Consider the following 57,671-nt stretch of genomic DNA (forward strand, 5'->3'; position numbering starts at 1 on the left):
CGTACGCCGGACGGATACTCGCCACGCCGGGCGCGCTGCTGGTGAAGGAGGCGGACCTGGCGCACAACGCCGACCCGGCCCGCCTCGCCGCCCTCGACGCGCCGACCCGCACCCGCCTGACCGGGAAGTACACCCGGATGCGGACCCTCCTGGGCCTGCCGGCACCGGCCCGGCCGGGCCGGCGGGACTAGGCGGAGACCTTCTCCCGGCTCTCCCGGCTCTCCCGCCGCTCCCCGCGCTCCTGCTCGCGCTCCCGCTCCCGCGCCAGTTCCCCCGCGTCCAGCCTGAACGCCCACGCCATCCGGGGCTCCATGACACACCGGAACGCCCGCCGCACGGGCGGCGTGCACAGCAGCGTCACGGCCGCCGCCGCGAGGACGGTCACGAGGACCCCGCCGAGCGGCGTGTGCAGCGCGCGGGGGTCGAACCAGCCGAGGTAGTCGCCGCCCTTGATCAGGAAGCCGTGCAGCAGATAGCCGTACAGCGTCCCCGCGCCGAGCGCCGTGAACCACATCCGCCGGCGCGGCACCCAGGCGAAGAAGCAGGCGGTCAGCAGCAGCGAGCACCCGAACAGCGCCAGCGTCATCACCGGCCCCGCCCACCACGGCGCCCCCAGCTCCTGCGCCGCGTCCCGGCGGTAGAACCACGCGGTGTTCATCCGCGGCACCGCCCACCAGCCGACCGCGAGCGCCGCCGCGAACACCGGCACCGACGCGATCCGCACCGAACGCCGCCGTACGAGGTGGAAGTGCTCGGCCCTCAGGGCGAGCCCCAGCACGAAGAACGGCAGGAACTGCAGCACCCGCTGGAGGTCCAGGTCGTCCCCGATCTCCGGCGACGCCGAGGCCAGCATGGCGATCCCGAGCGCCAGCGGCAGCGGATGCCGGACCAGCTTCCAGACCGGCGTGGTCAGCCGCCAGACGAACAACGCGACCAGGAACCACGTCAGATACCAGGGGTCCAGCAGACTGATCTCCTGCTGCGGGTCACCGTCGACGAACCGCTTGAACAGCGGATACGCGGTCTCGAAGACGAGGTACGGCACGGCCACCCCGGTGATCAGCCGCCGCAGCTTGTCCGGGCGCATGTCGAAGCCGCGCGAGAAGTAACCGGAGATGATGATGAACGCCGGCATGTGGAAGGCGTACACGACGGTGTACAGGCCCTCCAGGACGCGGCTGTCACCCTTGAGCGGCTCCCAGGAGTGGCCCATGGCCACGAGCACGATCGCCAGGTACTTGGCGTTGTCGAAGAACGCGTCGCGCTGCTTCACGAAGGCGTGGAACATTTGAGGCACCCTAGCGTCGCCCGTGCGAATTCGTAAAACCCCTGAATAAGGGTTCGTGAGCAGCCACACATATCAGCGGTCCGCGCGCCGCCGACTACCCGACACACCTCTCCTCTTCACCCGCCTTGTCAGGATTCTTCGTGACTAAACCGGGCATAAGGCCAGCGATCCCCGGCCTGTTGAGGTGCCCGCGGCGACAATGCGAAATACCTGCGGACGCGTTGTGTGGGTAGGGAAACGAACCGGTCGAATTACCTGCCCGAGTAACCCTTCGAATTACTGTGCGGAGGACCGGGGTTGAACCCCCGCGCGCCCGTCCGGGTGCGGTCCCGGCCGCCCGTCCACGCGCCTGCGCTCACCCGTGGCCCGGCGGACCCGGAGTGAACGATGCGTCACGTGCCGCATGGGGCGGGCCGGTTGGTGGCACGATGGTTCTGGCGGAGGCGCGCGGCATCGCGTCTCCGGGCCGGGAGAGCGGACCGATCTGGGGTGTGATCAGTTGTGGCCATTTCACTGTCAGTGGTGCTGCTGTTGGCGATCATCCTGGTGGTGCTCATGCGCGGGGGGTCCCTCAAGGCCGGCCCCGCGGTCGTCGCGGTCCTCTTCGGCTTCTTCCTCGCCTCGACGGGCATGGCCCCGTCGATCAACCGCTTCCTGGACTCCATAGCGGAGACGATCAACTCGATCAGCTTCTGACAACGCCTCGGGCCCGGCACCGCCGAAGCGGATACCGGGCCCGAGGACCTAACGGAGCGGGCGACGGGAATCGAACCCGCGTAGCCAGTTTGGAAGACTGGGGCTCTACCATTGAGCTACGCCCGCACAGTGCGCCTGGCGCGACGGCCGCGGCACTGAAGGCATCGTAGCGGGTCGCCCCCCTCCGCCGCACACCCCGCCCGCGCGGTCCGGCGGCATGTACCCTACGTGTCGCACCAGACGGGGTGTGGCGCAGCTTGGTAGCGCGTCCGCTTTGGGAGCGGAAGGCCGTGGGTTCAAATCCCGCCACCCCGACCAGCCAGGATCAGCCACGGTCACCTCGGGTGATCGCCTTTTGGGCCGTGTACCCGCTGCCGTTACTATGCAAGCTGCACGCCCGTATGCCTCATCGTCTGAAGTCCTCCGGGCGGCGAAATCCGCCGGACCTCTCTGGCTCCGGCAGAACCCAAGAAGTCAGCCACAAGGAGACCGAACCGTGAAGAGCGCCGTGGAGACCCTGAACCCGACCCGGGTTCGGCTCACTGTCGAGGTGCCCTTCGAGGAGCTCAAGGACAGCCTCGACGCGGCGTACAAGAAGATCAACCAGCAGGTCACGGTGAAGGGCTTCCGCAAGGGCAAGGTCCCGGCCCGCGTCATCGACCAGCGGTTCGGCCGCGGTGCGGTGCTGGAGGAGGCCGTCAACGACGCCCTCCCGAAGTTCTACACCGAAGCGGTCAACGAGGCCGAGGTGGACCCGCTGGGCCAGCCCGAGGTCGACATCACGGAGCTGAAGGACGGCGAGACGCTGAACTTCACCGCCGAGGTCGACGTCCGCCCGACCATCGAGATCCCGGACTTCTCCGGCATCGAGGTCGAGGTCGACGCCGTCGAGGTCACCGACGAGGACGTGGAGAAGTCGGTCGAGCAGCTCCGCGAGCGCTTCGCCGCCACCTCCCCGGTGGAGCGCGCCGCCGAGGACGGCGACGTCGTCACCATCGACCTGGAGGCCAAGGTCGGCGGCGAGGTGCTGGAGGACGGCATCGCCAGCGGTGTGTCCTACACCATCGGCTCCGGTGAGCTGCTCGACGGCATCGACGACGCGGTCAAGGGCCTGTCCGCCGGCGAGGAGGCGACCTTCACCTCCGAGCTGAAGGGCGGCTCGGCGGCCGGCCAGGAGGCCGAGGTCACCGTCAAGGTCACCCAGGTCGCCAAGCGCGAGCTGCCCGAGCTGGACGACGACTTCGCCCAGTTGGCGTCGGAGTTCGACACCCTCGACGAGCTGAAGGCCGACAGCCGCAAGCGGCTGGCCGACATGAAGCAGTACGACCAGGCCACCCAGGCCCAGGAGCGCGTCCTGGACAAGCTGCTGGAGCTGGTCGAGGTCCCCGTCCCCGAGAAGCTGCTCGAGGACGAGATCAAGACCCGCAAGCACAACCTGGAGCACCACCAGCTCGGCCAGATGGGCCTCGACCTCGCGAAGTACCTGGAGATCCAGGGCAAGACCGAGGAGGAGTTCGAGACCGAGACCCGTGAGGCCGCGGTCAAGGGCATCAAGACCCAGTTCGTCCTCGACGAGCTGGTCAAGCAGGAGAAGCTCAACGTCAACCAGGAGGAGCTGACCGAGCACCTCATGCGGCGCGCGGCCTCCTCCGGCATGTCCCCCGACCAGTTCGCCCAGGCCGTCGTCGAGCAGGGCCAGGTCCCGCTCCTCGTCGGCGAGGTCGCCCGCGGCAAGGCCCTGGCCTCCGTGGTCGAGAAGGCCACGGTCAAGGACAGCAACGGCGAGATCGTCGACCTCAGCGACGACGAGGAGGAGACGGAGGCCGCCGAGGCCGCCGCCGACTCCACCGAGGACGCCCCGGCCGAGGAGAAGACCGAGGGCTGAGCCCCCGGCTCCCGCACCGACGTCAGGACGGGCCCCGAGACGCGTGCGTCTCGGGGCCCGTCCCGCTCCCGCCCTCCGCCCCCGCGCTACGCCCCCGGCGAACACCTCCCTTCGCGGGATTCCCCGAAGGGACCCGCGCGTTAGGGTCCATGAATACGAGGGCAGTGGAGTCCCCGAATACGAGCTCCAGCCCCGCAGGGAAACGTGAGACGGCCCGGCGCCGTCGTAAGACGAGCAGGTGGATACGTGACGAATCTGATGCCCTCAGCCGCCGGCGAGCCCTCCATCGGTGGTGGCCTCGGCGACCAGGTCTACAACCGGCTGCTCGGCGAGCGGATCATCTTCCTCGGCCAGCCGGTCGACGACGACATCGCCAACAAGATCACCGCACAGTTGCTGCTCCTTGCCTCCGACCCGGACAAGGACATCTACCTCTACATCAACAGCCCGGGTGGTTCGATCACCGCCGGCATGGCGATCTACGACACCATGCAGTACATCAAGAACGACGTGGTGACCATCGCCATGGGCCTCGCCGCCTCGATGGGCCAGTTCCTGCTCAGCGCCGGCACCCCGGGCAAGCGCTTCGCCCTGCCGAACGCCGAGATCCTGATCCACCAGCCCTCCGCGGGCCTCGCGGGTTCCGCGTCGGACATCAAGATCCACGCCGAGCGGCTGCTGCACACCAAGAAGCGCATGGCCGAGCTGACCTCCCAGCACACCGGCCAGTCGGTCGAGCAGATCACCCGCGACTCCGACCGCGACCGCTGGTTCGACGCCTTCGAGGCCAAGGAGTACGGCCTCATCGACGATGTCATCGCCACGGCCGCCGGTATGCCGGGCGGCGGCGGCACCGGGGCCTGAGCACCGCCCCAGCCAGTCCCGGCCGACCGCCTCAGCCCCTTCCCAGGAGACACTGTGAACGACTTCCCCGGCAGCGGCCTCTACGACCGCGCGCGCGCCGAGTACACCGGCCCCACGGCCGAGTCCCGCTACGTCATCCCGCGCTTCGTCGAGCGCACCTCCCAGGGCATCCGCGAGTACGACCCGTACGCGAAGCTCTTCGAGGAGCGGGTGATCTTCCTCGGCGTGCAGATCGACGACGCCTCCGCCAACGACGTCATGGCCCAGTTGCTGTGCCTGGAGTCGATGGACCCCGACCGGGACATCTCGGTCTACATCAACAGCCCCGGCGGCTCCTTCACGGCGCTCACGGCCATCTACGACACGATGCAGTACGTGAAGCCCGACGTGCAGACGGTCTGCATGGGCCAGGCGGCCTCCGCCGCCGCCGTCCTGCTCGCCGCCGGCACCCCCGGCAAGCGCATGGCGCTGCCGAACGCGCGGGTGCTGATCCACCAGCCGTACAGCGAGACCGGCCGCGGCCAGGTCTCCGACCTGGAGATCGCCGCCAACGAGATCCTGCGGATGCGCTCGCAGCTCGAGGAGATGCTGGCCAAGCACTCCACGCAGACGATCGACAAGATCCGCGAGGACATCGAGCGCGACAAGATCCTCACGGCCGAGGACGCGCTGCAGTACGGCCTGATCGACCAGATCATCACCACCCGGAAGATGGACAACTCCTCCCTCCGCTGAGGCAGGACGCTGTATCGTCTGCCGCCCCTTGGCATGGTTTGGCGTGGTTCACGTCAAAGCGAACCCTGCCAAGGGGGGCCCGGACGGGGGGCCCGGCAAGGTACCGTCGGACATAAGGCAGCACCAGGAGTCCACTGGACGTCGGCGTCCAGGAGTCTCCCAGGCGAAGGGGAAGCACACCGTGGCACGCATCGGTGACGGCGGCGATCTGCTCAAGTGCTCGTTCTGCGGCAAGAGCCAGAAGCAGGTCAAGAAGCTCATCGCAGGGCCCGGTGTCTACATCTGCGACGAGTGCATCGACCTCTGCAACGAGATCATCGAAGAGGAACTGGCCGAGACCAGCGAGGTCCGCTGGGAAGAGCTGCCCAAACCCCGCGAGATCTACGAGTTCCTCGAGGGCTACGTGGTCGGCCAGGAGGCCGCCAAGAAGGCGCTCTCCGTCGCGGTCTACAACCACTACAAGCGGGTCCAGGCCGGGGAGAACGGCGGCGCGCAGAGCCGTGACGACGCCATCGAGCTGGCGAAGTCCAACATCCTGCTGCTGGGCCCCACCGGCTCCGGCAAGACCCTGCTGGCCCAGACCCTGGCCCGCATGCTGAACGTGCCGTTCGCGATCGCCGACGCCACCGCCCTCACCGAGGCGGGCTACGTCGGCGAGGACGTCGAGAACATCCTGCTGAAGCTGATCCAGGCCGCTGACTACGACGTCAAGAAGGCCGAGACCGGCATCATCTACATCGACGAGATCGACAAGGTCGCCCGCAAGAGCGAGAACCCCTCGATCACCCGGGACGTCAGCGGCGAGGGCGTCCAGCAGGCGCTGCTGAAGATCCTGGAGGGCACCACCGCCTCGGTGCCGCCGCAGGGCGGGCGGAAACACCCCCACCAGGAGTTCATCCAGATCGACACGACGAACGTCCTGTTCATCGTGGGCGGTGCGTTCGCGGGCCTGGAGAAGATCATCGAGGCCCGCGCCGGCGCCAAGGGCATCGGCTTCGGCGCGCAGATCCGCTCCAAGCGGGAGCGCGAGTCCCAGGACCACTTCCAGGAGGTCATGCCGGAGGACCTGGTCAAGTTCGGCATGATCCCCGAGTTCATCGGCCGCCTGCCGGTGATCACGAGCGTGCACAACCTCGACCGCGAGGCCCTGCTGAAGATCCTCGTCGAGCCGCGCAACGCGCTGGTGAAGCAGTACCAGCGCCTGTTCGAACTCGACGGGGTCGAGCTGGACTTCGAGCGCGAGGCGCTGGAGGCCATCGCCGACCAGGCGATCCTGCGCCAGACCGGCGCCCGCGGCCTGCGCGCCATCATGGAGGAGGTCCTCCAGGGCGTGATGTACGAGGTCCCGTCCCGCAAGGACGTCGCCCGCGTCGTCATCACCGCCGACGTGGTCCTCTCCAACGTCAACCCGACGCTGATCCCGCGCGACTCCCGCGGCCGCGGGCCGGGCGAGCAGAAGTCGGCGTAACCGCCGCGCACGGACGACGAAGGGGCCCCGGTCGCGACGACCGGGGCCCCTTCGCGTACGTCACCGTGCGGGTCAGACCTTGACTCGAACGTCCTTGCGTATCTTGGTGGTGAGGTCCACCGCCGCGTCCTTGCTGATGCTGTCGGTGACCTCGCCCGGGGAGACCATGGCGATCGTGCTGTGGTCGGCCCAGGCGCAGAACCAGTCGGACTTCGCCTTCTTGGTCTGCGGGTTCTCGCCCTTCGCCACCTGGCACTTCATCAGCGCGCCGTCGAGGTCGACACTCTCCGGCTCACCCACCAGATCGGCGCCCGTACCGCTGGAGGAGTCCTCCGAGGCCGACTTCCGCAAGTTGGCGAAGAACGCGTCCAGCGCGGCCTCCGGGTCGGCGATGTCCCCGTACGCACCGGCGAAGGTGATCGTGGAGAACTCGTCCGGCACCGAGCTGGGGTCGGACGGGTCGTAGCTGCCCGGGTCGATCGTCGTGTAGATGCCCAGCGCGGACTTGCCGTTCTTGACCCCGCTCTTCTCCAGGTCCTCGGTGGTGCTGCTGCTGCTCAGACCGCTGTCGGACATCAGGTTGTACTCGCCGCCGAGCACCGTCTTCGGCGTGGTGAGCTTGTGCGCGCCGTCGTCCTCCAGGCCGCCGCCCGCGCCGCCGCCGCTCCCGCCGAGCACGAAGTACGCGCCCACCCCGATCGCCGCGACGACCGCGACCGCGCCGACGATCAGACCGGTCTTCTTCTTCCCGCCGCCCGGAGCCGGCGGCTGCGGCATCCCGTACGGCGTCTGCCCGTAGGGCTGCTGGCCGTACGGGGGCTGCTGCGGGGGCACGCCCTGCGGAGGCTGCTGCGGATAGCCGTAACCGGGCTGCGGGGGAGGCGTCTGCTGGGGGTAGCCGTAGCCGGGCTGCGGGGGAGGCGTCTGCTGGGGCTGGCCGTAGCCGGGCTGAGGGGCCTGCGGCTGCTGGCCGTACGGTCCCGGCTGGCCGTACGGTCCGGGCTGCTGAGGCTGCCCGTCGTACGGGCCCGGCTGGTGGTAGCTCATTCCTGGGTTCCCCTCCGGATGCACATGACTTGCCCGCCATCCTGACGCAGACATGGCGGACACCGGCCACCGGGGGCCGCACCGTTACAAAGCAAACGCGTTTCGGGACTCGGTCGTGACACCCCTAAACTGACCCTCGTGACCGAGAACACTCAGCAGCCGCAACCAGCGCCCATCACCGAACTGCCGACCCAGTACACGCCGGCCGAGGTAGAGGGGAAGCTGTACGAGCGCTGGGTAGACAAGGGGTACTTCACCGCCGACGCGGAGAGCGACAAGCCCCCGTACACCATCGTCATCCCGCCGCCCAACGTCACCGGCTCGCTGCACCTGGGCCACGCCTTCCAGCACACGCTGATGGACGCCCTCACCCGCCGCAAGCGGATGCAGGGCTACGAGGCGCTGTGGCTGCCCGGCATGGACCACGCCGGCATCGCCACCCAGAACAAGGTGGAGCAGCAGCTCGCCGACGAGGGCAAGTCCCGGCACGACCTCGGCCGCGAGGAGTTCGTCCGGCGGGTGTGGCAGTGGAAGGAGGAGTACGGCGGCAAGATCCTCGGCCAGATGCGGCGCCTGGGCGACGGCGTCGACTGGTCCCGGGAGCGCTTCACCATGGACGAGGGCCTGTCCCGGGCCGTCGGCACGATCTTCAAGCGCCTCTACGACGACGAGCTGATCTACCGCGCCGAGCGCATCATCAACTGGTGCCCGCGCTGTCTGACCGCCATCTCCGACATCGAGGTGAACTACCAGGAGGACGACGGCGAGCTGGTCTCCATCCGGTACGGCGAGGGCGAGGACAGCCTCGTCGTCGCCACCACCCGCGCGGAGACGATGCTCGGCGACACCGCCGTCGCCGTCCACCCCGACGACGAGCGCTACCGGCACCTGGTCGGCAAGCGGATCAAGCTGCCGCTGACCGACCGGACCATCCCGGTCGTCGCCGACGCCCACGTCGACCCCGAGTTCGGCACCGGCGCGGTCAAGGTCACCCCGGCCCACGACCCGAACGACTTCGCCATCGGCCAGCGCCACGACCTGGAGTCGATCACCGTCATGGACGAGCGGGGCGTCATCACCGCCCACGGTCCCTTCGAGGGCCTGGACCGCTTCGAGGCCCGCTCCACCATCGTCGCCGCGCTGCGCGAGCAGGGCCGGATCGTCGCCGAGAAGCGCCCCTACGTCCACTCCGTCGGCCACTGCTCGCGCTGCGGCACCACCGTCGAGCCGCGGCTGTCCCTGCAGTGGTGGGTCAAGGTCGCCCCGCTGGCCAAGGCGGCCGGCGACGCCGTCCGCGACGGCCGGGTCACCATCCACCCCGAGGACATGTCGAAGCGGTACTTCGACTGGGTCGACAACATGCACGACTGGTGCATCTCCCGCCAGTTGTGGTGGGGCCACCGCATCCCCGTCTGGTACGGCCCGGACGGCGAGATCGTCTGTGTCGGCCCCGACGAGGAGCCGCCCGCCGGCGAGGGCTGGCACCAGGAGACCGACGTCCTGGACACCTGGTTCTCCTCGGGCCTGTGGCCCTTCTCCACCCTCGGCTGGCCGGAGCACACCGCCGACCTGCGCAAGTTCTACCCGACCGACGTCCTGCTGACCGGCCACGACATCATCTTCTTCTGGGTCGCCCGGATGATGATGTTCGGCCTGTACGCCATGGACGGCGAGGTCCCGTTCAAGACCATCGCGCTGACCGGCCTGGTCCGCGACGAGCGCGGCAAGAAGATGTCGAAGTCCTTCGGCAACGTCGTCGACCCGCTCGACTGGATGGACCGATACGGCTCCGACGCCGTCCGCTTCACCCTGGCCCGCGGCGCCAACCCCGGCACCGACGTGCCCATCGGCGAGGACTGGGTCCAGGCATCCCGGAACTTCGCCAACAAGATCTGGAACGCCACCCGGTTCGCGCTGATGAACGGCGCCACGGTCGAGGGCCCGCTGCCCGACGCCGCCGAGATGTCCCCGACCGACCGCTGGGTCCTCTCCCGGCTGGGCCGGACGGTCGCCGACGTCGACGCGTTCTACGAGGACTACCAGTTCGCCAAGCTCTCCGACGCCCTCTACCACTTCGCGTGGGACGAGGTCTTCGACTGGTACGTGGAGCTGTCCAAGACCACCTTCCAGGCGGGCGGCCCGGCGGCCGAGGTCAGCAAGCGCGTCCTGGGCGAGGTCCTCGACGTCACGCTGCGGCTGCTGCACCCGGTCGTGCCCTTCGTCACCGAGGAGCTGTGGACCACGCTCACCGGCGGCGAGTCGGTGGTCGTCGCCCAGTGGCCCGCGGACTCCGGCTTCCGGGACCCGGCCGCCGAACGGGAGATCGAGACCCTCCAGTCCGTGATCACCGAGGTCCGCCGCTTCCGCGCCGACCAGGGCCTCCAGCCCGGCCAGCGCGTCCCGGCCCGCCTCACCCTGGACGGCACGCCCCTCGCCCCGCACGAGCCGGCCATCCGCCAGTTGCTCCGCCTCCAGCCCGAGGGCGACGCCTTCTCGGCGACGGCGACCCTGCCGGTGGCCGGCGCCGAGGTCGCCCTCGACCTCTCCGGCACCATCGACGTCGCCGCCGAGCGCAAGCGCCTCACCAAGGACCTCGCGGCGGCCGAGAAGGAGAAGGCGCAGGCCACGGCCAAGCTCGGCAACGAGGCGTTCCTGGCCAAGGCTCCGGACCAGGTGGTCGACAAGATCCGGGGGCGTCTGGCCAAGGCGGAGGAGGACATCACCCGCCTCCAGGCCCAGTTGGAGCGCCTGCCTCAGGCATAGGGACGCATCGCGAGGTCCCCGGCGCTTTCGAGCGCCGGGGACCTCGCGCACGTCAGGGGCGCGGGGCCGGGCCGGGATGCGGCCGCGCCGCGTGGGCGCGGGCGACCGCGACGCACCCGCACCCGCCCGTCACGACCGGCCACCCCGACCTCTGCCGGCCCCGCTCCGTAGACTGGGCCCCGTGAGCGACATCCCCGGCGACGACCAGCCAGACCCCCTCGACTCCTTCGACGAGATCATCGAGGCGGAGACCACCCGAGACCCCGACCTCGCGGTCATCGAGGCCGGCAGCCGCACCCTGCGCACCCAGGGCGGCCCCCCGGAGGCCGACGTACCCGCCCGCCCCGAGGACCCCGAGGTCGACAAGGCGCTGCGCGAGGTCGAGGCCGAGCTGGCCACCCGCTGGGGCGAGACCAAGCTGGAGCCCTCCGTCAGCCGTATCGCCGCGCTGATGGACGTCCTGGGCGACCCCCAGCGCTCGTACCCGTCGATCCACATCACGGGCACCAACGGCAAGACCTCCACCGCCCGCATGATCGAGGCCCTGCTCGGCGCCTTCGAGCTGCGCACCGGGCGGTACACCTCGCCGCACGTGCAGTCCATCACCGAGCGGATCAGCCTGGACGGCGCGCCCGTCTCGGCGGAGCGGTTCGTGGAGACCTACCAGGACATCAAGCCGTACGTCGAGATGGTCGACGCGCGGCAGGAGTACCGGCTGTCGTTCTTCGAGGTGCTCACCGGCATGGCGTACGCCGCCTTCGCCGACGCGCCCGTGGACGTGGCCGTCGTCGAGGTCGGGATGGGCGGCTCCTGGGACGCCACCAACGTGATCGACGGGGACGTCGCCGTGGTCACCCCGATCGACCTGGACCACACCGACCGGCTCGGCGGGACGACCGCCGAGATCGCCACGGAGAAGGCCGGCATCGTCAAGCAGGACGCCACCGTGATCCTCGCCCAGCAGCCGGTCGACGCGGCCCAGGTGCTGCTGAAGAAGGCCGTCGACGTGAACGCCACGGTGGCCCGCGAGGGCCTGGAGTTCGGCGTCGTGGCCCGGCGGATCGCCGTCGGCGGCCAGTTGCTCACCCTGCGCGGGCTGGGCGGCGAGTACACCGAGGTCTACCTGCCGCTGCACGGCGCCCACCAGGCGCACAACGCGGCCGTGGCGCTGGCCGCCGTCGAGGCGTTCTTCGGGGTGGGCGCGCAGCGTCCGGAGCCGCTGGACATCGACACCGTCCGCAAGGCGTTCGCCGCCGTCGCCTCGCCGGGCCGCCTGGAGGTGGTCCGCAAGTCGCCGACGGTCGTGCTGGACGCCGCGCACAACCCGGCCGGGGCGCGGGCCACCGCCGCGGCGATCGGGGAGGCGTTCCAGTTCAGCCGCCTGATCGGCGTGGTCGGCGCGAGCGGTGACAAGGACGTACGGGGCCTGCTGGAAGCGTTCGAACCGGTGTTCGCCGAGATCGTCGTCACGCAGAACGCCAGCCACCGCGCGATGGACGCCGACGAGCTGGCCGCGATCGCCGTCGAGGTGTTCGGCGAGGAGCGGGTGCAGGTCGAGCCGCGGTTGCCGGACGCGCTGGAGGCCGCGATCACCCTGGCCGAGGAGGAGGGCGAGTTCGCGGGCGGCGGGGTGCTCGTCACCGGCTCGGTCATCACCGTCGGCGAGGCCCGACTGCTGCTGGGGAGGGGCTGACATCCCGTGCGTACGCTCTGTTCTTCGACCCTGATCGGCGAGTTCTTCGTGATCGGCTTCGCCGGGCTGGTCGCGATGAAGCAGCCCGACCTGTCCATGGGCACCGTGTGGACGGTCAGCGGCATCGCGATGTTCCTGTGCGTGGCGCTGTGCGGCACGGTGACCCGCCCCGGCGGCGTGGCGCTGGGCTGGGCCCTGCAGATCGCCCTGATCGCCTCCGGCTTCGTCGTCCCGATGATGTTCATCCTCGGTGTCGTCTTCGCCGCCCTGTGGTGGGCGTCCGTGCACTACGGCAGGAAGATCGACGAGGCGAAGGCGAGATTCGCGGCGCAGGCGGAACCGGGGGCCGCGCCGCAGGCGTGATCCCCTGTGGCTGACGCTGCGTGACGAGGGTCGCGACACGCCCGGTAACCTCAGTCACACTTCGCACGTCCTGACCCACAAGGAGCCCGCAGTGACCCAGCGCACCCTCGTCCTGCTCAAGCCCGACGCCGTCCGTCGCGGCCTGACCGGCGAGATCATCAGCCGTATCGAGCGCAAGGCCGGCTGGCAGATCACCGCGCTGGAACTGCGGACCCTGGACCAGGAGACCCTGGAGCAGCACTACGGCGAGCACAAGGGCAAGCCGTTCTACGAGCCCCTGGTGGAGTTCATGTCCTCCGGCCCCGTCGTCGCGATGATCGTCGAGGGCGAGCGGGTCGTCGAGGGCGTGCGTGCCCTGGCCGGTCCCACCGACCCGATCGCCGCCGCGCCGGGCTCCATCCGCGGGGACTACGGTGTGATCGTCCGGGAGAACCTGATCCACGCCTCCGACTCCGAGGAGTCCGCCGAGCGTGAGGTGAAGATTTTCTTCCCGGGCCGCGCCTGATCTCCCCCCATATGTTTTTCTGACGTAACGTCAGTCAAATGGCCCATCTGACCAGGGCGGTCGCAGGGAAACGACCGCCCTGTCACAAGTGCGTGCCGATCGGGGGAACGTTTGCCTCCGTTGGCCCGTCTCCACAAGCGAGGCGGGACGCCATCTGCTGACAATGGCGAAGACCCTCGCGCAGTGTTCGCGAAAGCGCGTCTACGATGGAAGCCTTCACGTCACTGCACCCACCTCGCCGACCTGAAAAGCCCTCAAAAGCTCCTGGGAAGGCCAGTCGAATCCTGATGGGGAACTCAATGTCGTTCATCGGCCGTGACATGGCTGTCGACCTCGGGACCGCCAACACGCTGGTGTACGTCAGGGGTCGTGGGATCGTACTCAACGAGCCGTCCGTCGTCGCCATCAACACCAACACCGGCGGCATCCTCGCGGTCGGCGCCGAAGCGAAGAAGATGATCGGGCGCACGCCCGGCAACATCGTTGCCGTGCGGCCGCTGAAGGACGGCGTGATCGCCGACTTCGAGATCACCGAGCGGATGCTCCGCTACTTCATCCTGAAGATCCACAAGCGGAGGTATCTGGCTCGCCCGCGAGTCGTCGTCTGTGTGCCCTCGGGCATCACCGGCGTCGAGCGCCGCGCCGTCATCGAGGCGTCGTCCCAGGCCGGCGCCCGCCAGGTGCACATCATCGAGGAGCCCATGGCCGCGGCCATCGGCTCCGGCCTGCCGGTCCACGAGGCCACGGGCAACATGGTGGTCGACATCGGCGGCGGCACCACGGAGGTCGCGGTCATCTCCCTCGGCGGCATCGTCACCGCCCAGTCCATCCGCGTAGCGGGCGACGAACTGGACAACGCGATCATCCAGCACATCAAGAAGGAGTACTCCCTCCTGCTGGGTGAGCGGACGGCCGAACAGATCAAGATCACGATCGGTTCGGCGTACGACCTCGACACCGACGAGCACACCGAAATCCGCGGCCGGGACCTCGTCTCCGGGCTGCCCAAGACCGTCGTCGTCTCCGCCGCCGAAGTGCGCAAGGCGATCGAGGAGCCGGTCAACGCGATCGTCGACGCCGTCAAGACGACCCTGGACAAGTGCCCGCCGGAGCTGTCCGGCGACATCATGGACCGGGGCATCGTCCTGACCGGCGGCGGGGCGCTGCTGCGCGGCCTCGACGAGCGGCTGCGCCGGGAGACCGGAATGCCGATCCACATCGCCGAGGACCCGCTGGACAGCGTGGCGCTCGGCTCCGGCAAGTGCGTCGAGGAGTTCGAGGCGCTCCAGCAGGTGCTGGACGCCCAGCCCCGCAGATGACATGACGCTTGCATTCCGCCGTACGAGACGATCTGCTCTCGTACGGCGGATCGTTGATATAGAGACAACGACACAGGACGACAGCCGGCATCCGGCACGACCGCCGCGGACGGTCCGGCGCGTTGTCGGCACATACTGAAGAACCACCGACGAATTCCCGAATTCCGACGAGGAAGGCACGGCCGCCGCACGTGAGGGACACGAAAGAGAGCCGGCTGCTCCTGGTGCTGCTGATCGCGGTCGCGTTCGCGCTGATCACGGTGGACATCCGCGGCGGGGAGGACTCGCCGGTCGACGGTGCCCGGCAGGCCGCGGCCACCGTCTTCGGCCCGATCGAGGACGGGGTGTCGTCCGCCGTCGACCCGGTGGGCAACGCCATCTCCGCGGTCCGCGCCTCCGGTGACCGTCACGACCGGCTCGCCGCCCTGGAGCAGGAGAACGCGGCGCTCAAGGCGAAGCTCGGCAGCGACGACCGCGGCCGCAGCCGCCTCGCCCAGCTCGACAGCATGCTCAAGCTGGCGGGGGAGGGCCAGTACGGCATCAAGGGCGCCCAGGTCATCGGCATAGGAGCGGCCCAGGGCTTCTCCTGGACCGTCACCATCGACGTCGGCGCCCACGACGGCATCCGGCGCGACATGACCGTCCTCAACGGCGACGGACTGGTCGGCCGGGTCACCACCGTCGGCCCCGACTCCTCCACGGTGCTGCTCGCCAGCGACCCCGACTTCACCGTCGGCACCCGCATGGAGGCCGGCGACGAACTCGGCTTCGCCTCCGGGCAGGGCGACCGCCCGCTCCGCGTCGAACTGCTCAACGGCAAGGCCGAGGTGAAGAAGGGCGACCGCCTCGTCACCTTCGGCTCCCAGGCGGACAAGCCGTTCGTGCCCGGCGTCCCGGTCGGTGTCGTCTCCCGCGTCGACCCCTCCGGCGGCGACCTGACCCGCACCCTGTACGTCACGCCGTACGTCAGCTTCACCAAGCTCGACATCGTCGGCGTCGTCGTCCAGGGGCCCGAGAAGGACCCGCGCGACACCGTGCTCCCGGACAAGCCCGAGCCGGCCCCCAGGCCGACCGTGACGGTCACCGTGACCCCGTCCGCCGGGGCGCCCGAGGACGGCCAGGCGCCCCAGGACGGCCAGGCGGCCGACGGACAGGTCCAGCCCGAGCAGCCCGAGCAGTAGGAGACTGAAGTCCCATGCGTGTCAACCGGTTCCTGCTGTCCGTCCCCCTGATCGTCGTCGCCCTGGTGATCCAGGTCAGCGTCCTGGCCCGGCTGCACCTCCCCGGCGCCGTCCCCGACCTGCTGCTCCTGGTCGTGCTCGGCCTCGCCCTGGTCTACGGCCATGTCGGCGGGGCCCTCATCGGCTTCGGCGCCGGTCTCCTCGCCGACCTCGCCCCGCCCGCCGACCACGCCGCCGGGCGCTACGCCCTGGTGCTGTGCGTCATCGGCTACCTGGCGGGCCTGGCCCGGCCGGAGAACGGACGGCTGAAGTCCGCCGCCGGCCCCATGGTCGTGGTCGTCGCCGCCGCCGTCGGCTCCACCCTGCTCTACGCCGGGGTCGGCTCGCTGGTCGGCGACACCGCCGCCCGCCATGTCGGCCTCGGCGGACTGCTGTTCACCGCCGCCCTCTACGACCTGCTGCTGGCCCCGTTCGTCGTCCCCGGCATCATGGCGCTGGCCCGGCGCGCGGAGAACGACCCGCTCGCCGAGACCACCTCCGCCGCCCAGACCACCGACATCTCCTCCGGCTGGCTCGCCTCCGGCACCGGCCTGCGCATCGGCGGCCAGCGGGGCGGGCTGCGGGTGAAGGCGGCGCGGGCCCGGGTCGCCCGAGCCGGACGCATCAAGGGGGTCAAGCGGCTGTGAGAACGGTCGAGTTCACCCGAACGGGTCCGCCGGGGCGGAACGCGACCGCACCGGCCGGCCGTTCACCATTCGTACACGCACACACGTCGGCGCACTGAGGAGGGGGAGGCAACCGCAGTGACCAACATCCCCGAGACCGGGCGGAACCCACGCGTCCAGATCCGGCTCGTCGTCATCCAAGTCCTCGTGCTCTCCCTCCTCGGCACCCTCGGCGGCCGGCTCTGGTACCTCCAGATCCGCCAGGGCGACGAGTACGCCAAGGAAGCCTCCGGCAACCACGTCCAGCAGGTCGTCGAGCCCGCCGTCCGCGGCTCCATCCTCGACGCCCGGGGCGTGGCCCTCGCCGACAACGAGACCCGGCTGGTCGTCTCCGCCTCCCGCACCGAACTGCTGAAGATGGCGGACGACGGCGAGGCCGTCCTCACCAAGCTGGCCGGCGTCCTCGGCATGCGGCCGAAGGAGGTGATGGAGAAGGTCCGGCTCTGCGACGCCAAGACCCCCCAGCCCTGCTGGAACGGCTCGCCGTACCAGCCCATCCCCATCACCGACGAGGCCACCCCCAAGCAGGCCCTGCAGATCCGCGAGCGCGCCGAGGACTTCCCCGGCATCAGCGCCGAACCCCAGGCCGTGCGCCGCTACCCGAGCCCCGGCAAGGCCAACACCGCCCAGGTCCTCGGCTACCTCTCCCCGGTCACCGACGACGAGATCACCAAGGCCCAGGACACCGACTCGCCCTACCTCCGCTCCGACCAGGTCGGCCGCTCCGGCATCGAGCGGCAGTACGACAAGGCGCTGCGCGGCAAGGCCGGCGTCACCCGCTACGAGGTGGACAACCTCGGCCGGGTCATCGGCGAGGCCGAGGCCGACCCCGCCGAGCCCGGCGACAACCTGGTCACCAGCATCGACTCCCGCGTCCAGCGCGTCGCGGAGTACGAGCTGAACGAGGCGATGAAGGCCGCCCGCAAGGAGTTCGACCGCAACACCGGCACCAACTACAAGGCCGACTCCGGTGCCGTGGTGGTGATGGAGGCCAAGACCGGCCGGATAGTGGCCATGGCCTCCAACCCCACCTACGACCCCAACGCGTGGGTGGGCGGCATCTCCGCCGCCGACTACAAGAAGCTCACCGGCAAGGACTCCAACTACCCGCTGCTCAACCGGGCCATCCAGGGCCAGGCCGCCCCCGGCTCCGTCTTCAAGGTGGTCTCCACCTCCGCCGCCGTGGAAGCCGGCTACGACTTCGACGGCAGCTACGACTGCTCCAGCGCGTACAGCGTCGGCGGCCAGGTCTTCAAGAACTTCGAGTCCGCCAACTACGGCCCGATCAGCCTCGGCCGCGCCCTGGAGGTCTCCTGCGACACCGTCTTCTACCGCCTGGCGCACCAGGAGTGGAAGAAGGACGGCGGCATGAACCCCAAGAAGGCCGACGACTACTTCTACAAGGCCGCCCACCAGTTCGGCCTCGGCACGGAGACCGGCATCGACCTCCCCAACGAGGTCACCGGCCGCGTCCCCGACCGCCAGTGGAAGCAGGACTACTGGGAGGCCAACAAGGACGCCTGGTGCAAGACCGGCAAGAAGGACGGCTCGTACGTGGAGAAGATCGCGTACGAGAACTGCATCGAGGGCAACAAGATGCGCGCCGGTGACGCCATCAACTACTCCATCGGCCAGGGCGACACCCTCGTCACCCCCATCCAGATGGCCACCATCTACGCCGCGATCTCCAACGGCGGCACCCTCTACACCCCCTCCATCGGCAAGGCCGTCGTCAGCGCCGACGGCAAGCACGTCGACCCGATCGAACCCGAGTCGCACGGCAAGCTGCCGATAAGCAAGGAGACCCGGGACAAGATGGACGCCGCCCTCGCCGGCGTCGCCACCAACGGCACCGCCGCCTGGCGGTTCGGAGGCTGGCCCCAGGACGAGATCCCGATGCACGCCAAGACCGGTACCGCCGAGGTCTACGGCAAGCAGACCACCTCCTGGTTCGCCACGTACACCAAGGACTACTCGATCGTCATGACGATCTCCCAGGGCGGCACCGGCTCCGGCGCCTCCGGCCCGGCCGTGCGCAACATCTACGACGCGCTGTACGGCGTCTCCGACGACGGCGCCATCGACAAGAAGAAGGCGCTGCTGCCCGAGCCGCAGAAGGCCCTGCCCAAGGTCAAGCCCGACGGGACGATCGCCGCCCCGAAGGTCTCCGACGACCCGGTCGAGGACCAGCAGGCCACCGAGAAGGACGAGTACGCCCCCCTCGACGGCCAGGACCAGGGCGCCACCGTCCCGAACCAGGGCACGGGCGACCGCCAAACCCGCCGCCGGCGACGCGGCACCTGCCGGAACCGGAAGCGGAGGGTCCGCACATGACCGGGGCGAACAGTTTCCAGGTCTCCGGATACGGCCCCGAGCGCGCGGGCTGGACCCGGCTGCTCGCCCGGGACTCGGTGGCCCGCCGGCTGGACTGGCCGATCATGCTGGCGGCCCTCGCCCTGTCCATGACCGGCACCGTGCTGGTCTACTCGGCCACCCGCAACCGCACCGAGCTGAACCAGGGCGACCCGTACTACTTCCTGCTCCGGCACCTGCTCAACACCGGCATCGGCATCGCGCTGATGATCGCCATAGTGTGGATCGGCCACCGCACCCTGCGCACCGCCGTGCCCCTGCTGTACGGCGCGTCCCTGTTCCTGATCCTGCTGGTGCTCACCCCGCTGGGCTCCACGATCAACGGCGCCCACTCCTGGATTCAGCTCCCCGGCGGCTTCTCCCTCCAGCCCTCGGAGTTCGTCAAGCTCACCATCATCCTGGGCATGGCGATGCTGCTGGCCACCCGGGTGGACGCCGGCGACAAGCAGTACCCCGACCACCGCACGGTCCTGCAGGCCCTCGGCCTCGCCGTCGTCCCCATGCTGATCGTGATGCTGATGCCCGACCTCGGGTCGGTCATGGTCATGGTCATCATCGTGCTGGGCGTGCTGCTGGCCTCCGGCGCCTCCAACCGCTGGGTGTTCGGCCTGATCGGCGCGGGCACCGTCGGCGCCCTGGCGGTCTGGCAGCTCGGCATCCTCGACGACTACCAGATCAACCGCTTCGCCGCCTTCGCCAACCCCGAGCTGGACCCGGCCGGCGTCGGCTACAACACCAACCAGGCGCGCATCGCCATCGGTTCCGGCGGGCTCACCGGCTCCGGCCTCTTCCACGGCTCGCAGACCACCGGCCAGTTCGTCCCCGAGCAGCAGACGGACTTCGTCTTCACCGTCGCCGGCGAGGAACTCGGGTTCGTCGGCGCGGGGCTGATCATCGTGCTGCTCGGCGTGGTGCTCTGGCGCGCCTGCCGCATCGCCCGCGACACCCCCGACCTGTACGGCACGATCGTCGCCGCCGGCATCGTCGCCTGGTTCGCCTTCCAGGCGTTCGAGAACATCGGGATGACCCTCGGCATCATGCCGGTGACCGGCCTGCCCCTGCCGTTCGTCTCCTACGGCGGTTCGTCGATGTTCGCGGTCTGGATGGCGGTGGGACTCCTTCAGTCGATCACCGTGCAGAGACCCATGTCGGCGTAGCCACGGAGACCGGAAGGGACGGAGAACTGCCGACCGGAGGTGACCTTCGTCCCATGCCGGGTACGTACGCCCCATGGCGGACATCAAGCGCGAGATCGAGCGGAAGTACCAGTCGGACGACGCCGGGCTCCCCGACCTGACCGGCGCGGCGGGCGTCGCGACCGTCGCCGACCGGGGCGTCGTCCACCTCGACGCCACCTACTACGACACCGCCGACGAGCGCCTCGCCGCCTCGGGCATCACCCTGCGCCGCCGCACCGGCGGCTCCGACGCCGGCTGGCACCTCAAGCTCCCCGTCGCCCCGGGCGAGCGCGAGGAGATCCACGCCCCGCTCTCCGACACCGTCCCCGACGAACTGGCCGCCCTGGTCCGCTCCCGGGTCCGCGGCGCCGCACTGCGGCCCCTGGTCCGGCTCCGCACGGACCGCGACCTGCGCCACCTCCTCGACCGCGAGGACAGGCTCCTCGCCGAGGCCGCCGTCGACACCGTGCGCGCCGAACGGCTCGGCGGCGGGGCCGGCGAGGCCCGCTGGACCGAGATCGAGGTGGAACTCGCGGGCGGCGGCGACCCGGCCCTCCTGGACAAGGTGGAGCGAAAGCTGCGCAAGGCCGGCGTCCGCCCCGCCGCCGCCTCCTCCAAGCTGGCCCGCGCACTCGCCGAGACGGCCCCGGAGCGCACCCGCCCGTCCGCTCCCGCCGGGGACCCGGTGAACGCGGGCGACCACGTGCTGGCGTATCTGCGCCGGCAGCGGGACGCGATCGTCGACCTCGACCCGGCCGTCCGCCGGGACGCCGCGGACTCCGTGCACTCCATGCGGGTGGCGACGCGCAGGCTGCGCAGCACCCTCCAGTCGTTCCGGTCGGTCCTGGACCGCTCCGTCACCGACCCGATCGGGGCCGAGCTGAAGTGGCTGGCGGGCGTCCTCGGCGCGGACCGGGACCGCGAGGTGCTGGCCGGACGGCTGACGGCGGCCCTCGACGAAGTACCGGACGACCTGGTCCACGGCCCGCCCGCCGCGCGGCTGCGGCAGTGGTCCGGCGCCGAGCACGGCAGCGCCCGCGCCAGGCTGCTGGCCGTACTGGACTCCCACCGCTACCTCGCCCTGCTCGACCGCCTGGACGCCCTGCTCACCGATCCGCCGCTGCGCGAGGCGGCCGCCAAGAAGCCCGGCAAGGTGCTCACCGAGGCCGTCCGCAAGGACTTCCACAAGGTCTCCGCCCTGATGGCGCGAGCCCTGGAGACCGAACCCGGCACCGCCCGCGATGTGGCGCTGCACGAGGCCCGCAAGAAGGCCAAGCGGACCCGGTACGCGGCGGAAGCGGCCGGACCGGCCCTCGGCAAACCGGCGAAGTTCCTGGTCAAGACCATGAAGTCGCTCCAGCAGCAGCTCGGGGAGCACCAGGACAGCGTGATGGCCCGCGCGACCCTGCGGGAACTGTCCGCGGTCGCCCACGCCGCCGGCGAGGACACCTTCACCTACGGTCTGCTGCACGAGCGCGAGCAGCGCCGGGCGGCGGACGTGGAGGCCGGACTGCCCGCCTTCTGGGACGGCGTCAAGGACGCGGCGACGGTCCTGTGAGCCGTCCGGCGTGCGGAGACGCTCCGGGACCGCGTTACGCTGGACGACCACCCCTGTCAGTCCTGTCCAGCTCACGAAGGTGTGCGAGATGCCTGCCGAAGTCGCTGCGGCCGCGGAGTCCGTTTTCCCGCAGCTCGAAGCTCTGCTCCCGCATGTGCAGAAGCCGATCCAGTACGTCGGCGGAGAACTCAACTCCACCGTCAAGGACTGGGACTCCTGCGACGTCCGCTGGGCGCTGATGTACCCCGACGCCTACGAGGTCGGGCTCCCCAACCAGGGCGTCATGATCCTCTACGAGGTGCTCAACGAGCAGGAGGGCGTCCTCGCCGAGCGCACCTACAGCGTGTGGCCGGACCTGGAGGCCCTGATGCGGGAGCACCACGTCCCGCAGTTCACGGTGGACAGCCACCGCCCGGTCAAGGCGTTCGACGTGTTCGGCCTGTCCTTCTCCACCGAGCTGGGCTACACCAACATGCTCGCCGCCCTCGACCTGGCCGGCATCCCCCTGGAGGCCAAGGACCGCGGCCTGGACGACCCGGTCGTCATGGCCGGCGGCCACGCGGCGTTCAACCCCGAGCCCATCGCCGACTTCATCGACTGCGCGATCATCGGCGACGGCGAGCAGGCGGTCCTGGAGGTCACCGCGATCGTCCGCGCCTGGAAGGCGGAGGGCCGCCCCGGCGGCCGTGAGGAACTCCTCTTCCGCCTGGCCCGCACCGGCGGCGTGTACGTCCCCGGCTTCTACGACGTCGAGTACCTCCCCGACGGCCGTATCGCCCGCGTCGTACCGAACAGGTCCGGGGTCCCGTGGCGGGTGGCCAAGCACACCGTCATGGACCTCGACGAGTGGCCCTACCCCAAGCAGCCGCTGGTGCCGCTCGCCGAGACGGTCCACGAGCGCATGTCGGTGGAGATCTTCCGCGGCTGCACCCGCGGCTGCCGCTTCTGCCAGGCCGGCATGATCACCCGCCCGGTCCGCGAGCGCTCCATCACCGGCATCGGCGAGATGGTCGACAAGGGCCTGAAGGCGACCGGTTTCGAGGAGGTCGGCCTGCTCTCGCTGTCCTCCGCGGACCACTCGGAGATCGGCGACATCGCCAAGGGCCTGGCCGACCGCTACACCGAGGACAAGATCGGCCTCTCCCTCCCCTCCACCCGCGTCGACGCCTTCAACATCGACCTGGCCGACGAACTCACCCGCAACGGCCGCCGCTCCGGCCTCACCTTCGCCCCCGAGGGCGGCTCGGAGCGCATCCGCAAGGTCATCAACAAGATGGTCTCGGAGGACGACCTGATCAGGACCGTCGCCACCGCGTACGGCAACGGCTGGCGTCAGGTGAAGCTGTACTTCATGTGCGGTCTGCCGACCGAGACCGACGAGGACGTCCTGCAGATCGCCGACATGGCGATGAACGTCATCCAGAAGGGCCGCGAGGTCTCCGGCTCCGGCGACATCCGCTGCACGGTGTCGATCGGCGGCTTCGTGCCCAAGCCGCACACCCCGTTCCAGTGGGCCCCGCAGCTCTCCGCCGAGGAGACCGACGCCCGGCTGGCCAAGCTCCGCGACAAGATCCGCGGCGACAAGAAGTACGGCCGCTCCATCGGCTTCCGCTACCACGACGGCAAGCCCGGCATCGTCGAGGGCCTGCTCTCCCGGGGCGACCGCCGGATCGGCGCCGTCATCCGCGCCGTCTACGAGGACGGCGGCCGTTTCGACGGCTGGCGCGAGCACTTCTCCTACGACCGCTGGATGGCCTGCGCCGGCAAGGCCCTCGCCCCCTACGGCGTGGACGTCGACTGGTACACCACCCGCGAGCGCACCTACGAGGAGGTCCTGCCCTGGGACCACCTCGACTCCGGCCTCGACAAGGACTGGCTCTGGGAGGACTGGCAGGACGCCCTCGACGAGACGGAGGTCGAGGACTGCCGGTGGACCCCGTGCTTCGACTGCGGGGTGTGCCCGCAGATGGACACCCACATCCAGGTCGGCCCCACCGGCAGGAAGCTGCTGCCGCTGACCGTCAAGAACGCGGCGTCGAGCGGGCACACGCACTGAGCCAGGTGCCGCGTCCGTCCGGGTGAGGGGCGCGGTCCGGTGCTCTCGGTGTCTCGTCGGGGCGCGTGCGGCGGCCGTTGAGCCCCCTTCGATGCGGAGGGGGCTCTGTGGTGTCCGGCGGCGTGATGTCCACGACGGCCATTGCTGGATACAGTCGGTCGGTCACTACTGGTTGCGGGGGCAACCAGAGTGCGGTCGGCGGTGCCGACGTCCTGGGGAGGGCCTGTAGCGCATGAGTCGTCGCTCTGCTGGTTTCGTCGGCGCCTGGGCTGAGATCCAGCGGCAGCAGCAACGTCAGGCGGAAGCCGAGGCGAGGCGGCGCCGGGAGGAGGAACGGCAGGTCCGGGCGTACCAGCGGCTTGCCGCGCAGAGCCACCGCGAGTACCGCCAGGCGGAGGCCGGGCGCCGCACCGCGGAACTGGAGGCGCGGGTCGCGGCCCTGCGCGGGCTGCTGGCCGCGGGCTGCCGGGCGCCGGCCTTCAGGGCGTCGTCTCTCCTGCGCGCGGAGGACGTCCCGCCGTTCGACCCCGGACAGCTCGCCCGGCCGGTGCCGATGCCCGACCCGGACCAGTACCAGCCGGGGGCAAGCTGGACCGCCGGCCAGCGAGCGCGGGCCCAGGTCGAGGCACGGGCCCGGTTCGAGCGGGACTGGTACGCCGCCCAGGCCGCCGAGGGGCAGCGGCAGCAGAGGCTGGCCGCGATGCGGCGCGACCACGAGCAGAGGACCGAGGCGCAGCGGGCCGAGGTGCGCCGGCACAATGCCGGGGTCGCGGAGGTGACCGACGGGGTCGGGCGGGGCGATCCGGACTCCGTGGTCGAGTACTTCTCCGCCGCGCTGTACGCGTCGACGGCCTGGCCGGAGGGCTTCCCCCGGCAGGTGGCGGCGGCCTACGACACGGCGGGGCGGCAGTTGGTGCTGGACTGGGAACTGCCCGCGTACGACGTCGTCCCGGAGGCGAAGTCCGTGCGGTACTTGTACCGGGAGGACCAGTACAAGGAGGCGGCATGGCCGGTGAGCCGGCGTCGGGCGCTGTACCGGGAGGTGCTCGGGCAGAGCGTGCTGCTGGTGCTGCACCAGCTTTTCGCGGCGGACGAGTACGGCGTCCTGGACTCGGTGGCCCTGAACGGCTTCGTGGACGCCCCCGACCCGGCGACAGGGCGGCAGACGCAGATCTTCCTGGCGACCGTCATGGCGTCCCGGGCGGTCTTCACGGACCTGCGGCTCGGGCAGGTGGACCCGGTCAGTTGCCTGACCGACGCGTTGAGGGGACAACTGTCGGCCCGGCCCGACCAGCTCGCTTCCGTGCGGCCCGGCCGGCGGCCGCAGGACGTCGGCAGCGCTGTGGCCGCCCACGGCGGCGACCACGACCCGGACCTGTACGACATGGACCCGATCGCCTTCGAGTCCCTGGTCGCCGAGCTGTTCCGGGCCATGGGCATGCGGGCCGTGACGACCCAGCGCTCCCACGACGGCGGCGTGGACGTCGACGCGACGGACCCGGCCCCGATCCGCGGCGGCAAGATCGTCGTGCAGGTGAAGCGCTACCGCGGCACGGTTCCGCCCACTGCCGTGCGCGACCTGTACGGCACGGTCCAGGACGTCGGCGCCAACAAGGGCGTACTGGTGACGACGTCCGGGTTCGGTCCGGGCTCCCACACCTTCGCCCGGGGCAAGCCCCTGGAGCTGATCTCGGGCGGCGAACTCGTCGATCTGCTGCACCGGCACGGGCTGCGCGGACGCCTGGGCGGGGGCGCGGCGGCGGCCCCGGGGCAGCCGGCCGGCTCCGGGCCCGCCGCCGCGCCCGACGACCACAGCGTGCTGGGCCTGACGTGGTCCGGCGACGTCGCCCTCGACGTGTGCGCGCTGGTCTGCCGGGGCGGCCAGGTGCTCAGCGAGGATCACTTCGTCTTCTTCAACAACCCGCGGACACCCGACGGCTCGGTGCGTGCCGTACCGGCGGCGGCGCCGGACAAGGCCGCCGTCCAGGTCGCCTTCGACGCGCTGCCGGCGGCGGCCGACCGGTTCGTGCTGGTGGCCGCCGTGGACCCGGAGGTGAATCCGGAGGCCGACCTGTCCGGGTTCACCCAGGCCCGCATCCGGCTCCTTAACCCGGCCATGGCCGAACTCGGGCGGCTCGACGTCTGCGACGGGCGGTCCGGGGAGACCGCGCTGGTGCTCGGCTCCTTCCGGCGCAGGTCCGGCGGCGACTGGGACTTCGTACTGGGCGGCAAGGGGTACCCGGGCGGTCTGGAGCAGCTCGTCAGGGACTTCGGCATGGACGTGGAGTGACGCGCGTTCGCCGGGACGCGGTACCCGGCACGCCGCGCGGGGCCGGCGGCGGTCGGCGCGGCGGTCGCTCCGGCCGCCGCCGCCCCGGGCCCCGGCGGGCGTGCCGTCCCGGTCCCGCTCAGGGTGCGGGGGCGGCGGGCTCCCGGGCCGGTTCGGTGGTGGGGCAGCTTCTGAAGGCGAGTACGGCGTTGTGGCCGCCGAAGCCGAAGGAATGGCTCAGGGCGAGGTCGATGGGCTGGGTCCGGCTGGTGCCGGTGACGGCGTTGATCTCGGCGTCTCCTTCCTGTTGTTCGAGGTTGGCCACGGGCGGCACCCGGCCGTGGGCCACGGACAGGGCGGTGATCGCCGCCTCGACCGCCCCGGCCGCGCCGAGCAGGTGGCCGAGGGTGCCTTTGACCGAGGTCACGGAGGGCCGCTGCGGGAAGAGGCGGCGGATCATCCGGGCCTCGGCGGCGTCGTTGAGCGGCGTGCTGGTGCCGTGCGCGTTGATGTGCTGCACGTCCGCGGGGCGGGCGCCGGCGTCGTCGAGGGCCCGCCGTACGGCGAGGGCGGCGCCCTTGCCCTCGGGGTCGGGTGCCACGGGGTGGTGGGCGTCGGACGAGGCTCCGTAGCCCGCCAGCAGGGCGTAGCCGGGGTGGCCGCGGGCCCTGGCCGCGCTCGCCGGTTCCAGGACCAGGGCCGCCCCGCCCTCCGCCATGACGAAGCCGTCCCGGGCGGTGTCGAAGGGCCGGGAGGCGGCCCCCGGGTCGTCGCCGCGCCGGGACAGCGCCCCCATCCGGTCGAAGCCGGTGACCCAGAAGGGCTGGACGACCGCGTCGGAGGCGCCCGCGACGGCGATGTCGCAGGCCCCGGAGCGCAGGAGTTGCAGGGCGGTGCCGATGGCGGTGGCGCCTGAGGCGCAGGCGGTGACCGTGCACAGGGCCGGGCCCCGGGCGCGCAGGTGGATGGTGAGCTGTCCGGTGGCCATGTTGGGCAGGAACATCGGCAGCATCAGCGGTGAGACGCGTGCCGTGCCCAGTTCGAGCAGCTTGCGGTGCTGTTCCAGCATGGTGCCGGTGCCGCCGGCCGAGCTGCCGAAGACCACCGCGACGCGGTCCGTGTCCCAGTCGGCCGGGTCCAGGCCGGCGTCGGCGACCGCCTCCAGGGCGGCGTAGAGGGCGAACTGGGTGAAGCGGTCGTACTGCCACGGGCGTGAGCCGGGGACGTGACCGCGGGGGGAGAAGTCCGGGACGAGGCAGGCGAAGTCGACCGGGAGGCCCTTGAGTTCGGGGATGTGCCGGGCGGTGGGGCGGCCCGCGCACACCCCGTCCCAGGTGGCTTCGCGGCCGGTGCCGGCCGGCGTGACCAGGCCGATCCCGGTCACGGCGACATCGGGCGGGGCGCCAGGCACGGCGACGTCGGGCGGGGCGCCGGTCATGGGGCGACGGCCTGGGCGATGAGGTCGGCCACGCCGCCCAGGGTGAGGTCCGGGTCGGCCTCGCCGTCCTGCACCTCGATGCCGAGTTCCTCGGTGAGGACGACGAAGAGCTCCACCACGGCCAGCGAGTCGAGGTCGAGTTGTTCGAAGGTCGCGGTGGGGGCGATGGCCTCGGGGGGCACTTCGAACTTCTCCCGGAGCACCGAGGCGAGCAGGTCGTAGGCGCGGCCGCGCGGGGTGGTGTCGGTGGTCATGTCAGGGGTGTCCTTTCCGGTCCGACGAGCGGTTCCCCGGGGTGGTGGGGTTCCGTTGGGTGGGTTCCGTGGTGGCGGCTCGGCGGTCAGCCGAGCGCGGCCGGTGTTTCCAGCTCCGCCTTGATGTCCTTGAGCAGGGCCATCGCGTCCCCGCCGTTGACCACCCGGTGGTCGTAGACCAGGCCGAGGTGGACGAACCGGTGGGTGCGCGGGGTGCCCTCGGCGTCCAGGCGCACCTGGTCGTCGGCGGCGCCGATGGAGATCACGCAGGTCTGGCCGGGGAAGACGATGGGGGTGGCCAGGACCAGGCCCTCGGTGGTGTGCGGGGCGACCATGATGTTGGCCCCGGTGAGTTCGGCGGCCTGGAAGGTGCCCCGGAACGCCTTGCTGCGGAAGCCGGTCAGCAGGTCGGCGATCCGGTCGCTGCTCAGCTCGGCGGCGTCGTGCACCACCGGGGTGTACAGCCCTCGGCCGGCGTCCATGGTGACGCCGACGTGGGCGCGTTCGCTCTCGCGCAGGGCGCCGTCGTCGGTGAGCGCGGCGAACATCAGGGGGTGTGCGGCGTGCCGGCGTGCCACCGCCTTGATCAGCAGGACGGGCAGGGAGACGAAGCTGCCGGTGCGCTCGGACAGGTCGCGGGCCAGTTCCTCCGCCTGTCCGACGTCGACCTTGGCGTAGGCGGCCGCGGCCGGCACGGTCCGCATCGACTCGGTCACCACCGCGCCCACGGTGCGCTGCCGCTTGGACAGTCGGCGCGGGGCGGGCGAGGGTGCCGACGCGGCCCGCCGTACCAGGGCCTCGACGTCGGCGGTGCGGATCACCGTGCGCCCGAGGCCGCGCAGCTCGTCCTCGGACACGCCGTGCCGGTCGATGAGCGCTCGGGCGGCGTTGGTGATGCTCAGCTCCGGGCCGTGCGGCGCGGGCCGTGCCGCCGGGGCGGCGGACGACGCCCGGTAGGACTCACGCTCCTCGGCCGATTCGAAGAGGTAGGCGATGGTCTGTCCCGGCCGGCAGTCCTGGCCGCTGCCGACGAGGACGTGCAGGATGCCGGGGCCGGTGCTCTCGATCTCCTCGCTGGCCTTGGAGGTCTCCACGAGCGCCAGCGGCTCCTCGCCCTCGATGCTGCTGCCGTCGGGGACGAGCCACTCGACGAGGGTGTAGCTGGAGTCGTTGGTGTTGAGCGTGGGCAGCTCGATGCCGATCACTTCGTCGCCTCCACGATCGCCCGGTGGATGGTGGACGGCTGGAGCAGCACCTCGTGCTCCAGGTGCGCCGCGGTCGGTACGATGCTCGGCTCGGCGCTCAGCAGCAGCACCGGGCGGGCCAGCCGGCCCCACAACCCCTCGTGGAGCTGCTGGGCGAGCAGCTCGCCCCAGGTCCCGTCGGCCGTCGAGTCCTCCACGACGCAGACGCGGTCGGCGCGGGACAGCACCGGCAGCAGCGCCCGGCTGTCGAAGGGGTAGAGCTGGGAGGGCACCAGCAGTTCGCACGTGATCTCCTCTTCGAGGAGCAGGGTGCGCAGGGCGGCGACGGCCCGTTCGGTGAGCCCGCCCGGGGCCAGGACGATCCAGTCGGGGGGCCCGCAGTCCGGCGCGAACACCCGGGCCGTCTCGCCGGGGTCGGTCAGCATCTCGTAGCGGAAGAGGTCGTCCACGACCCCGGCCCGGTACATGGGGCGGGTGTAGAGCACCTTGTCCTCGAAGAGCACGCCCGGTTCCTCGCGGTCGAGCATCGCGGTCAGTACGCGCTGGTTGTCGTGGAACGGGGTGACCTCCCGCAGGTGCAGCGAGGGGATGCCGAGGAAGTGCTTCTGCAGGCTCTGGCTGTGCGTCGGGCCGTACCCCCGGTTGCCGCCGGTGGGGCAGCGCACGACCATGCTCATCGGGACCCGGCGGCCGTACATGGACACGGACTTGGCGGCGAAGTTCAGCAGCGGGTCGAAGGCCAGCGCGGCGAAGTCCGAGAACATCATCTCCACCACGGACCGGTTGCCGGCCAGGGCCAGGCCCGCGCCGACGCCGGCGATCCCGCCTTCGCTCAGCGGCGAGGAGAGCACCTGGTCCGGGAAGCGGTCGGACAGCCCCCGGGTCACCTTGAACGCCCCGCCGTAGGGGTCGGCGACGTCCTCGCCGATCACATAGGTGCCGGGGTGGGCGCCGAGCAGGTGGTGCAGGGCGCTGTTGAGGTTCTCGGCCACGCGCTGGGGCCTGGTCACCGGGCCTCCCAGCGGGACGCCGGACGCGCGCCGACCTCGCGTACGACGGCGGCGACGGCCTCCGCCTGAGCGCGGTCGGCGGCGGCGAACTGTCCGGGGTGGTGCTGCCGGTAGCGGCGGTACCAGTCGTGCCGGGCCGCCCGCTCGCGGTCCTCGGCGGCGCGGGTGTCGTCCCCCTTGCTGTGCGGGCCCACGCGGTGGGTGACGCACTCGACCACGTACGGCTGGTGCCGGTCGCGGACCTGCCCGACCACGGGGGCGAGGGCGGCGCGTACGTCGGTGACGTCCACGGAGTCGATCCGCAGGTGGCCGACGCCGAAGGCCGCCGCGCGGGCCGCGATGGTGCCGGACATCTGCCGCTCGGTCGGTGTCGACTGGGCGATCCCGTTGTGCTCGACCACGACGAGTAACGGGACCTGCCACAGGCGCGCCATGTTGAGCGCCTCGTACACGGCGCCCTCGCCCCAGGTGCCGTCGCCGATGTGGACCACCGCGATCCGGCCCGGCTCGGCCCGCTTCAGGTGCAGGCCCACTCCCACGGCGACGGGCAGGCTCTGGCCCTGTACGCCGGTCGACAGGTAGCGGTCGCGGTAGATGTGCTGGCTGCCGCCGACGCCGTGGCAGACGGCGCCGGAGCGCCCCATGATCTCCGCGAGCAGACCGTGCGGGTCGTGGAAGCGGGCCAGGTAGTGGCCGTGCCCGCGGTGGTTGCTGAAGACGTGGTCGCCCTCGTCCAGCAGCGGGTAGAGCGCGACGGGGATGTACTCCTGGCCGAGGCAGGTGTGCGTGGTGCCGTGCAGACGGCCCTGGGAGAACAGCTCCAGCACGGCCAGTTCGAAGTGGCGGATCAGCAGCAGGGTGCCCAGGTCGGCGTCGGACAGCCTGGACAGGGGACGGGCCGCGGCACCGGCTTCGGGCGCGGTGACGGGCTTCCGGGCGACCGCGGGGGACGCGGACGTGGCGTTCATGGGTTGCTCCTCATGGAAGTTCGACCACCTGGGCGCACCAGGTCAGCCCGGCGCCGAAGCCCAGCAGCAGCGCCTTGTCGCCGGGCCGTACGGCGGCCGAGGCGAGCAGCGACTCCAGGGCCAGCGGGATGGACGCCGAACTGGTGTTGCCGTCGGTGACGATGCTGCGGGCGACCGTCACGTGCGCGGGCGGGCGCAGTCTGCGCACCATCGCGTCGATCAGCCGCCCGTTGCACTGGTGCGGCACGAAGGCGGCGATGTCGTCCCAGGTGAGCCCGGCCGCGTCGAGGGCGTCCCGGGCCACTTGCGGCATGTGCGAACCGAACCAGCGGACCACCCGGGTGCCGTCCATGTGCAGGTACGGGCGGGTGGCGCCGGGTTTGGGCGGGGCGCCGGTCATCCAGGGCTCGCCGGGGCCGTGGGTGCCCCACACCGCCGGTCCGATCCCGTCGCGCCCGGCGGCGCTGACCACCGCGGCCCCGGCGGCGTCGCCGAAGACCATGACGGTGCCGCAGTCGTCGGGGTCGGTGATGTCGCTCAGCCGCTCGGCGGCGACGACCAGGATCTGCCGCGCCTGCCGGGCGGCGATGAGTCCGGAGGCCAGGGTCAGCCCGTAACTGAAGCCGGCGCACCCGCCGTTGAGGTCGAATCCGCCGGCCCGGTCGGCCCCGACGCGATGGGCGAGGCCGGCCGCCCGGCAGGCGGCCCGGCCGACGCTGCTGGCGGAGGAGAACAGGACGCAGTCCAGGTCCTGGGGTTGCAGGCCCGCGTGGGCCAGGGCCTTGTCCGCCGCCTGCGCGGCCATCTCGACGAAGGTGTCGTCGGGGTCGGCCTTCAGCCTGGACCGGATGCCGGTGATCTGCTCGATCCAGCCTTCCTCGTGGTCGAACCTGGTGTCGAGTTCGGCGCTGGTCAGCGAGCCTCCGGGGCGGTAGGCGCCGATGCCGGTCAGCCGCCCCGTGTCCGGGGCCATCAGCGGGCTCCGTCCGCCGTGGCGACGGCTGCCCGGCCGTTCACATAGTCCAGGGTCCGCTGGACGCTGCGCAGGTCGTGCACCGCCTCGTCCGGGATGGGCACGCGGTAGCGCTCCTGGATGCGCTCGGCCAGTTCGATGACGGTCATCGAGTCGAACCCCAAGGAGGTGAAGGGCGCGTCGGCCGGCAGCTCCGAGAGCGCGCGGGCCGCGTCGGCGCCGGCGATCTCGGCCACCATCGCCGCCAGGTCTTCCAGGGTGAAAGGGGACATGCGGGACTCCAGGCAAGTGAAGTGCGGGACGGGAGGGACAGGAGGGACGGGAGGGACGGGAGGAGAGGTCTGCGGGCGCGTCACTGGGCGGGCAGCATGACGTCGTGGCCGAGGAAGGCGAGCATCCTGCGGAAGTAGTCGGCGTCGAGCACGGGCGGGGCGCGGTGCGTGGTCGCCGGGGCGGGGCCGGCGGTGCCCTGCCCCGGGGCCGGGACCATCTGCCGGAGGGTCTCGCCGGCCAGCCGCAGGGTGCTGCGGGGGACCTCGTCGCCCACGTCGCGAAGCCGCTCCAGCCAGGTGTCGAAGGGGACGAGGGGGAGGTCGACACCCGCGTCCGCGAAGCCCTGGAAGTACGCCCGGAAGGGCAGCGGTTCGGGGTGGATCACGTGGCACACCTGTCCTCGGGCACGCCGGCTCAGGGACAGGTCGACGATGACGCGGCTGGTGAAGTCGACCGTGCCGACCGGCAGCAGGCCGGGGTGGTCGGGGGCGCAGCCGGCGCGGATGCTCGCCGTCGTCAGGTGGACGAACCAGTCCGACCTCCCCACCAGGCCGGTGCGCGAGTCCGCCAGGATCACACCGGGCCGGTGCACCGTCGTGGGCGAGCCGCGGTCCGCCGCCTGTGCGACCAACTGTTCGGAGACCCACTTGGTGGCGCAGTAGCCGGAGACACCGGTCCCGGCTGTCCGGGCGGCCGGAATCACTCCCATCGTCGAGATGTAATGCACGGGAATTCGGCGGGTCCGGGTCGCCAGTCTCAGGATTTCCTGGGTTCCGGTCACATTGCAGCCGCGCAGGATCGGGTAACTCGCCAGAAGATTGACCCAAGCACCGCAGTGGTAAATAATGTCGACATTGCGCGAGAGGTCCGAGAAATCTTCTTCGGCCAGCCCGAACCGGGGCTTCGCCAGGCTGCCGAGCACGACGTCGACCCGGGACATGTGGCGCGCCGGCACCTCCCGGTCGCGTAATCGGCCGGCGATCCGTTCCCGGGCCTGCGCGGCCGAATCCGCCCTTACCAGGCAGTGGACCCGGGCGTCGGTGGCATCCAGCAGGTCGGCGAGCAGGAAACCGCCGAGGAAGCCCGTGGCCCCGGTCAGCAGAATTCTCTTCGGTGGTCCTTCGGGAACATCCGGCAGAGCCGACGCGTCGATCTCCGCCGGAAGTCGCAAGTCGTCGGTGATCGGGGAACTGGCCATTTCCAACACCGCATTTCAGCGCAGGCGAGATTCGGTTCTGCTGTGCATACTCCCCGCACCTCACGAGGTTTATTGGGGACATCGCCCACCAGTGGGTGCGGGGGTCGCGTCCGTGACGTGGAAAGCACGGCGCGCACGGCGCACCGCTCACCCATATTCCGAAAATCCCACAAACGCACTGTATGAATTACATCCGCAGGCCGGCGGATGATCGCGTGGTGCGCGACGGCGTGCGGCGGCCCGCCGCCGGGGCGGCGAGGGGAGTACGGGCGGTACGGGCCGTGCCGCGGGCGGGGTTCGGGCCGCCGCGGCGGGAGCGGGAGCCGGGGCGGATTCCGGCGACGGACCGGTGGGAACCTTCCGGCGGCGGGGCACGTACTCTTGGTAGGAGTATGACCGTTCTCACGAAGGACTGAACGACACTGGGCAAGCGACAGCCCGAAGGCCCGCCGCCGGTACCCGCGGTGCAGCGCATCCGACTGCGCTACACCAAGCGCGGCCGCCTCCGGTTCACCAGCCACCGCGACTTCCAGCGCGCCTTCGAGCGGGCGCTGCGCCGCGCCGAGGTGCCCATGGCGTACTCGGCGGGGTTCACCCCGCACCCGAAGGTGTCGTACGCCAATGCCGCACCCACCGGCACGGGCAGTGAGGCGGAGTACCTGGAGATCGCGCTCACCGAGGCGCGCGACCCCGAGCGGCTCAGAGGCCTCCTCGACGAGTCGATGCCCGCCGGGCTCGACATCGTCGACGCGGTCGAGGCCCGGACCTCCGGGCTCGCCGACCGGCTGACGGCCTCCGTATGGGAGCTGAGGCTGGACGGCGTCGACCCGGCGGACGCCGAGCGGGCCGTCGCGGCCTTCGCGGCGGCCGGGAGCGTCGAGGTCCAGCGCCGCACGAAGAGCGGCGTCCGCACCTTCGACGCCCGCTCCGCCGTCGCTCATCTGGAGAGCGTGGCCACACCCGGAACGCCGGCTGATAGGCCGAGCGACCAGCCCTGTGCGATACTGCGGCTGGTTGTTCGGCACGTGACGCCTGCCGTACGACCCGACGACGTCCTGTCCGGTCTCCGCGCCGTGGCCGACCTGGCGCCGCCGGTCCCCGCAGCGGTGACCAGGCTGGCGCAGGGGCTGTTCGATGAAGAGACCGGCACGGTGACCGACCCGCTCGCGCCCGACCGCGAGGCAGCCCAGGCCCTGTCAACGGCCGATCCGACTGCCACCGCGACGGCGCCGGTGTAAGGAAGGTCCCGCGAAGGGACGCACGTCGTAAAGCGCCGCCCTCGAACTCGGGAGCCACCTGGGTCGGGCAGCGCACCGACCAGAAGACTTTCGCCAGGCCGTACGCGACAAGGTTGTACGGAACCGGCGAGACAGGACACAGAGAGCTTCCGAGCGGCGCCCGCGCCCCGGACGGCGGCACCGCGCAGTGCGCGAGCCGTGGACGTCACCGGCGGTCGACCTGATCGACGCCGGACCCAGGCGCGGCGCCCGGGAGCCTGACGGGAGAAACGCCCGCATGCTCGAACCGACCGAATCCGCAGAGTCCACCCCGGACTCCGAATCGAACACCCCCAGCGACACCCTGCCGCCGCGTCGTCGGCGCAGGGCCGCGTCCCGGCCGGCGGGACCGCCGGTCGCCTCCTCGGACACCCCGGCGGAGACCGTCGAACCGGCCGTTCCGGCGGCCGGCACCGATCTGGTCGCCGAGGTCGTCGACGAGACGGAGGAGACCCCCGAGGCCGCCGAGGAACTGGCGGTCTCCGAGGCCGTACCGGCCGCCGAGACCGAGGACACCGCCGTGGCCGAGCCCGCGCCCCGTTCCCGCCGTCGCGTCGTGCGCCGCGCCTCCGCGCCCGCCGGGGCCCCGGCCGCCGCCGAGGCCGCCGAGACCGTCGTCCCCGCGACGTCCGCCACCGCGGCCCCGGAGCCGTCGGGCGCCGAGGCGCCCGCGCCCGTAGCCGAGGAGAGTGCCGCCCCGAAGCGCACCCGCCGCCGGGCGACGCGCAGCGTGACCACGCCGTCGGACGCCGCCCCCGCGGCCGGGACGACGGCCGGTGACAGTGAGAAGAAGGCGGAGGAGCCCGAGGCCGCCGTGGCGCCCGAGGCGCCGGCCGCCGCCGAGGACGCCGCTCCGCGCCGCACCCGGCGCCGGGCCACCCGCCGGGTGACCGCACCGGCCGCCGGGACCGGCGAAGCTGCGGAGAGCCCGGAGAGCCCGGAGAGCCCGGAGAGCCCGGAGAGCCCGGAGAGCCCGGAGGCGAAGGAGTCCGCCGAGGCCGCCACCGGCGTTCCGCAGGCGGACGCCGGGGACGCGCAGGGTGACGCCGGGACCGTCCGGGGCGGTACCAGGTCCGGACGGGGCGGCAGGAGCCGTAAGGCCGCCGCGTCCGCCGTGGCCGACGCCTCCGCCGGGACCGAGGGGACGCCGGAGGCCGCAGGCGACGCCGCGACCGCCGAGGCCCAGCCCCCTGCCGAGACCAGGAGCCCCCGCCGTGGCAAGCGGGGTGCCGCGGCCGACCAGGCCGTCGCCCCCGAGCCCGCCGGTGACGAGACCGAGGCCGTCGAAGAGGCCGCTCCGCGGCGGGCGCGGCGGCGGACCGTCCGCAAGGCCGCCGGCGGATTCGCCGCGCCCGCGGCCGGTGCCGAGGGCGGCGGGGCCGAGGCGCCCGCGCGTCCGGCCCGGCCCGCCGTGGCGCTGTTCCAGCCGCCGGTGTTCGCCGAGCCCAAGTTCCAGACGCCCGAGCGGGCCGCCGCGGAGGCCGCCGCCCACGCCGTCGGCGTGGACGAGCCGGAAGCGGCCGAGGAAGCGGAGCCCGCGGCCCCGCAGCGGACCCGGGCCGCCGAGCAGGCCCCCGAGGAGCAGTCCTCCGGTTCGCGGCGCCGCCGTCGCCGCCGGGGCGCGAGCGCCGGTGAGGAGAGCGAGGAGCGGGCCGCCGAGCCGGCCGTCGCCGAGGAGCCGGTGGCCGAGGCCCTGTCCGGGGCCGAGTCCGAGGCCGAGGCCGAGCCGGAGGAGCCGGGCGAGGACCACGGCGACGACGCCGACGCCGAGGAGAGCGGCTCGCGGCGCCGCCGCCGCCGGGGCGGGCGCCGCCGTCGCCGGGGCGACCTGGGCGACGCCGACGGTGACGACATCGAGGCCGGGCAGGCCGAGCAGGACGCCGAGGACACCGCCGAGCAGGTCGAGGAGGACACCGAGGAGCACGGCGAGGAGCCGTCCGAGGAGTCCGACCACGGGGGCGGCTCCAGCAGCAGCCGCCGTCGCCGCCGCCGCCGCCGGCGCGCGGGCGACGCCTCCGGTGAGGCCGACGCGTCCGCCGACGACCCCGAGCGGACCGTCGTCAAGGTCCGCGAGCCCCGCAAGGCCGCCGAGCCGTCCGACGAGGTGCAGTCCATCAAGGGCTCGACCCGTCTGGAGGCCAAGAAGCAGCGCCGCCGCGAGGGCCGCGAGCAGGGCCGCCGCCGGGTGCCGATCATCACCGAGGCCGAGTTCCTGGCCCGCCGCGAGGCAGTCGAGCGCGTGATGGTCGTGCGCCAGCACGGCGAGCGCACCCAGATCGGCGTCCTGGAGGACGGGGTGCTCGTCGAGCACTACGTCAACAAGGAGCAGGCCACCTCGTACGTCGGCAACGTCTACCTCGGCAAGGTGCAGAACGTGCTGCCGTCGATGGAGGCCGCCTTCATCGACATCGGCAAGGGCCGCAACGCCGTGCTCTACGCCGGTGAGGTCAACTTCGAGGCGCTCGGCATGGCCAACGGGCCGCGCCGCATCGAGTCGGCCCTGAAGTCCGGCCAGTCGGTCCTGGTGCAGGTGACGAAGGACCCGATCGGCCACAAGGGCGCCCGCCTGACCAGCCAGGTCTCCCTCCCGGGCCGCTACCTGGTGTACGTGCCCGAGGGCTCGATGACCGGCATCAGCCGCAAGCTGCCCGACACCGAGCGGGCCCGGCTGAAGACGATCCTCAAGAAGATCGTCCCCGAGGACGCGGGCGTCATCGTGCGCACCGCCGCCGAGGGCGCGAGCGAGGACGAGTTGCGCCGCGACGTCGAGCGCCTCCAGCAGCAGTGGGAGGAGATCAAGAAGAAGGCCAAGAGCGGCAACGCCCCGACGCTGCTGTACGGCGAGCCGGACATGACCGTCCGGGTGGTCCGCGACATCTTCAACGAGGACTTCTCCAAGGTCATCGTCAGCGGCGAGGACGCCTGGAGCACCGTCCACGGATACGTCTCGCACGTCGCGCCCGACCTGGCCGACCGGCTGCAGAAGTGGACCAGCGAGGTCGACGTCTTCGCCACGTACCGGATCGACGAGCAGCTCGCCAAGGCGCTGGACCGCAAGGTCTGGCTGCCCAGCGGCGGTTCGCTGGTGATCGACCGGACCGAGGCGATGGTCGTCATCGACGTCAACACCGGCAAGTTCACCGGCCAGGGCGGCAACCTGGAGGAGACGGTCACCAGGAACAACCTGGAGGCGGCCGAGGAGATCGTCCGCCAGCTCCGGCTGCGCGACCTCGGCGGCATCATCGTCATCGACTTCATCGACATGGTGCTGGAGTCCAACCGGGACCTGGTGCTGCGGCGCCTGCTGGAGTGCCTGGGCCGGGACCGTACCAAGCACCAGGTCGCCGAGGTGACCTCGCTGGGCCTGGTGCAGATGACCCGCAAGCGGGTCGGCCAGGGGCTGCTGGAGTCGTTCTCGGAGACCTGCGTCCACTGCAACGGCCGGGGTGTCATCGTCCACCTCGACCAGCCGTCGGCCGGCGGGAACGGCGGGAGCAAGCGCCGCAAGCGGGCCCGCGCCGGTGCCGGTGAGCACCACGAGCACGAGCACGAGGCCGTGGCCGCCGTCGACACCGCCGTACCGGCGGAGCAGGAGGCGGAGAGCGAGGCCGAGGTGGCCGCGGAGGCGGCCGAACCGGCCGCGCTGCCGGCTCCCGACTTCGCGCCCGACGAGGAGCTGTTCAGCAGCGTCGCCGAGGCGGAGGCCGCCGCCCGGCGCGGGCGGACCCGCCGGCGGGCGAGCCGCCGGGCGTCGGCCCCGGCGGGCGCGCCGCGCGGCGAGACGCCGAGGGCCGAGCAGCCCGCGGCCGAGCCCGAGGCGGAGCGGCCGGCGGTGCAGGCACCCACCGCGCAGGAGGTCACCGCCGAGGCGGAGGCCGCGCGGGAGGTGACGCCGGAGGCGGTCGCCGAGGCGCCCGCCGCGCCCGCGGCCGTCGAGGACCCGGTCGTCGGATCGCCGGCGGACGAGGCCGTGGCGGAGCGGGCCCCGTCGAGGAAGGCAAAGGCCAAGGCCAGGGCCAAGGCGGCGGAGAAGGCCCCGGCTGAAGCGGCCCCGGCCGAAGCGGCCCCGGCGGAGAAGGCTCCGGCGGAGAAGGCTCCGGCGGAGAAGGCTCCGGCGGAGCAGGCCCAGGCAGCGGCGGCCCCGGCTGGGACGGCCCCGGCCGAGGCCGAGGCCGAGGCCGCGCCCAAGGGCCGTACGCGGCGCCGGGCGACCCGGAAGGTGTCCGCCCCGGCCGGTTCGCCGGCGGGCGCGGAGGCCACCGTGGTGACGGTCGCCGAGACCCCCGCCCCGGCGCCCGAGCCGAGCCCCGAGCCGAGCCCCGAGGAGACGGCACCGCCCGCGTCCCCGGAGCCCGAGCCCGCCGCCCCGGCCCGCCCCCGGCGCCGTGCCGTACGCAAGGCCACCGCGCCCACCGCCCCGGTGGAGGCGGCCGTCGTGGTCGTCCCGTCGACCCCGGAGCCCGAGGCCGCGAAGGCCCCCGAGGCGCCCGAGGCCGCGGAGACCCCGGAGACCGCCGAAGCCGTCGGCGACGGGGCCGCCGAGGTCGAGGAGGCCGCGCCGGCCAAGAAGACCGCCCGTAAGACGGCGGCCAAGAAGGCCCCGGCGAAGAAGGCCGCCACGAAGAAGGCGGCGGCCACCAAGACCGCCGCCAAGAAGACGACGGCCACCAAGACCGCCGCCAAGAAGACGACGGCGAAGAAGGCGACGGCGAAGAAGGCGGCGAAGACCACCAAGTCGGCCGCCAAGAAGACCACGGCGAAGAAGACCGCGGCGGCCGAGGGGACGGCACCGTCCGTCTCGGCCTCCACGGAGGACTGAGCAGCGGTCGTACACAGGCGCGGGCGTCGGCGGACCGCACGGTCCGTCGGCGCCCGTCGCGTTCGCCCACCGTCCGGTCACGCTGTGTGGCGCCTGTGACCGAGCGCACGTCCAGCAGTGCTTCCGCTGTGGCCTTCCCCAGGAAACGCTGTGGTCATGTGCTGATAACGTGACTGCGGTCTGTCTCGGCGATCTCTCGCCGCAGACCGCAGCCGATGACCGGGCCCGGTCCTTCGGGCCGGATGACGGCTGCCCTTCCACACGGCCACCCCTCGGGGCGGGGCCTCGTGTGCGTACGACTTTGCCCGGTGTGCCCTCGCGGCCGCCGACGAGGAGGGGGATGTCGATGACCGACACCCAGGAGTTGATACCCGCAGCCCGACCCGTGATCGGCGAGGAGGAGATCGAGGCCGCCGTGCGCGTGCTGCGCAGCGGCCGGGTCGTCCAAGGGCCCGAGGTCGCGGCGTTCGAGGAGGAGTTCGGCGAGCTGGTCGACGGCCGGCACTGCGTCGCGGTGAACTCCGGCACCTCCGCGCTGCACCTGGCCCTGCTCGGACTCGGCATCGGACCGGGCGACGAGGTCATCGTGCCCTCGTTCTCCTTCGCGGCCTCCGCCAACGCGGTCCGGCTGGTCGGCGCCGACGTGGTCTTCGCCGACATCGAGGCCGACAGCTTCTGCCTGGACCCGGCGGCCGTCGAGGCGGCCGTCACCCCGCGCACCGCCGCGATCATGCCGGTCCACCTGTACGGCCACCCGGCGGCGATGGACCGGATCACCGCCCTCGCCGAGCGGCACTCGCTCGCCGTCGTCGAGGACGCCTGCCAGGCGCACGCGGCGGCGCTGCACGGCACCCCGGTCGGCGCCTTCGGGACCGCCGGGACGTTCAGCTTCTACCCGACCAAGAACATGCACAGCCTCGAGGGCGGCATGGTCACCACCGCCGACGCCGGGCTCGCCCGCACCCTGCGCCTGCTGCGCAACCAGGGCATGGAGCAGCGGTACGCCAACGAGATCGTCGGCGCCAACCTGCGCATGACCGACGTGTCCGCGGCCATCGGCCGGGTGCAGCGCCGCAAGCTGCCCGAGTGGACCGAGCGGCGGATCGCCAACGCCGCGTACCTCACCGGGCACATCGACGCGCCCGGCGTCAGCACGCCGAAGGTCGCCGAGGGCGCCCGGCACGTGTACCACCAGTACACCGTGCGGGTGCGGGGCGACCGGGACGCCGCCATGGCCGCGCTGGCCGGGGCGGGGATCGGCAACGCCGTGTACTACCCGACGCCGATCCACCGGCTGAAGCCGTACTGGGAGCCGGACCAGAAGGCCGGACGCCACTGGGACCTGCCCGAGACCGAGCGGGCCGCCGCCGAGGTCGTGTCGCTGCCCGTCCACCCCGGGCTGTCCCCGGCGGACCTGGAGCGGATCGTGACCGCCGTGAACGGACTGGGGGAGAAGCTGTGAGCGCCCCGAGGACGCTGCGCGCGGGCCTGGTCGGCCTCGGCTCCATGGGCCGGCACCACGCCCGGGTGCTGTCCGGGCTGCCGGGCGTCGACTTCGTCGCCGTCGTCGACCCGATGGGCGACAAGTACGGCGCCGCCCAGGGCACGCCGATCGTCTCCACCGTCGAGGAACTGATCGACCTGGGCGTCGACTACGCGGTGGTCGCCTGCCCCACCGGCCTGCACGAGGAGGTCGGCCTCCAGCTCGCCGCCGCCGGCGTGTGCGCGCTGATCGAGAAGCCGGTCGCCGACACCGTCGGGGGCGCCCGCCGCCTCGTCGAGGCGTTCGAGTCCCGCGGCCTGGTCGCCGGCGTCGGCCACATCGAGCGGTGCAACCCGGCGCTGCGCTCGCTGCGCGCCCGCCTGGAGTCCGGTGAACTCGGCGACGTGTACCAGGTGGTGACGCGGCGTCAGGGGCCGTTCCCGCACCGCATCGCGGACGTCGGCGTGGTCAAGGACCTCGCCACCCACGACATCGACCTCACCGGCTGGGTGACCGGAAGCGAGTACGTCTCCATCGCCGCGCACACCGTCTCCAAGAGCGGCCGCGAGCACGAGGACATGGTCTCCGCGGTGGGCCGCCTCGACGACGGCACCATGGTCAACCACCTGGTCAACTGGCTGAGCCCGCTCAAGGAGCGGTTCACCTCGGTCACCGGCGAGCGCGGCTGCTTCATCGCCGACACGCTCACCGCCGATCTGACGTTCCACTCCAACTCCGCGGTGGCGACCGAGTGGGAGGCGCTCCAGGCGTTCCGCGGCGTCGCCGAGGGGGACATGATCCGCTACGCCATCCAGAAGCGCGAGCCGCTCCTGGTCGAGCACGAACTGTTCCGGGACGCCGTCCTGGGCCTGCCCGCCGACATCTGCACCCTGCGCCAGGGGATGCGGACCGTCGAGGTCGCCGCGGCGGTGCTGGAGTCGGCGCAGGAGAACCGCAGCGTTTCCCTTCGGTCGGAGGACCTGGCAAGCCATGGTGACGACCTCGTAGCGGTGGCGGCTCACGCGTGAACAATGCCCCGGACGTGAGTGTTGTCGTTGCTGTCTACAACACTATGCCCTATCTGACCGAGTGCCTGAACTCGCTGGTGGGGCAGAGCATCGGCCTGGACAGGCTGGAGGTCGTCGCGGTGGACGACGGCTCCACCGACGACAGCGGCCGTGAGCTGGACCGGTTCGCCGAGCGCTACCCGGGCACCGTCAAGGTCATCCACCAGGAGAACTCCGGCGGCCCGGCCGTCCCCAGCAACCGGGCGCTGGAGGCGGCCACCGGCCGGTACGTCTACTTCATCGGCTCCGACGACCACCTCGGCCCCGAGGCGCTGGAGCGGATGGTGGCCTGCGCCGACCAGTACGGGTCCGACGTCGTGATCGGCAAGATGGTCGGCACCAACGGCCGGTACGTCCACCAGGCGCTCTACCGGGAGAACGACCCGGACGTCACCCTCACCGGCTCCGCCCTGCCGTGGACGCTGGCCAACACCAAGCTGTTCCGGCGGGAACTGGTGGAGCGGCACAAGCTGCGCTTCCCCGAGCACCTGCCGGTCGGCAGCGACCAGCCGTTCACCATCGAGGCGTGCGTCCGCGCGAAGAAGATCTCGGTGGTCGCCGACTACACCTGCTACTACGCGGTCAAGCGCGGCGACGCCGGGAACATCACCTACCGGGCCGACCACCTCTCCCGGCTGCGCTGCACCGCCGAGATCATGGACTTCACGGCGGGACTGCTGCCGCCGGGCCCGGAGCGCGACGCGGTGCTGCGCCGGCACTTCACCTGGGAGCTGGCCAAGCTCGTCCAGGACGACTTCCCCCGCCTCGGCCGCGAGGTCCAGCGCGACATCTGCGCGGGCATCGCGCGGCTCGCCGACAGCTACTTCACCGACGGCATCCGCGACGCCATGGACGTCAAGCGGCGGGTGCGGATCTGCCTGGCCCGCGCGGGCGCCGTCGAGGAGCTGTGCGAGGCGATCACCGCCGAGCGGGCGCACGGCGCGCCCCCGTTCGTCGTCGAGGGCGACCGGGCCTACGCCCGCTACCCCGGTTTCCGCGACCCCCGGATCGGGCTGGCCGACCGCTGCTTCGAGCTGGTCGGGGAGGCGGTCCCGGGCCGGCTCGCCAAGGGCACCGAACTGCTCGCCTCCGCCTGGGAGCAGCACGGCGACGGCATCACCTACACGGCGTCCGTGCGGGTGCCCGTCCTCGGCGACCTGGACGGTGCCGTGCTGCGCCTGGTCAGGGGCGCCATGCCGAAGACGGCGGACAAGGCCGGCGCCAGGAGGCTCCCGGCGGACCACGACCTGCCGGCGCCGGCCGGGACCGTCACCGCCGAGCCGCTGCCCGACGCCACCGTGCTGCACGCCCGGGTCCCGCTGGAGCGGCGCACCGTCAAACTGGGCGTCCGGGTGTACCTGGACGTGGCCGGCGCGACGTACGAGATACCCGTGCGCGGCAAGGACCGGCCGATGCCGCTGGCCCGCCGGTGGGGCGGCGAGGGCGAGCCGTACCGGGCGGCGGCCCTGGTGAACGACAAGGGACGGGTGGTGGTCGCCACGGCCCCTCTCTTCCCGCCGAAGCAGACCCTGGGCTCCCGGCTCAGGGCCACTCTCGTCCGCGGTCCGCGAAGGACCAAGAGGAAGAAGTAGCGACCGTCCATGAACATCTGTGTAGTAGCGCTCGGCAAGATCGGGCTTCCGCTGGCCGTGCAGTTCGCCGCCAAGGGGCACCGGGTCATCGGCGCCGACGTCAACGAGAAGGTCGTCGAGCTGGTCAACGCCGGGACCGAGCCGTTCCCCGGTGAGCACGACCTGGACGTCAAGCTGAAGGCGGCGGTCGAGGGCGGGCTGCTCAGCGCCACCACGGACACGGCGGCGGCGGTCGCCGCGTCCGAGGCCGTGGTCGTGGTGGTCCCGCTGTTCACCGACGCCGAGGGCGTGCCGGACTTCGGCTGGATGGACGCCGCGACCAAGGAGATCGCCCGGGGCCTGAAGCCGGGCACGCTGGTCTCCTACGAGACGACCCTGCCGGTCGGCACCACCCGGACCCGCTGGGCGCCGATGCTGGCCGAGGGCTCGGGCCTGACCCCGGGGTCGGACTTCCACCTGGTGTTCTCGCCGGAGCGGGTGCTCACCGGCCGGGTCTTCGCCGACCTGCGCCGCTACCCCAAGCTGGTCGGCGGCATCGACGAGGCGTCCACGGCCCGCGGGGTGGCCTTCTACGAGGCGGTCCTGGACTTCGACGCCCGCGACGACCTGCCCCGGCCCAACGGCGTGTGGGACCTGGGCACCGCCGAGGCGTCCGAGCTGGCCAAGCTCGCCGAGACGACCTACCGGGACGTCAACATCGGCCTGGCCAACCAGTTCGCCCGGTTCGCCGACGCCAACGGCATCGACGTCAAGAAGGTCATCGAGGCCTGCAACTCGCAGCCCTACAGCCACATCCACCAGCCGGGCATCGCCGTCGGCGGCCACTGCATCCCGATCTACCCGCGGATGTACCTGTGGAACGACCCGGCCGCCACCGTGGTGCGCTCCGCCCGGGAGGCCAACGCCGCGATGCCCGAGTACGCCGTCGACCTGCTGGCCGCCGCGTACGGCGACCTGACCGGGGTGAACGTGCTGGTCCTCGGCGCCGCCTACCGGGGCGGGGTGAAGGAGACCGCGTTCTCCGGGGTCTTCCCGACCGTCGAGGCGCTGCGGGCGCGCGGGGCCGTCCCGTACGTCTCGGACCCGATGTACTCGGCCGAGGAGCTGACCGCGCTGGGCCTGACCCCGCACGCCGGGGAGAAGGTCACCGCCGCGATCCTCCAGGCCGACCACGCCGAGTACCGCGCGCTGACCCCCGCCGACCTGCCGGACGTCACCGTCCTGGTCGACGGGCGCCGCACCACCGACCCGGAGGCGTGGCAGGGCGTGCGCCGGGTCGTCATCGGCGGCTGAGAACGAGGAGAGAGTCCGCATGACATGGCTGATCACGGGCGGGGCCGGTTACGTCGGCTCACACGTGGTGCGGGCGATGACCGAGGCCGGTGAGCCCGTCGTCGTCCTCGACGACCTGAGCACCGGCCGCGCCGAGCGGCTTGTGGACGGGGTCGTGCTGGAGACCGGCACGGTCCTCGACCGCGAGGTGCTCGACCGGGTGCTGAGGAAGTACGCCGTCTCCGGTGTCGTTCACATCGCGGGCAAGAAGCGGGTGGCCGAGTCCGTCGAACGGCCGCTGTACTACTACCACGAGAACCTTGAGGGCCTGCGCGTCCTGCTCGGCGCTGCCGCCGAGGCGGGCGTCGGTCGCTTCCTGTTCTCCTCGTCCGCCGCCGTGTACGGAATGCCCGACGTCGACCTCGTCACCGAGAAGACGCCGTGCGCGCCCGTCAATCCGTACGGGGAGACCAAGCTGGCCGGTGAATGGCTGGTGGCCGCGGCCGGTGCTCGGTACGGGATGGCGACGGCCGCGCTGCGCTACTTCAACGTCGCGGGCGCCGCCACCCCCGAACTGGGTGACGACGGCGTCTTCAACCTCGTCCCCATGGTCCTCGAGCGGCTCGACGCTGGTGAGGCACCGCTGGTCTTCGGCGATGACTACCCGACTCCTGACGGCACCTGCGTCCGCGACTACATCCACGTCGAGGACATCGCCACCGCTCATGTCGCAGCCGCGCGGCGGCTCGCCGCCGATCCGTCGGCACGGCTGGTCCTCAACATCGGGCGCGGCGAGGGTGTCTCGGTCGCGGAGATGATCGGTGTCATCCAGGACGTCACCGGCCTCACCGGCGAACCGCCGCGGGTGCTCGCGCGCCGACCGGGCGATCCGGCGCGGGTGGTGTCCTCCGGCGATCTGATCCGAGCGGAGCTGGACTGGAGCGCGCGGTGGGACGTGCGGGAGATGGTGGAGTCGGCGTGGGCGGGGTGGCGGCTGCGGCACCCGTAACGTCGTCCGAGTGAGCGCGAGGGCCCCGGAGCGTGTCCGGGGCCCTCGTGCTTCTCCTCGGCTCTCAGCCGCGTTCAGGCTCCAGGAACAGCCTCTCGAACGACTTCCGCACCACGGGCCAGTCCCACACTTTCAGCGCATGTTCCCTGGCCCGCTCACCGGCCGCCCGCCACGTCTCCTCGGTGGCCGTGATCTTCAGGATGCGCTCGGCCGCATCGGCCGGAGAGTCGACGACCCAGCCCTGCGGGTAGAGCGTACGGGCGCTGTTGGGCTTGCCCGCGTAGAACGGCCAGTCACGCGCGACGGGAACGGCACCGCTGGCAGCGCCCTCCATCAGGCCGACGTGGCAACCCTCGCGTACCGATGAGCTGAGGATGACACCGATCTCGGTCAGCTTCGACGGAACATCGTCCGTAGGCCCCGACCGGACCGCCGCGCCCGACTCCTCCAGCGGGGCCAGCAACCGGTCCAGCTCACGCCGGTACTCGCGGGTGGCCTGGCTGGCCTTGGGATCCATGTCACCACCGACCATGATCAGCCGGTAGCGCTCGTCGTGCCTGCGAACCCGCTCCAGAACGTCCACGGCCCACTTGGGGTCCTTCGCGACCTGTCCGATGCCGACCAGGCCCAGGTTGAAGCGAGCCTCGGCCGGCTTGGGCCGGTCGAAGCCGGTCAGGTTCATGGCGTTGTCCAGGACGTGGAACCGGGGAGCCTGTTCACCGCGGAGCACCGGCACGAGCGAGGTGGTGAGGTCCTTCACGTGGGGTGCGACGAAGACCAGGTCGTCGACCCGGGAGAAGTCCGTGATGTGCGGCCAGCGGGTGAACGCCTCATAGCTGTGCAGACGTACGACGATCCGGGTATCGCCCGGGTCGATCGTGGTGAGCATCCCCGCCGGGCCGGCTGCCCACTCCAGGAATACCGTGTCCGCCCAGTCGAGGTACGGGCGCATCAGGCGCTCCGCCTCTTCCTGGTAGCTGCTCGTGCCGTCCGCCAGACGGTCCTCGATCATCCGCGTACCGGCCCAGGAGATCCGCTTGAGGTGCTTGTTGGCGGCAAGGTCCAGGTAGCGCAGCTCGACGCCCGGATGGTCGCCGAAGTGCTGCCGGATGAGGTGCAGGAAGTTGTCGTTGGCGCTCGTCGTCAGCAGCAGCCGCAGCGGGCGGTCGACGGGTACGGGCGCCGGCGGCCGCTGACGGCCACGGGGGCGGGTGAGCGCGCGGAACGCGGCGGACCGGCGCAACGGGGCGACGAACCCGTCGGCGTCCTCGGCCAGCGGGGACGACAACTGGTCGATGTGCAGTACCCGATGGAAGTGCAGGGACAGCGCGCGGAGCAGCGTCTCGGCGGCTTCGGAGGTGTTGCCCCGCGCGAACTCCCCGTCCGCGTGCGTGAGATGGGCGCCGACCACTGTTCCCAGGTCACGGGGGCTGACGCCGTTGCGGATCTCTTGCATGGCGCTCTCGTAGTAGAGCTCCGCCCGCACCTTCGGGTCCGTGACCTTGGCGGCGGCGTCCGCGAGGGTCAGCGCTGCGCCGCTGGTGCGGCCCGCCCATCGCATACCCTCGGCGACGTACCGCGAGGTCGCGGCACGCACCTTGACGGGTACTCCGGGCGCGGCCACGGCGGAGCGCCACAGCCGGGCGCCGACGCCGGACCGCATCACGGTCTGCGTAGTGGCCGACCGCACCAGGTGGGCCGGCAGGTTGTCGACGCTGCGGCGCACATCACGGGCGACCACGTGCAGCGGTGGCAGGACCGAGGACCGGGCCGCGGTGCCGCCCTTCTCCACCAGTTCCTCGACGGCCTTCAGAGCGGGCGCCAGCCCGAATCTGGTGGCGGCACCGCGGTTGTACTGGGCCAGTCGCCATACCGTGTACACGGCGGCGGCGTCCAACGCGACGAGCACGTCCGCCTTGCGGGCCCGAGCACGCAGCCACGAGTCGCGGCCGCTGCGCATCCACATGCGCAGCCCGCGCGGGGACTGGCCGGCCCGGCGGCGCAGGGCTTGGCTGCGGTGCTTGAGGTTGCGGGCCAACTGGTGTGTCTCGGTCAGCGGTATCCGGGCGAGTTCTCCGGCGGTGCTCTCGGCCTCCAGATGGAAGGAACCCGCCAAGCGGACCTGGGCCCCCAGCGCCTCGAATTCCCGCACCGCGTCGGCCAGAACCCCGAACTGAGGCCGGTCGGCGGCAATGAGCAGGACGTCGGTCACGGAGCGACCTCCTCGACGAGGTTCTTGACGGCGACGGACATCAACGCCTCACGGGTGAACCGATCGGCGTGCGCCATCGCCTCGGCGTGCTGGGCGTCGGTGGTCTCGACGGCCATGTGGGCGGCCCTGATGAACGAGTCGGCCAGCCCTTCCTCATCGAGGCCGGGCGCGCCCGTCCACAGCGGATGACCCCGCAACACGTTGGAGGCGTCATGCTCGACGGCGTGCGCCGACACGATCGGCAGACCCGTCGCCATGTACTCGTAAACCTTGCCGGAGGTGACGTACCGGCCGCCGATGAGGATCAGCACCATGGCGTCCCAGCCGGCATAGATCGAAGACACCTCGGACTTCGCCGCCGGTCCTCCGTAGAAGACCCCGTCGGCCTCGGCCTGCTTGAGAACCTCGGCATGTCGGTTGGCTCCGCGGCTGGCGCCGGCACCGAGGTGGCCGCGGAACTCAAAGCGTGCGTTCGCCAGCAGTGGCTCCTTCGCCCGAGCCGCCCGCCAGGCGTTCAGCACCGTTTCCAGGTGTGCCAGGCTGAAGTTGACCGTGCCGAGGTATCCGAAGACCAGACCGGACTCGTGGTCCGCCCGGTGTGTTCGGCCCGGCGAACTGTCGGCGTCGTAGCCGTTGCGTACGACGTGGACGCGGTCGGCGAACTCCGGGTAGCGGGTGCGGTAATGCTCGGCGATCGGGTCGTTGACCACCCACAGGGACACCGCGTGATCGAGGATCTTCTGCTCCCAGCGGCCCTCCTCGGAGGTGCGGGAGAACGCCTCGACGCCCTCGATGACGTCGATGGACCAGCCGTCGCGGAAATCCACCGCGTACGGCACCCGGGCCTCTTCCCAGAGCTTCCAGGCCGCCGCTAGGTTCACGTACGGCACGCAACTGGCGAGCAGCAGGTCCGCCGGCCGCTCCCGGTGAATACGGAGAACGGCTTGTTCCAGGTCGCCGCGCCACTCACCGAAATTGGGCTCCGGGAAGGTCTCCCGCTGGCGGCGGCGGAGTTGGGCGACCCAGCCGTCCGGGTCGAGTGCGCGTGCCTCGTCGTAGAGACGGATGTCCGTTTCCAGATCCTCGCGCGACAGCGGCAGTTCGACGATGTTCACGCGGGGGTCGACCTGCTCCAGCAAGGAGAGATCGATGCCGGAATCGAGATCCCAGGACTTTCGGGCGATGTTCACGACCGTGATGTCCCAGCCGGCCTTCACGAACTGGTTGGCGGTCTCGCGCATCCGGTACGTGGAGCTCTTGGCCGCCGGAGGGAAGCCGATCGCGAGGTAGATGACGTGCGGCCGTCTACCTTCCGTAGACGGATCGGGCAGGGGAGACGATGGCATGGCTGATGACGCTAGCACGCTGACGTGCGCGGACCCGGGTCGCCTGTGGCCCTCCGTGAGGAAGGCAGGGGCTCGCTGTCCGGCGGTGTGTCAGGCGGACCGGCTGCCCTCCCTCCCTTCCTCCACGAGCTCCTCCATGAGCCGGACGACGTTCCGTGCGGCCTGGCCGTCGCCGTAGGGAGTGCCGGGATCACCGACCGGTGCCGGCCGGGTGACCGTTTCGGTCCACTCGGTCGGCGTCAGCGTGTGCGGGTCGGGAACGAGGATGTTCCAGCCGGTGCGGACGGTTTCCACCCACTCCGTCTCGGGGCGGACGGTGGTGCAGACGCGCTCCAGCAGGAACGCCTCCTTCTGCAGTCCGCCCGAGTCGGTGACCACGCCGATCGAGGCCAGTACGGCGGCGACCAGACTCGCGTAGGGGAGCGGGCGGCCGACGCGTATGTTGCCCTGGGCCAGCTTGATGCCGTGCTCCTCGGCGCGGGCGACCAGGCGGGGGTGCGCGGCCAGCGCCACCGGGACGGGCAGTCTGGCGAGCGAGCCGATGATCGCGGCGAGCCGCTCCGGGTCGTCGGTGTTGTCCGGGCGGTGCAGGGTCGCCAGCAGGAACGGCTCCGCGGGATCGATGCCCTCGGGCAGTTCCGGCGCCGGGAAGGCGCCGGACCGCACCTGGTCGCGGATGCGCAGGCAGATGTCGACCATCACGTCGCCGACCAGCCGGGTACGGTGGGCGAGTCCCTCGCTGGCGAGGTGGCGCACGGCCTCCTCGGTGGGTGCCAGCAGCAGGTCGGCGCAGTGGTCGGTGAGGACGCGGTTGTGCTCTTCCGGCATCCGCCGGTTGAAAGAGCGCAGCCCGGCCTCCAGGTGCGCGACCTTCAGGTGCATCTTCACGGCGGACAGCGCGCCGGCGACCGTGGAGTTGGTGTCGCCGTACACGAGGACCCAGTCGGGTCGCGCCTGCTCCAGCACCGGGTCCAGCGCGGACAGCACGGCACCGGTCTGCACGCCGTGACTGCCGGAGCCGACGCCGAGGTGGACATCCGGGTCGGGAATGCCGAGGCCGGAGAAGAAGACGTCGGAGAGGTCGGCGTCATAGTGCTGACCGGTGTGCACGATCTGGTGCTCGTGCTCGGTCCGCGCGAAGGCCGCCGCGATGGGGGCGAGCTTCACCAGTTGGGGACGGGCCCCGACGATGCTGATGACTTTCACTGCACACTCTTCTGTTCGCTGCTTCGGCGGTGCTTCGTTCGTCGCCTGAGGGGGAGGGGGATGCGTGACGGTCACGTGGAGCGCTCAACGAGCGCCCCGTCTCTCTCCTCGTAAAGCCGCCCACTCTGCGGGCACTCCCACACTCCCGGCTCGCCGTCGCGTTCGGTCAGGCGAACACCGGCTCGACCCACCCAGCCGATCTGCCGTGCTGGTACACCCGCCACCAAGGCGAAGTCGGGGACGTCCTTCGTCACCACCGCGCCCGCGGCGACCATCGCCCAGCGGCCGATCGTGACCGGGGCCACGCACACCGAACGGGCGCCGACCGAGGCTCCGTCGGCGATCTTCACCGCGACGGGTTCCCAGTCGCCGCCGCGCTTCTGGTTGCCCTCCGGGTCCACCGAACGCGGGTTGTGATCGTTGGTGAGGACCACGGCCGGGCCGATGAAGACGCCGTCGCCCAGCTCGGCGGGCTCGTAGACCAGCGCGTAGTTCTGCAGCTTGCAGTTGTCGCCCATGCGCACGGCCGGACCCACGTACGCCCCCCGGCCGATCACACAATTCTCGCCCAGCCGCGCACCCTCTCGGATCTGGGCGAGATCCCACACACTGCTGCCGTCGCCTACCTCGGCGCTCTCGTCGACCTGGGCGGTGGGCTGGATCCTATAGTTCACCTGTTCGACCCTCCGGCATCTGCTACGTGTGCAGTGAGCATACGGGTCCAGGAACGAGCGTTCGTTCCCTGTGGTCGGCAGCGCGGGCGGGACCCGCGGCAGTCTGCGCGTGTGATCGATCAAGACAGTGTTCGCTCGCCCGGATGTCGGCGTTGTGGCAGAGGTGCCTGCGGCTGACACCGTCAGGGTGGGAATGCGGGACCGCTTCCGTCAGTCGAGAACAGGCCATGTCTGGACTCCGTGCGAGGTGGAGGCGTGGCCTTCCGTCCACTGGACCGATATACAGCGGTTGTCCATGAACACATCCCGAACAGTTGCGGGGGACCATGCGCGTGAGCGTCGGGAGGGCTGCCGTCACTTTCGTCACCATGATCGCGACGGTGACGGCGATGGCTCCGGCGTCGGCAGTCACCGTGGCCGATGACGGCGGTAAGTCCCGCACCACTCTGGTCGACGACGTGGACATACCCGCCGGGCTCACCACCCGGGTCCTCGCCCGGACGGTTCACCTCGCCGCAGGGGAATCGCGTCATGTACGCGGTCGCATCGACACCACCAGCAGCATGACCCAGATCGCCGGGCTGACACTCACTGTGCGTTGTGTCGATGCGGCCGGCGGACAGGTCGGTTTCACCGGGGCTACCGCACGCAATCACGAGGGGTCGGACGCCGCGTCGTATGCCGACCCTGGTCACCTTCCGCTCTACGCCGACCTCCTGTTCACCGCACCGTCGGCGGGAACGTACACCTGCGGGGTCCACGCATGGACGGCGTCCAGCGCGAGTTCCACCTACCACTTGACGGCGACCGCGGATAACACCTGGATGGAGATCAGCAACACCGACCAGCGCGGGGCTCGGTGGTGGGCGAACCCGACGTGCAGCAGTGACGGTACTTCGCCGACGTGCAGCTATGTCGGCCCCTGGACCTCCACGCCGGCCTGGGTCTTCTATACGGACGGAACGCCGGTGTACAAGTGGGCTGCCGCAGCCGACGCCACCGCCGTCGAAGCCCTGGCGAATGTCACGTTGACCACTTGCTACCGGAACACGGCATCCTGCCAGAGCAGCAGTGTCGTACCCCACGAACAGCCACGCGGCACCAACTCCGTGGTCGACACCCGTTTCGAAGTCATACAGCTCGACACGACAGCTCACACCTGCAAGGTCCACAGCACGCCGACAACGCGCCGCACCATTCGCGACGACGCCCATCACTACGCGACGTACTTCTCTCTCGCAGGCCTGCCGATCGACCCGGCGTGCGGCACGCGTCAATTCATCATGCGCGTCTACGTCAAGCATGTTTCGGGTAATCCTGTCAAAATCGATGGCCTTCAAGGGGCAACGCAACTGACGCACGGGATAGCGATGAACTTGACCTCATGAACTCGATCACGATTCATGCCGTGGTGCTTCGATTCCGACTCGAAGCGGAAGGCAGGTTCCCTCTTCTGTATTTTGTCTTCCCGTCCCCCTTCCTGTTGCCTTATGGTCATTGGGTATCAGTCGTGAATTCTTTCGACCAAGTAGGAGGAGTAATGAACTTCAGGCGGAAGGCTGCGACGGTCATTTCGGCATTGGCCGTCATGGGTGGTGGCATGCTTGTGACGGCAGGGCCGGCGCAGGCCGATGGCCCTTGTTCTTCTGGCGCCCTCTGTGTTTACGACCAGGACAACTTCAAGGGAGACAGGATCCTGACGCGAAGCACGAACACGTGCTTCAATGTCGGGGACACCTCATCGGCCTTCGCTGAAATTAACTCCTATGACAGCAACCTGTCGGTGAACGGGTATGTCTGGGACTATATAGGGAACGGCTACTATGAACTGAGGCGTACGCTGGTCGCGGGTGGCTTCAGTAGCAACGTAGGGTTTGACGGGCTTGGTTCGCCGGCAGATTGGATCTGCTTGGGGGGAGCGGACCTCAACGACTTCATCTGATCCTGTCGCTTGATCCTGGGGCGCGCCGATCGCCTAATCGTGGCGGCGCGCTCCAGGGGTGTTTGTTAATACTCTACCGAGCGGACCGGTCCCCCTTGTCCGTCGAATTCCAGCGCTAATATGCTGCGTAGCAGACGAGTCGCAGGACCGTCCGCCTCGGCCAGCCCCGTGGGCTGCTCTTCACGCGCTTCGAAGTCAGCTCGATCCGGCATTTGCGGTACGCGGCGCTGAGGATCGCGTCGATGTTCACCGCATCGGGGAAATGAGGGACCCAGCGTCTGTGCGGGGCGAGCCGGGCGACGAAGTCATATGTCCGACCCGGCGCTCCCCCTGCCTGAACGGGCCGCAACGGGCGGACCCGGCGGGTCGTGAACGGCGAATTCGCGAGGGTCGATGCCCGCCCTGAGGCGGCCGGGGTGCGCGGCTCACGTCAAGCCGACCATGGCCCGGTTTGACCCCCGTACGCGGTCCCCGTAACCTTGACCGTCGGCGTGTCCATCGGCACGCCACATCCCCGTAAACCTTCTTCCTTCCGGGTGCCCCGGTGTCCGGGAGAGGCCGTCCGTGTCCGTCGCCGGGCGGCTGGCCTGCGGGGGTGCCGTTCTCCGAGCGAAAGAGAGATCCGCGTGTACGCCATCGTGCGCAGCGGTGGCCGCCAGCACAAGGTTGCTGTCGGTGACATCGTTGAGGTTGACAAGATTTCCACCGCCAAGGTTGGCGACACGGTCGAGCTCTCGACCCTGCTCGTTGTCGACGGCGACGCTGTGACCAGCGACCCGTGGGTGCTGGCCGGCATCAAGGTCCAGGCCGAGGTCGTGGACCACCACAAGGGCCAGAAGATCGACATTCTGCGCTACAAGAACAAGACCGGCTACCGCCGTCGTCAGGGCCACCGCCAGCAGTACACGGCGATCAAGGTCACTGAGATCCCCGCGGCTGCGAAGTAAGGGACTGAGGAGAGATGGCACACAAGAAGGGCGCATCGTCCACCCGGAACGGTCGTGACTCCAACGCTCAGCGCCTCGGCGTGAAGCGCTTCGGCGGTCAGGTCGTCAACGCGGGCGAGATCCTGGTCCGCCAGCGCGGCACCCACTTCCACCCGGGCGCCGGTGTCGGCCGCGGCGGCGACGACACGCTGTTCGCCCTGGAGGCCGGTTCGGTGCAGTTCGGCACCCACCGTGGCCGCAAGGTCGTGAACATCGTCCCGGTCGCCTGACCGGACACTTTCGCGAGGCGGACCTCACTTCCCCCCGGGGAAGCGGGTCCGCCTTTCGCGTGTTACATCAGGAAACACCCGTACGTAACTGGAGGCACATCCCATGACCACCTTCGTGGACCGCGTCGAGCTGCATGTCGCCGCGGGTAACGGAGGCCACGGCTGTGCCTCCGTGCACCGGGAGAAGTTCAAGCCGCTCGGCGGCCCCGACGGCGGCAACGGCGGGCGGGGCGGCGACGTCATCCTCACCGTCGACCAGTCCGTGACCACGCTCCTGGACTACCACCACTCCCCGCACCGCAAGGCCACCAACGGCAAGCCCGGCGAGGGCGGCAACCGCTCCGGCAAGGACGGGCAGGACCTGGTCCTGCCGGTGCCGGACGGCACGGTCGTCCTGGACAAGGCGGGCAACGTCCTGGCCGACCTGGTCGGCCACGGCACCTCCTACGTCGCCGCGCAGGGCGGCCGGGGCGGGCTCGGCAACGCGGCGCTGGCCTCGGCCCGGCGCAAGGCCCCCGGCTTCGCGCTGCTCGGCGAGCCCGGTGACCTCCAGGACGTCGTACTGGAGCTGAAGACGGTCGCCGACGTGGCGCTGGTCGGCTACCCGAGCGCGGGCAAGTCCTCGCTGATCTCGGTGCTCTCCGCGGCCAAGCCGAAGATCGCCGACTACCCGTTCACCACGCTGGTGCCGAACCTGGGCGTCGTCACCGCCGGGTCGACCGTCTACACCATCGCCGACGTGCCCGGCCTCATCCCGGGCGCCAGCCAGGGCCGCGGCCTGGGCCTGGAGTTCCTGCGGCACGTGGAGCGGTGCAGCGTGCTGGTGCACGTGCTGGACACCGCCACCCTGGAGTCCGACCGCGACCCCGTCTCCGACCTCGACATCATCGAGGAGGAGCTGCGGCAGTACGGCGGGCTCGGCGACCGGCCGCGCATCGTCGTCCTGAACAAGATCGACGTCCCGGACGGCAAGGACCTCGCCGAGATGGTGCGGCCCGACCTGGAGGCGCGCGGCTACCGCGTCTTCGAGGCGTCGGCCTTGGCGCACATGGGACTGCGCGAGCTGTCGTTCGCCCTCGCCGAGCTGGTGGCGCAGTCGCGTGCCGCCAAGCCCAGGGAAGAGGCCACCCGGATCGTGATCCGGCCCAAGGCCGTGGACGACGCGGGCTTCACCGTGGTCCGCGAGGAGGACGGGCTGTTCCGGGTGCGCGGCGAGAAGCCCGAGCGCTGGGTGCGGCAGACCGACTTCAACAACGACGAGGCCGTGGGCTACCTCGCCGACCGCCTCGGCCGCCTCGGTGTCGAGGAGCAGTTGATGAAGGCCGGGGCCCGCGCGGGCGACGGCGTGGCCATCGGCCCCGAGGACAACGCGGTCGTCTTCGACTGGGAGCCGTCGATGATGGCCGGCGCCGAGATGCTCGGCCGGCGCGGCGAGGACCACCGCTTCGAGGCGCCGCGGCCCGCCGCCCAGCGCCGCCGGGACAAGCAGGCCGAACGCGACGAGTCGGACCAGGAGTTCGAGGGCTTCGAGCCCTTCTAGGGGCCTGTCGGACCGTGCGCGCGGTGCGCCCGTTGGTCCGCTGAACACCCGAGGGACCCGTCGGGGCAGGGGCTCGTTCCCCTGCCGTGGCGGGTTTCCCGCTGTCCGTCGTCTTGCCATGCGCTCGCCTTGCCCGGTCCGGCGGGCGGTCCCCGCCGCGATGCACGCGGGCGCCCCCTTCGTCCTCACCTTCGACGACCACGAGGTCACCAACGACTACGCCGGCGACGTCCCCCAGGACCCGCCCCAGGCCGCCTTCCGCAAGGAGCGGGACCCGCGCCGGGCCGACAACCCGCACCGGAAGCCTGGTCCGACCCCGCCGGGCCGCGAGGGGCCGGGACTCATCACCGTCCCAGCCCCTTCTCAGCACTTCCTCAGGCAGATCTCCTACCGTCCCTTGACCATGGACACGGACTGTACGAGAGACGACACCCCGGTGAACGAGGCGATCCCACCGCTGCCCGCGATCCCACCGCTGCCCGCCGGCACCCGCCTGCTGCACATCGGCCCGCACAAGACCGGGACCACCGCCGTCCAGGGCGCCCTGTTCGCCGCGAAGGACGCCATGCGGGCGCACGGCGTGGAGTTCCCCGCGCACACCCGGCACCCCATGGAGGCCGCCCTCGCCGCCTGCGCCCGGCCCGCCATGATGGGCGACCCCGCGCCGACCGGCCGGCACTGGACCCGGCTGCTGGACCAGGTCCGCGCCACCGGCCGGCGCACCTCCGTGATCAGCAGCGAGTTCTTCGCCGACGCCGACGACGACGCGACCGTCGCCCGGATCGTGGAGCAGCTCGGCGGCGACCGCGTGCACGTCCTGGTGACCCTGCGCCCGCTGGCCAGGATCATGCCCTCGCAGTGGCAGCAATACGTGCAGAACGGGCTGCGCATGGGCTACGGGAACTGGCTGGAGCACATGCTCAGGAAGCCGCCGTACGACAGGCCGACCCCCAGCTTCTGGCGCCGGCACCGGCACGACCGGCTGGTGGAGCGGTGGGTCCGGGCGGTGGGACCCGGGCGGGTCACCGTCGTCGTGGTCGACGACCGGGACCGGGACGGACTGCTGCGCACCTTCGAGGCACTGCTCGGACTGCCCCGCGATCTGCTGCGGGCCGTTCCGGACGCGGCGAATCGGTCCCTCACCCTGGCCGAGACCGAAATGCTGCGGATTCTCAACAAGGAATTCCGCGCACACGGCCTGCCCGAGGAACTGTATTCCCGGCTCGTCCGCAATGGCGCCGTCATGCACATGAAGAACACCTGCGCTCCCGCGCCGTGCGACGCCCGGATCACCACGCCCGCGTGGGCCGCCGAGGCCGCCGCCGCGATCGGCGCCGAGGCCGCCGCCGGGATCGCCGCCCTCGGCGTGCGCGTGCTCGGCGACCCGGCGCTGCTCTCCGCCGTGCCCGAGCGGACACCGCCGGCCGCCGAACCGCGGATCGCTCCCGAGACGGCCGCCCAGGCGCTGTACGGGACGCTCGCCGCCGCGGCCTCGGCGCCCGTGCGGCACAGCGCTCCGGCCAAGGCGCGCACCGTCCACCAGACCCCGTCGAAGGACCTGGTGAAGGTGCTCGGCCACCGCTGCCTGCGGAAACTGCGGCGGCGCTGACCCGACAACTGCCCTCATCTGTGGACTTGCTCACAGGAATTCCCCGGCCGTACGGGAACCGTTCCCGGACCCGCCCCGGGTCACCAGGAGCGCAAGGTGAATGGCAGGTTGCGCGCACAAAT

The 57,671-nt window shown here is 71.2% G+C and carries 45 protein-coding genes, 2 tRNA genes and 1 pseudogene (1 of these 48 cut by a window edge); 33 read left to right on the forward strand and 15 right to left on the reverse strand.

Features of this window, described 5'->3' with window-relative positions; genetic code table 11:
- Positions 1 to 191, forward strand: the 3' portion of a protein-coding gene (locus ACFY32_RS00735) for an HD domain-containing protein (RefSeq protein ID WP_390673228.1). 256 nt of this gene lie to the left of the window's left edge; 191 of the gene's 447 nt are visible here — the last part of the coding sequence; the start codon falls outside the window, past its left edge; it ends in the stop codon at positions 189 to 191.
- Here the strand turns inward: ACFY32_RS00735 and ACFY32_RS00740 are convergent.
- Positions 188 to 1,288 carry an acyltransferase family protein gene (locus ACFY32_RS00740; protein WP_390673074.1) on the reverse strand — a complete coding sequence of 367 codons (1,101 nt, stop codon included), beginning with the start codon at positions 1,286 to 1,288 and terminating at the stop codon, positions 188 to 190. The two genes, ACFY32_RS00735 and ACFY32_RS00740, sit on opposite strands and share 4 nt — an antisense overlap.
- A 501-nt stretch (positions 1,289 to 1,789) precedes the next feature.
- Here ACFY32_RS00740 and ACFY32_RS00745 point away from each other — a divergent pair.
- Complete coding sequence (locus ACFY32_RS00745; RefSeq protein ID WP_359191885.1) at positions 1,790 to 1,984, forward strand: hypothetical protein; 195 nt, start codon at positions 1,790 to 1,792, stop codon at positions 1,982 to 1,984.
- Positions 1,985 to 2,039: 55 nt separating this feature from the next.
- On the opposite strand, the gene ACFY32_RS00750 is transcribed toward ACFY32_RS00745, so the two are convergent.
- Positions 2,040 to 2,110: transfer RNA gene (locus tag ACFY32_RS00750), tRNA-Gly, on the reverse strand.
- 115 nt (positions 2,111 to 2,225) lie between these two features.
- On the opposite strand from ACFY32_RS00750, the gene ACFY32_RS00755 reads away from it, so the two are divergent.
- The 5 genes from ACFY32_RS00755 (at position 2,226) to clpX (ending at position 6,936) form a co-directional block, all read left to right on the forward strand.
- A tRNA-Pro gene (locus ACFY32_RS00755) sits at positions 2,226 to 2,302 on the forward strand.
- Between the two features lie 178 nt (positions 2,303 to 2,480).
- On the forward strand, positions 2,481 to 3,869 hold the full coding sequence (gene tig, locus ACFY32_RS00760) for a trigger factor (RefSeq protein WP_359191847.1): 1,389 nt from the start codon (positions 2,481 to 2,483) through the stop codon (positions 3,867 to 3,869).
- Positions 3,870 to 4,127: 258 nt separating this feature from the next.
- On the forward strand, positions 4,128 to 4,733 hold the full coding sequence (locus tag ACFY32_RS00765; RefSeq protein ID WP_359191959.1) for an ATP-dependent Clp protease proteolytic subunit: 606 nt from the start codon (positions 4,128 to 4,130) through the stop codon (positions 4,731 to 4,733).
- A gap of 54 nt (positions 4,734 to 4,787) precedes the next feature.
- Complete coding sequence (locus tag ACFY32_RS00770) at positions 4,788 to 5,468, forward strand: ATP-dependent Clp protease proteolytic subunit (RefSeq protein WP_190202318.1); 681 nt, start codon at positions 4,788 to 4,790, stop codon at positions 5,466 to 5,468.
- Between the two features lie 181 nt (positions 5,469 to 5,649).
- Entirely contained in the window at positions 5,650 to 6,936 is a 1,287-nt protein-coding gene (gene clpX, locus ACFY32_RS00775) for an ATP-dependent Clp protease ATP-binding subunit ClpX (RefSeq protein ID WP_359191843.1), read from the forward strand.
- A gap of 72 nt (positions 6,937 to 7,008) precedes the next feature.
- Here clpX and ACFY32_RS00780 read toward each other — a convergent pair whose 3' ends face one another.
- A complete protein-coding gene (locus ACFY32_RS00780; protein WP_390673075.1) occupies positions 7,009 to 7,983 on the reverse strand; it encodes a hypothetical protein in 975 nt (324 codons plus the stop codon).
- Positions 7,984 to 8,121: 138 nt separating this feature from the next.
- On the opposite strand from ACFY32_RS00780, the gene ACFY32_RS00785 reads away from it, so the two are divergent.
- The 12 genes from ACFY32_RS00785 (at position 8,122) to ACFY32_RS00840 (ending at position 25,987) form a co-directional block, all read left to right on the forward strand.
- A complete protein-coding gene (locus ACFY32_RS00785) occupies positions 8,122 to 10,746 on the forward strand; it encodes a valine--tRNA ligase (RefSeq protein ID WP_359191837.1) in 2,625 nt (874 codons plus the stop codon).
- Positions 10,747 to 10,927: 181 nt separating this feature from the next.
- Entirely contained in the window at positions 10,928 to 12,439 is a 1,512-nt protein-coding gene (locus ACFY32_RS00790; protein ID WP_359191834.1) for a folylpolyglutamate synthase/dihydrofolate synthase family protein, read from the forward strand.
- Between the two features lie 6 nt (positions 12,440 to 12,445).
- Positions 12,446 to 12,802 (forward strand): DUF4233 domain-containing protein, encoded by a 357-nt coding sequence (locus ACFY32_RS00795; RefSeq protein ID WP_359191831.1) that lies wholly within the window; start codon positions 12,446 to 12,448, stop codon positions 12,800 to 12,802.
- Positions 12,803 to 12,893: 91 nt separating this feature from the next.
- Complete coding sequence (gene ndk / locus ACFY32_RS00800) at positions 12,894 to 13,307, forward strand: nucleoside-diphosphate kinase (protein ID WP_359191828.1); 414 nt, start codon at positions 12,894 to 12,896, stop codon at positions 13,305 to 13,307.
- Positions 13,308 to 13,606: 299 nt separating this feature from the next.
- Positions 13,607 to 14,626 carry a rod shape-determining protein gene (locus tag ACFY32_RS00805; protein ID WP_030569938.1) on the forward strand — a complete coding sequence of 340 codons (1,020 nt, stop codon included), beginning with the start codon at positions 13,607 to 13,609 and terminating at the stop codon, positions 14,624 to 14,626.
- Positions 14,627 to 14,817: 191 nt separating this feature from the next.
- A complete protein-coding gene (gene mreC, locus ACFY32_RS00810) occupies positions 14,818 to 15,807 on the forward strand; it encodes a rod shape-determining protein MreC (protein ID WP_390673076.1) in 990 nt (329 codons plus the stop codon).
- A 14-nt stretch (positions 15,808 to 15,821) separates the two neighbouring features.
- A complete protein-coding gene (gene mreD / locus ACFY32_RS00815; protein ID WP_359191821.1) occupies positions 15,822 to 16,493 on the forward strand; it encodes a rod shape-determining protein MreD in 672 nt (223 codons plus the stop codon).
- Positions 16,494 to 16,610: 117 nt separating this feature from the next.
- A complete protein-coding gene (gene mrdA / locus ACFY32_RS00820; protein WP_359191818.1) occupies positions 16,611 to 18,866 on the forward strand; it encodes a penicillin-binding protein 2 in 2,256 nt (751 codons plus the stop codon).
- Positions 18,863 to 20,062 carry a rod shape-determining protein RodA gene (rodA, locus tag ACFY32_RS00825; RefSeq protein WP_359191815.1) on the forward strand — a complete coding sequence of 400 codons (1,200 nt, stop codon included), beginning with the start codon at positions 18,863 to 18,865 and terminating at the stop codon, positions 20,060 to 20,062. The genes mrdA and rodA overlap by 4 nt, the downstream gene beginning before the upstream one ends.
- A gap of 73 nt (positions 20,063 to 20,135) precedes the next feature.
- Entirely contained in the window at positions 20,136 to 21,641 is a 1,506-nt protein-coding gene (locus tag ACFY32_RS00830) for a CHAD domain-containing protein (protein ID WP_390673077.1), read from the forward strand.
- 88 nt (positions 21,642 to 21,729) lie between these two features.
- On the forward strand, positions 21,730 to 23,697 hold the full coding sequence (locus ACFY32_RS00835) for a TIGR03960 family B12-binding radical SAM protein (RefSeq protein WP_390673078.1): 1,968 nt from the start codon (positions 21,730 to 21,732) through the stop codon (positions 23,695 to 23,697).
- 232 nt (positions 23,698 to 23,929) lie between these two features.
- On the forward strand, positions 23,930 to 25,987 hold the full coding sequence (locus ACFY32_RS00840; RefSeq protein ID WP_390673079.1) for a restriction endonuclease: 2,058 nt from the start codon (positions 23,930 to 23,932) through the stop codon (positions 25,985 to 25,987).
- Between the two features lie 118 nt (positions 25,988 to 26,105).
- Here the strand turns inward: ACFY32_RS00840 and ACFY32_RS00845 are convergent, their stop codons facing one another.
- The 8 genes from ACFY32_RS00845 to ACFY32_RS00880 form a co-directional block, all read right to left on the reverse strand.
- Positions 26,106 to 27,404, reverse strand: a complete 1,299-nt coding sequence (locus tag ACFY32_RS00845) for a beta-ketoacyl-[acyl-carrier-protein] synthase family protein (protein ID WP_390673080.1) — start codon at positions 27,402 to 27,404, stop codon at positions 26,106 to 26,108.
- Positions 27,401 to 27,658, reverse strand: coding sequence for a phosphopantetheine-binding protein (locus tag ACFY32_RS00850; protein ID WP_359191803.1), 258 nt, complete (start codon positions 27,656 to 27,658; stop codon positions 27,401 to 27,403). Before ACFY32_RS00850 ends, ACFY32_RS00845 begins: the two co-directional genes overlap by 4 nt.
- Before the next feature lie 86 nt (positions 27,659 to 27,744).
- Entirely contained in the window at positions 27,745 to 28,863 is a 1,119-nt protein-coding gene (locus ACFY32_RS00855) for a 2-oxo acid dehydrogenase subunit E2 (protein ID WP_359191800.1), read from the reverse strand.
- Positions 28,860 to 29,873 (reverse strand): alpha-ketoacid dehydrogenase subunit beta, encoded by a 1,014-nt coding sequence (locus ACFY32_RS00860; protein ID WP_390673081.1) that lies wholly within the window; start codon positions 29,871 to 29,873, stop codon positions 28,860 to 28,862. Before ACFY32_RS00860 ends, ACFY32_RS00855 begins: the two co-directional genes overlap by 4 nt.
- Complete coding sequence (locus tag ACFY32_RS00865; protein ID WP_359191794.1) at positions 29,870 to 30,841, reverse strand: thiamine pyrophosphate-dependent dehydrogenase E1 component subunit alpha; 972 nt, start codon at positions 30,839 to 30,841, stop codon at positions 29,870 to 29,872. Before ACFY32_RS00865 ends, ACFY32_RS00860 begins: the two co-directional genes overlap by 4 nt.
- A gap of 10 nt (positions 30,842 to 30,851) precedes the next feature.
- Positions 30,852 to 31,814: a ketoacyl-ACP synthase III gene (locus ACFY32_RS00870; RefSeq protein ID WP_390673082.1), complete on the reverse strand. Its 963-nt coding sequence runs from the start codon at positions 31,812 to 31,814 to the stop codon at positions 30,852 to 30,854.
- Positions 31,814 to 32,086 carry an acyl carrier protein gene (locus ACFY32_RS00875; protein ID WP_359191788.1) on the reverse strand — a complete coding sequence of 91 codons (273 nt, stop codon included), beginning with the start codon at positions 32,084 to 32,086 and terminating at the stop codon, positions 31,814 to 31,816. Before ACFY32_RS00875 ends, ACFY32_RS00870 begins: the two co-directional genes overlap by 1 nt.
- An 80-nt stretch (positions 32,087 to 32,166) precedes the next feature.
- Positions 32,167 to 33,285, reverse strand: coding sequence for a thioester reductase domain-containing protein (locus tag ACFY32_RS00880; protein ID WP_390673083.1), 1,119 nt, complete (start codon positions 33,283 to 33,285; stop codon positions 32,167 to 32,169).
- Between the two features lie 464 nt (positions 33,286 to 33,749).
- Between ACFY32_RS00880 and ACFY32_RS00885 the strand changes: the two genes are divergently transcribed.
- From ACFY32_RS00885 to galE, 7 genes are all read left to right on the forward strand, one after another.
- The gene (locus ACFY32_RS00885; RefSeq protein ID WP_390673084.1) at positions 33,750 to 34,523 is read left to right on the forward strand and encodes a TIGR03936 family radical SAM-associated protein; all 774 of its coding nucleotides are present in this window, start codon (positions 33,750 to 33,752) and stop codon (positions 34,521 to 34,523) included.
- A 277-nt stretch (positions 34,524 to 34,800) separates the two neighbouring features.
- Complete coding sequence (locus tag ACFY32_RS00890; protein WP_390673085.1) at positions 34,801 to 39,381, forward strand: ribonuclease E/G; 4,581 nt, start codon at positions 34,801 to 34,803, stop codon at positions 39,379 to 39,381.
- A gap of 346 nt (positions 39,382 to 39,727) precedes the next feature.
- Positions 39,728 to 40,843, forward strand: coding sequence for a DegT/DnrJ/EryC1/StrS family aminotransferase (locus ACFY32_RS00895; RefSeq protein ID WP_390673086.1), 1,116 nt, complete (start codon positions 39,728 to 39,730; stop codon positions 40,841 to 40,843).
- Positions 40,840 to 41,892: a Gfo/Idh/MocA family protein gene (locus tag ACFY32_RS00900; RefSeq protein WP_390673087.1), complete on the forward strand. Its 1,053-nt coding sequence runs from the start codon at positions 40,840 to 40,842 to the stop codon at positions 41,890 to 41,892. Before ACFY32_RS00895 ends, ACFY32_RS00900 begins: the two co-directional genes overlap by 4 nt.
- A complete protein-coding gene (locus ACFY32_RS00905) occupies positions 41,889 to 43,523 on the forward strand; it encodes a glycosyltransferase family 2 protein (RefSeq protein WP_390673088.1) in 1,635 nt (544 codons plus the stop codon). The genes ACFY32_RS00900 and ACFY32_RS00905 overlap by 4 nt, the downstream gene beginning before the upstream one ends.
- 9 nt (positions 43,524 to 43,532) lie before the next feature.
- Complete coding sequence (locus ACFY32_RS00910) at positions 43,533 to 44,816, forward strand: nucleotide sugar dehydrogenase (RefSeq protein ID WP_359191766.1); 1,284 nt, start codon at positions 43,533 to 43,535, stop codon at positions 44,814 to 44,816.
- Positions 44,817 to 44,835: 19 nt separating this feature from the next.
- A complete protein-coding gene (gene galE, locus ACFY32_RS00915; RefSeq protein WP_390673089.1) occupies positions 44,836 to 45,804 on the forward strand; it encodes a UDP-glucose 4-epimerase GalE in 969 nt (322 codons plus the stop codon).
- Positions 45,805 to 45,868: 64 nt separating this feature from the next.
- On the opposite strand, the gene ACFY32_RS00920 is transcribed toward galE, so the two are convergent.
- The 4 genes from ACFY32_RS00920 to ACFY32_RS00935 form a co-directional block, all read right to left on the reverse strand.
- Positions 45,869 to 48,016 (reverse strand): glycosyltransferase family 1 protein, encoded by a 2,148-nt coding sequence (locus ACFY32_RS00920; RefSeq protein WP_390673090.1) that lies wholly within the window; start codon positions 48,014 to 48,016, stop codon positions 45,869 to 45,871.
- Positions 48,013 to 49,257, reverse strand: a complete 1,245-nt coding sequence (locus ACFY32_RS00925; RefSeq protein ID WP_390673229.1) for a glycosyl transferase — start codon at positions 49,255 to 49,257, stop codon at positions 48,013 to 48,015. The genes ACFY32_RS00920 and ACFY32_RS00925 overlap by 4 nt, the downstream gene beginning before the upstream one ends.
- Before the next feature lie 195 nt (positions 49,258 to 49,452).
- Positions 49,453 to 50,568 carry a non-hydrolyzing UDP-N-acetylglucosamine 2-epimerase gene (wecB, locus tag ACFY32_RS00930; protein WP_390673091.1) on the reverse strand — a complete coding sequence of 372 codons (1,116 nt, stop codon included), beginning with the start codon at positions 50,566 to 50,568 and terminating at the stop codon, positions 49,453 to 49,455.
- Positions 50,569 to 50,639: 71 nt separating this feature from the next.
- On the reverse strand, positions 50,640 to 51,242 hold the full coding sequence (locus tag ACFY32_RS00935; RefSeq protein WP_390673092.1) for an acyltransferase: 603 nt from the start codon (positions 51,240 to 51,242) through the stop codon (positions 50,640 to 50,642).
- Between the two features lie 368 nt (positions 51,243 to 51,610).
- On the opposite strand from ACFY32_RS00935, the gene ACFY32_RS00940 reads away from it, so the two are divergent.
- The 7 genes and pseudogenes from ACFY32_RS00940 to ACFY32_RS00970 all read left to right on the forward strand — a co-directional run bounded on the left by ACFY32_RS00940 (position 51,611) and on the right by ACFY32_RS00970 (position 57,549).
- On the forward strand, positions 51,611 to 52,630 hold the full coding sequence (locus ACFY32_RS00940; protein ID WP_390673093.1) for a hypothetical protein: 1,020 nt from the start codon (positions 51,611 to 51,613) through the stop codon (positions 52,628 to 52,630).
- Entirely contained in the window at positions 52,627 to 53,184 is a 558-nt protein-coding gene (locus ACFY32_RS00945) for a peptidase inhibitor family I36 protein (protein WP_390673094.1), read from the forward strand. Before ACFY32_RS00940 ends, ACFY32_RS00945 begins: the two co-directional genes overlap by 4 nt.
- 626 nt (positions 53,185 to 53,810) lie before the next feature.
- Positions 53,811 to 54,131 carry a 50S ribosomal protein L21 gene (rplU, locus tag ACFY32_RS00950; RefSeq protein WP_004931419.1) on the forward strand — a complete coding sequence of 107 codons (321 nt, stop codon included), beginning with the start codon at positions 53,811 to 53,813 and terminating at the stop codon, positions 54,129 to 54,131.
- 14 nt (positions 54,132 to 54,145) lie between these two features.
- Complete coding sequence (rpmA, locus tag ACFY32_RS00955) at positions 54,146 to 54,400, forward strand: 50S ribosomal protein L27 (protein WP_003990207.1); 255 nt, start codon at positions 54,146 to 54,148, stop codon at positions 54,398 to 54,400.
- A 103-nt stretch (positions 54,401 to 54,503) separates the two neighbouring features.
- A complete protein-coding gene (gene obgE, locus ACFY32_RS00960; RefSeq protein ID WP_390673095.1) occupies positions 54,504 to 55,940 on the forward strand; it encodes a GTPase ObgE in 1,437 nt (478 codons plus the stop codon).
- A 154-nt stretch (positions 55,941 to 56,094) separates the two neighbouring features.
- Positions 56,095 to 56,199, forward strand: a pseudogene (locus tag ACFY32_RS00965) (alkaline phosphatase D family protein); the annotation flags it as partial.
- A gap of 144 nt (positions 56,200 to 56,343) precedes the next feature.
- The gene (locus ACFY32_RS00970; RefSeq protein WP_390673230.1) at positions 56,344 to 57,549 is read left to right on the forward strand and encodes a hypothetical protein; all 1,206 of its coding nucleotides are present in this window, start codon (positions 56,344 to 56,346) and stop codon (positions 57,547 to 57,549) included.
- The last annotated feature ends 122 nt before the right edge of the window (positions 57,550 to 57,671 follow it).

Source organism: Streptomyces sp. NPDC000134, assembly GCF_042899225.1.
GTDB lineage: Bacteria > Actinomycetota > Actinomycetes > Streptomycetales > Streptomycetaceae > Streptomyces.

Bases quoted from the DNA above. Each gene is read 5' to 3' on its own strand.
- ACFY32_RS00740 (WP_390673074.1), bottom strand. From the start codon at position 1,288: ATGTTCCACGCCTTCGTGAAGCAGCGCGACGCGTTCTTCGACAACGCC.
- ACFY32_RS00765 (WP_359191959.1), top strand. From the start codon at position 4,128: ATGCCCTCAGCCGCCGGCGAGCCCTCCATCGGTGGTGGCCTCGGCGAC.
- ACFY32_RS00780 (WP_390673075.1), bottom strand. From the start codon at position 7,983: ATGAGCTACCACCAGCCGGGCCCGTACGACGGGCAGCCTCAGCAGCCC.
- ACFY32_RS00805 (WP_030569938.1), top strand. From the start codon at position 13,607: ATGTCGTTCATCGGCCGTGACATGGCTGTCGACCTCGGGACCGCCAAC.
- mreD (WP_359191821.1), top strand. From the start codon at position 15,822: ATGCGTGTCAACCGGTTCCTGCTGTCCGTCCCCCTGATCGTCGTCGCC.
- rodA (WP_359191815.1), top strand. From the start codon at position 18,863: ATGACCGGGGCGAACAGTTTCCAGGTCTCCGGATACGGCCCCGAGCGC.
- ACFY32_RS00830 (WP_390673077.1), top strand. From the start codon at position 20,136: ATGGCGGACATCAAGCGCGAGATCGAGCGGAAGTACCAGTCGGACGAC.
- ACFY32_RS00835 (WP_390673078.1), top strand. From the start codon at position 21,730: ATGCCTGCCGAAGTCGCTGCGGCCGCGGAGTCCGTTTTCCCGCAGCTC.
- ACFY32_RS00840 (WP_390673079.1), top strand. From the start codon at position 23,930: ATGAGTCGTCGCTCTGCTGGTTTCGTCGGCGCCTGGGCTGAGATCCAG.
- ACFY32_RS00845 (WP_390673080.1), bottom strand. From the start codon at position 27,404: ATGACCGGCGCCCCGCCCGACGTCGCCGTGCCTGGCGCCCCGCCCGAT.
- ACFY32_RS00850 (WP_359191803.1), bottom strand. From the start codon at position 27,658: ATGACCACCGACACCACCCCGCGCGGCCGCGCCTACGACCTGCTCGCC.
- ACFY32_RS00865 (WP_359191794.1), bottom strand. From the start codon at position 30,841: ATGAACGCCACGTCCGCGTCCCCCGCGGTCGCCCGGAAGCCCGTCACC.
- ACFY32_RS00870 (WP_390673082.1), bottom strand. From the start codon at position 31,814: ATGGCCCCGGACACGGGGCGGCTGACCGGCATCGGCGCCTACCGCCCC.
- ACFY32_RS00875 (WP_359191788.1), bottom strand. From the start codon at position 32,086: ATGTCCCCTTTCACCCTGGAAGACCTGGCGGCGATGGTGGCCGAGATC.
- ACFY32_RS00880 (WP_390673083.1), bottom strand. From the start codon at position 33,285: ATGGCCAGTTCCCCGATCACCGACGACTTGCGACTTCCGGCGGAGATC.
- ACFY32_RS00890 (WP_390673085.1), top strand. From the start codon at position 34,801: ATGCTCGAACCGACCGAATCCGCAGAGTCCACCCCGGACTCCGAATCG.
- ACFY32_RS00895 (WP_390673086.1), top strand. From the start codon at position 39,728: ATGACCGACACCCAGGAGTTGATACCCGCAGCCCGACCCGTGATCGGC.
- ACFY32_RS00910 (WP_359191766.1), top strand. From the start codon at position 43,533: ATGAACATCTGTGTAGTAGCGCTCGGCAAGATCGGGCTTCCGCTGGCC.
- galE (WP_390673089.1), top strand. From the start codon at position 44,836: ATGACATGGCTGATCACGGGCGGGGCCGGTTACGTCGGCTCACACGTG.
- ACFY32_RS00925 (WP_390673229.1), bottom strand. From the start codon at position 49,257: ATGCGCGAGACCGCCAACCAGTTCGTGAAGGCCGGCTGGGACATCACG.
- ACFY32_RS00940 (WP_390673093.1), top strand. From the start codon at position 51,611: ATGATCGCGACGGTGACGGCGATGGCTCCGGCGTCGGCAGTCACCGTG.
- ACFY32_RS00945 (WP_390673094.1), top strand. From the start codon at position 52,627: ATGAACTCGATCACGATTCATGCCGTGGTGCTTCGATTCCGACTCGAA.
- rpmA (WP_003990207.1), top strand. From the start codon at position 54,146: ATGGCACACAAGAAGGGCGCATCGTCCACCCGGAACGGTCGTGACTCC.
- obgE (WP_390673095.1), top strand. From the start codon at position 54,504: ATGACCACCTTCGTGGACCGCGTCGAGCTGCATGTCGCCGCGGGTAAC.
- ACFY32_RS00970 (WP_390673230.1), top strand. From the start codon at position 56,344: ATGGACACGGACTGTACGAGAGACGACACCCCGGTGAACGAGGCGATC.